The sequence below is a fragment of the Cupriavidus sp. UGS-1 genome, assembly GCF_021213615.1.
Lineage (GTDB): Bacteria > Pseudomonadota > Gammaproteobacteria > Burkholderiales > Burkholderiaceae > Cupriavidus.
The window spans coordinates 1-41,492 of sequence record NZ_JAJQJF010000027.1 but is presented as its reverse complement, the minus strand read 5'-3'; the positions used below and the strand labels follow the sequence as shown (position 1 = coordinate 41,492).

General features: G+C 67.7%; 41 protein-coding genes and 1 pseudogene. 28 read left to right on the top strand and 14 right to left on the bottom strand.

What is annotated here, in order from left to right; translation table 11 throughout:
* The 10 genes from LRR16_RS23425 to mnmH all read left to right on the top strand — a co-directional run.
* Positions 1 to 1,364: ammonium transporter (locus LRR16_RS23425; protein ID WP_304524552.1), on the top strand; the 1,364-nt coding region annotated here is incomplete at its 5' end.
* Positions 1,365 to 1,882: 518 nt separating this feature from the next.
* A complete protein-coding gene (gene gshA / locus LRR16_RS23420; protein WP_006578775.1) occupies positions 1,883 to 3,178 on the top strand; it encodes a glutamate--cysteine ligase in 1,296 nt (431 codons plus the stop codon).
* A 45-nt stretch (positions 3,179 to 3,223) separates the two neighbouring features.
* Positions 3,224 to 4,216: a glutathione synthase gene (gshB, locus tag LRR16_RS23415; RefSeq protein ID WP_232207235.1), complete on the top strand. Its 993-nt coding sequence runs from the start codon at positions 3,224 to 3,226 to the stop codon at positions 4,214 to 4,216.
* 93 nt (positions 4,217 to 4,309) lie between these two features.
* Complete coding sequence (locus tag LRR16_RS23410; RefSeq protein WP_006579199.1) at positions 4,310 to 4,765, top strand: PTS sugar transporter subunit IIA; 456 nt, start codon at positions 4,310 to 4,312, stop codon at positions 4,763 to 4,765.
* Positions 4,734 to 5,003, top strand: coding sequence for an HPr family phosphocarrier protein (locus LRR16_RS23405; RefSeq protein WP_006579200.1), 270 nt, complete (start codon positions 4,734 to 4,736; stop codon positions 5,001 to 5,003). Before LRR16_RS23410 ends, LRR16_RS23405 begins: the two co-directional genes overlap by 32 nt.
* Positions 5,004 to 5,053: 50 nt before the next feature.
* On the top strand, positions 5,054 to 6,835 hold the full coding sequence (ptsP, locus tag LRR16_RS23400) for a phosphoenolpyruvate--protein phosphotransferase (protein ID WP_006579201.1): 1,782 nt from the start codon (positions 5,054 to 5,056) through the stop codon (positions 6,833 to 6,835).
* A 224-nt stretch (positions 6,836 to 7,059) separates the two neighbouring features.
* Positions 7,060 to 7,371 (top strand): bacterioferritin-associated ferredoxin, encoded by a 312-nt coding sequence (locus LRR16_RS23395; protein ID WP_064573664.1) that lies wholly within the window; start codon positions 7,060 to 7,062, stop codon positions 7,369 to 7,371.
* Between the two features lie 120 nt (positions 7,372 to 7,491).
* Positions 7,492 to 7,971 carry a bacterioferritin gene (gene bfr, locus LRR16_RS23390; RefSeq protein ID WP_006579203.1) on the top strand — a complete coding sequence of 160 codons (480 nt, stop codon included), beginning with the start codon at positions 7,492 to 7,494 and terminating at the stop codon, positions 7,969 to 7,971.
* A gap of 221 nt (positions 7,972 to 8,192) precedes the next feature.
* Positions 8,193 to 9,266, top strand: coding sequence for a selenide, water dikinase SelD (gene selD, locus LRR16_RS23385; protein WP_232207234.1), 1,074 nt, complete (start codon positions 8,193 to 8,195; stop codon positions 9,264 to 9,266).
* Positions 9,266 to 10,453: a tRNA 2-selenouridine(34) synthase MnmH gene (mnmH, locus tag LRR16_RS23380; RefSeq protein ID WP_232207233.1), complete on the top strand. Its 1,188-nt coding sequence runs from the start codon at positions 9,266 to 9,268 to the stop codon at positions 10,451 to 10,453. Before selD ends, mnmH begins: the two co-directional genes overlap by 1 nt.
* A gap of 86 nt (positions 10,454 to 10,539) precedes the next feature.
* On the opposite strand, the gene LRR16_RS23375 is transcribed toward mnmH, so the two are convergent.
* The 3 genes from LRR16_RS23375 to gpmA form a co-directional block, all read right to left on the bottom strand.
* Positions 10,540 to 11,289, bottom strand: a complete 750-nt coding sequence (locus LRR16_RS23375) for a molybdopterin-synthase adenylyltransferase MoeB (RefSeq protein WP_064572474.1) — start codon at positions 11,287 to 11,289, stop codon at positions 10,540 to 10,542.
* A gap of 73 nt (positions 11,290 to 11,362) precedes the next feature.
* Positions 11,363 to 12,976 carry a S41 family peptidase gene (locus LRR16_RS23370; protein ID WP_064572476.1) on the bottom strand — a complete coding sequence of 538 codons (1,614 nt, stop codon included), beginning with the start codon at positions 12,974 to 12,976 and terminating at the stop codon, positions 11,363 to 11,365.
* Between the two features lie 176 nt (positions 12,977 to 13,152).
* On the bottom strand, positions 13,153 to 13,899 hold the full coding sequence (gene gpmA, locus LRR16_RS23365) for a 2,3-diphosphoglycerate-dependent phosphoglycerate mutase (RefSeq protein WP_006579208.1): 747 nt from the start codon (positions 13,897 to 13,899) through the stop codon (positions 13,153 to 13,155).
* Positions 13,900 to 14,040: 141 nt separating this feature from the next.
* On the opposite strand from gpmA, the gene LRR16_RS23360 reads away from it, so the two are divergent.
* From LRR16_RS23360 to LRR16_RS23340, 5 genes are all read left to right on the top strand, one after another.
* Positions 14,041 to 14,454 (top strand): rhodanese-like domain-containing protein, encoded by a 414-nt coding sequence (locus tag LRR16_RS23360; protein ID WP_006579209.1) that lies wholly within the window; start codon positions 14,041 to 14,043, stop codon positions 14,452 to 14,454.
* Positions 14,455 to 14,596: 142 nt separating this feature from the next.
* A complete protein-coding gene (gene grxC, locus LRR16_RS23355) occupies positions 14,597 to 14,854 on the top strand; it encodes a glutaredoxin 3 (RefSeq protein ID WP_006579210.1) in 258 nt (85 codons plus the stop codon).
* 154 nt (positions 14,855 to 15,008) lie between these two features.
* A complete protein-coding gene (secB, locus tag LRR16_RS23350; protein WP_006579211.1) occupies positions 15,009 to 15,527 on the top strand; it encodes a protein-export chaperone SecB in 519 nt (172 codons plus the stop codon).
* A gap of 233 nt (positions 15,528 to 15,760) precedes the next feature.
* Entirely contained in the window at positions 15,761 to 16,786 is a 1,026-nt protein-coding gene (locus tag LRR16_RS23345; RefSeq protein WP_006579212.1) for an NAD(P)H-dependent glycerol-3-phosphate dehydrogenase, read from the top strand.
* Complete coding sequence (locus LRR16_RS23340; protein ID WP_255674214.1) at positions 16,783 to 17,787, top strand: tripartite tricarboxylate transporter substrate binding protein; 1,005 nt, start codon at positions 16,783 to 16,785, stop codon at positions 17,785 to 17,787. Before LRR16_RS23345 ends, LRR16_RS23340 begins: the two co-directional genes overlap by 4 nt.
* A gap of 26 nt (positions 17,788 to 17,813) precedes the next feature.
* On the opposite strand, the gene trmL is transcribed toward LRR16_RS23340, so the two are convergent.
* Both trmL and LRR16_RS23330 read right to left on the bottom strand, forming a co-directional pair.
* Complete coding sequence (gene trmL / locus LRR16_RS23335; protein ID WP_064572487.1) at positions 17,814 to 18,284, bottom strand: tRNA (uridine(34)/cytosine(34)/5-carboxymethylaminomethyluridine(34)-2'-O)-methyltransferase TrmL; 471 nt, start codon at positions 18,282 to 18,284, stop codon at positions 17,814 to 17,816.
* A gap of 57 nt (positions 18,285 to 18,341) precedes the next feature.
* Positions 18,342 to 19,037 (bottom strand): ComF family protein, encoded by a 696-nt coding sequence (locus tag LRR16_RS23330; RefSeq protein WP_232207237.1) that lies wholly within the window; start codon positions 19,035 to 19,037, stop codon positions 18,342 to 18,344.
* 153 nt (positions 19,038 to 19,190) lie between these two features.
* Here LRR16_RS23330 and LRR16_RS23325 point away from each other — a divergent pair, with 153 nt between their 5' ends.
* The 8 genes from LRR16_RS23325 to LRR16_RS23290 all read left to right on the top strand — a co-directional run bounded on the left by LRR16_RS23325 (position 19,191) and on the right by LRR16_RS23290 (position 25,964).
* Positions 19,191 to 20,147 carry a methyltransferase domain-containing protein gene (locus LRR16_RS23325; RefSeq protein WP_232207232.1) on the top strand — a complete coding sequence of 319 codons (957 nt, stop codon included), beginning with the start codon at positions 19,191 to 19,193 and terminating at the stop codon, positions 20,145 to 20,147.
* A 238-nt stretch (positions 20,148 to 20,385) separates the two neighbouring features.
* Positions 20,386 to 20,898, top strand: a complete 513-nt coding sequence (locus LRR16_RS23320) for a DUF2244 domain-containing protein (RefSeq protein ID WP_232207236.1) — start codon at positions 20,386 to 20,388, stop codon at positions 20,896 to 20,898.
* A 64-nt stretch (positions 20,899 to 20,962) separates the two neighbouring features.
* Positions 20,963 to 22,216: a cytochrome c oxidase subunit II gene (coxB, locus tag LRR16_RS23315; RefSeq protein WP_023263845.1), complete on the top strand. Its 1,254-nt coding sequence runs from the start codon at positions 20,963 to 20,965 to the stop codon at positions 22,214 to 22,216.
* Positions 22,217 to 22,255: 39 nt separating this feature from the next.
* Positions 22,256 to 23,860: a cytochrome c oxidase subunit I gene (gene ctaD / locus LRR16_RS23310; protein ID WP_023263844.1), complete on the top strand. Its 1,605-nt coding sequence runs from the start codon at positions 22,256 to 22,258 to the stop codon at positions 23,858 to 23,860.
* 97 nt (positions 23,861 to 23,957) lie between these two features.
* Positions 23,958 to 24,089, top strand: a complete 132-nt coding sequence (locus LRR16_RS23305) for a cytochrome oxidase small assembly protein (RefSeq protein WP_006579792.1) — start codon at positions 23,958 to 23,960, stop codon at positions 24,087 to 24,089.
* Positions 24,090 to 24,119: 30 nt separating this feature from the next.
* On the top strand, positions 24,120 to 24,746 hold the full coding sequence (locus LRR16_RS23300; protein ID WP_006579793.1) for a cytochrome c oxidase assembly protein: 627 nt from the start codon (positions 24,120 to 24,122) through the stop codon (positions 24,744 to 24,746).
* 23 nt (positions 24,747 to 24,769) lie between these two features.
* The gene (locus LRR16_RS23295) at positions 24,770 to 24,985 is read left to right on the top strand and encodes a DUF2970 domain-containing protein (protein WP_006579794.1); all 216 of its coding nucleotides are present in this window, start codon (positions 24,770 to 24,772) and stop codon (positions 24,983 to 24,985) included.
* Positions 24,986 to 25,103: 118 nt separating this feature from the next.
* On the top strand, positions 25,104 to 25,964 hold the full coding sequence (locus LRR16_RS23290; RefSeq protein ID WP_232207231.1) for a cytochrome c oxidase subunit 3: 861 nt from the start codon (positions 25,104 to 25,106) through the stop codon (positions 25,962 to 25,964).
* A gap of 126 nt (positions 25,965 to 26,090) precedes the next feature.
* On the opposite strand, the gene LRR16_RS23285 is transcribed toward LRR16_RS23290, so the two are convergent.
* The 7 genes from LRR16_RS23285 to LRR16_RS23255 form a co-directional block, all read right to left on the bottom strand.
* A complete protein-coding gene (locus tag LRR16_RS23285; RefSeq protein ID WP_232207230.1) occupies positions 26,091 to 27,386 on the bottom strand; it encodes a nitrate/nitrite transporter in 1,296 nt (431 codons plus the stop codon).
* Positions 27,387 to 27,426: 40 nt separating this feature from the next.
* Positions 27,427 to 28,209, bottom strand: a complete 783-nt coding sequence (locus LRR16_RS23280; protein ID WP_232207229.1) for a peptidylprolyl isomerase — start codon at positions 28,207 to 28,209, stop codon at positions 27,427 to 27,429.
* Between the two features lie 24 nt (positions 28,210 to 28,233).
* The gene (narI, locus tag LRR16_RS23275) at positions 28,234 to 28,917 is read right to left on the bottom strand and encodes a respiratory nitrate reductase subunit gamma (protein ID WP_232207228.1); all 684 of its coding nucleotides are present in this window, start codon (positions 28,915 to 28,917) and stop codon (positions 28,234 to 28,236) included.
* Positions 28,918 to 28,955: 38 nt separating this feature from the next.
* Positions 28,956 to 29,681, bottom strand: a complete 726-nt coding sequence (gene narJ, locus LRR16_RS23270) for a nitrate reductase molybdenum cofactor assembly chaperone (protein ID WP_232207227.1) — start codon at positions 29,679 to 29,681, stop codon at positions 28,956 to 28,958.
* Between the two features lie 3 nt (positions 29,682 to 29,684).
* Complete coding sequence (gene narH, locus LRR16_RS23265) at positions 29,685 to 31,211, bottom strand: nitrate reductase subunit beta (protein ID WP_232207226.1); 1,527 nt, start codon at positions 31,209 to 31,211, stop codon at positions 29,685 to 29,687.
* Positions 31,208 to 35,029 carry a nitrate reductase subunit alpha gene (locus LRR16_RS23260; RefSeq protein ID WP_232207225.1) on the bottom strand — a complete coding sequence of 1,274 codons (3,822 nt, stop codon included), beginning with the start codon at positions 35,027 to 35,029 and terminating at the stop codon, positions 31,208 to 31,210. The genes narH and LRR16_RS23260 overlap by 4 nt, the downstream gene beginning before the upstream one ends.
* Before the next feature lie 525 nt (positions 35,030 to 35,554).
* Complete coding sequence (locus LRR16_RS23255; protein WP_232207224.1) at positions 35,555 to 35,767, bottom strand: twin transmembrane helix small protein; 213 nt, start codon at positions 35,765 to 35,767, stop codon at positions 35,555 to 35,557.
* 69 nt (positions 35,768 to 35,836) lie between these two features.
* Here LRR16_RS23255 and LRR16_RS23250 point away from each other — a divergent pair, with 69 nt between their 5' ends.
* From LRR16_RS23250 to LRR16_RS23230, 5 genes are all read left to right on the top strand, one after another.
* Positions 35,837 to 36,670 (top strand): SURF1 family protein, encoded by an 834-nt coding sequence (locus tag LRR16_RS23250; RefSeq protein WP_232207223.1) that lies wholly within the window; start codon positions 35,837 to 35,839, stop codon positions 36,668 to 36,670.
* A gap of 18 nt (positions 36,671 to 36,688) precedes the next feature.
* Positions 36,689 to 37,348 carry an SCO family protein gene (locus LRR16_RS23245; protein WP_232207222.1) on the top strand — a complete coding sequence of 220 codons (660 nt, stop codon included), beginning with the start codon at positions 36,689 to 36,691 and terminating at the stop codon, positions 37,346 to 37,348.
* Positions 37,349 to 37,358: 10 nt separating this feature from the next.
* Positions 37,359 to 38,531 carry a heme A synthase gene (locus LRR16_RS23240; RefSeq protein WP_064572499.1) on the top strand — a complete coding sequence of 391 codons (1,173 nt, stop codon included), beginning with the start codon at positions 37,359 to 37,361 and terminating at the stop codon, positions 38,529 to 38,531.
* A complete protein-coding gene (locus LRR16_RS23235; RefSeq protein WP_006579467.1) occupies positions 38,528 to 39,469 on the top strand; it encodes a heme o synthase in 942 nt (313 codons plus the stop codon). Before LRR16_RS23240 ends, LRR16_RS23235 begins: the two co-directional genes overlap by 4 nt.
* A 138-nt stretch (positions 39,470 to 39,607) precedes the next feature.
* Complete coding sequence (locus tag LRR16_RS23230) at positions 39,608 to 40,237, top strand: SCO family protein (protein WP_064572501.1); 630 nt, start codon at positions 39,608 to 39,610, stop codon at positions 40,235 to 40,237.
* A gap of 27 nt (positions 40,238 to 40,264) precedes the next feature.
* Here the strand turns inward: LRR16_RS23230 and LRR16_RS23225 are convergent, their stop codons facing one another.
* Entirely contained in the window at positions 40,265 to 41,170 is a 906-nt protein-coding gene (locus LRR16_RS23225; protein ID WP_156526344.1) for a GntR family transcriptional regulator, read from the bottom strand.
* Between the two features lie 131 nt (positions 41,171 to 41,301).
* A pseudogene (locus LRR16_RS23220) lies at positions 41,302 to 41,492 on the bottom strand (hypothetical protein); the annotation flags it as partial.

The following is a 41,492-nucleotide window of genomic DNA, read 5'->3' as shown; positions in this document are numbered from 1 at the left end:
CGCCTGCCGCGGAAGCCGCCGCGGAAGCCGCCGCGCCGGCCGCCGCCGCGCCGACGCCGAACAAGGGCGACGTGGCCTGGCTGCTGATGTGCACGGCCTTCGTGATCCTGATGACGCTGCCGGGCCTCGCGCTGTTCTACGGCGGCCTGGTCCGCTCGAAGAACATGCTGTCGGTGCTGATGCAGTGCCTGGTGATCTTCTCGCTGGTCGCGCTGCTGTGGGCCATCTACGGCTACAGCTTCGCCTTCACCGAGGGCAACGCCTTCTTCGGCGGCACCGATCGGCTGTTCATGAAGGGCCTGACGCCGGAAGCGGTCACGGCGACCTTCAGCAAGGGCGTGGTGATTCCGGAGCTGGGCTTCTTCGCCTTCCAGTGCGCGTTCGCCGCGATCACCTGCAGCCTGATCATCGGCGCCTTCGCCGAGCGGGCCCGCTTCTCGGCGGTGCTGGTGTTCATCGTGCTGTGGTTCACCTTCGCCTATATCCCGATGGCGCATATGGTCTGGTTCTGGCCGGGCCCGGACGCGTACACCGATGCGGCGGCGGCCGAAGCGGCCACGGCCAAGGCCGGCTGGCTGTTCCAGAAGGGCGCGCTCGACTACGCCGGCGGTACCGTCGTCCACATCAACGCCGCGGTGGCGGGCCTGGTCGGTGCCTACATGTTCGGCAAGCGGATCGGCTTCGGCCGCGAGGCGCTGCGCCCGCACAGCCTGACCTTCACCATGGTCGGCGCCTCGCTGCTGTGGTTCGGCTGGTTCGGCTTCAACGCCGGCTCGGGCCTGGAAGCGAGCGGCGGCGCCGCGCTGGCCTTCGTCAACACGCTGCTGGCGACCTGCGCCGCGGTGCTGGCGTGGACCTTCGGCGAGTGGATCACCAAGGGCAAGCCGTCGATGCTGGGCGGCGCGTCCGGCGCGGTCGCCGGCCTGGTGGCTATCACCCCGGCCGCGGGCTTCGTCGGCCCGATGGGCTCGATCGTGATGGGCCTGGTGGCCGGCCTGCTGTGCCTGTGGGGCGTGACGGGCCTGAAGCGGATGCTTGGCGCGGACGACTCGCTGGACGTGTTCGGCGTGCATGGCGTCGGCGGCATCGCCGGGGCGATCCTGACCGGCGTGTTCGCGGCGCCGAGCCTGGGCGGCGTGGGCATCTACGACTACGTGGCCAACAAGGTATCGGACAACTATTCGATCGCGAGCCAGGTCTGGGTGCAGACCGAGGGCGTGCTGACCACCGTGGTGTGGTCGGCGGTGGTGGCCTTCGTCGCCTTCAAGCTGGTGGACCTGCTGATCGGCCTGCGCGTGCCCGAGGACGAGGAGCGCGAAGGCCTGGACATCACCTCGCACGGCGAGACCGCCTACGAGGGCTGACCCGAAGAAACGCGCGATGCGGGGTCCCACGGCCTGCCGCCCCCGCATCGCCCACGGTGTTGTGCTGGAGAGCTGATTGGGAATCTTCTCTCAGGAGTTTTGCCCGGCCGCGTGCCGGGCTTTTTTATGGGCGAGCAGCCGGCAAAGCCAGTGCTGGCGCGGCCTGCCGGGCAGGTAGGCAAGCACTGTTCGCCATCCGCTTAAATCGGAATTCAAAATCCTTCATTTGTGTAAAGGACAGCACCCGCATAGAGTGCAGGTGAGGCAGTTTCCTCCACCTGCAGAACGCTCCCCGTATCTGTCAGGCCACTTGAAACGCGGCGAAGCCGCGTTTTTTTTTGTCCTCGCGACGGCGCTCCCCGCGCTCTTTGAATTCGGCGGCCTATCCCCATATTGTTAGCCCAAGGCGGAAACGATCGGACATTTCCCCGTTCCGCCGGCATTGGCATGCCATCTGCATGCAATTGGCCGTTCCTCTACAATCGGGGCGGACGATAAAGACGATCAATAGGATGGATATGGTCCCGCACCTCATCACCGCGCTGAACGGCCCGCTGCTCGAACTGGAAAAGAAGATACTGGACGCGACCCCGTCCATCGAGCGGTGGTTCCGTCTGGAATGGCAGGAGCATACCCCTCCGTTCTACTGTTCGGTCGATCTGCGCAACGCCGGCTTCAAGCTGGCCCCGGTCGATACCAATCTGTTCCCCGGCGGTTTCAACAATCTGGCCCCCGAGATGCTGCCGCTGGCGGTGCAGGCGGCGATGGCGGCGATCGAGAAGATCTGTCCGGATGCCAAGAACCTGCTGCTGATCCCCGAGCGCCATACCCGCAACATGTTCTACCTGCAGAACGTGGCGCGGCTGTCGCTGATCATGCGCCAGGCGGGACTCAATGTCCGGCTCGGCTCGCTGTCCGAGGACATCACCGAACCGACCCCGATCGAGCTGCCCGACGGCCAGACGCTGGTGGTCGAGCCGCTGACCCGGCTGGGCACCAAGGACCGCCGGCTGGGGCTCAAGGACTTCGATCCCTGTTCGATCCTGCTGAACAACGACCTGTCGGCCGGCGTGCCGCCGATTCTCGAGAACATCAACGAGCAGTACGTGCTGCCGCCGCTGCACGCGGGCTGGTCGACGCGGCGCAAGTCCTCCCACTTCTCTGCCTACGACGAGGTCGCCAAGAAGTTCGCCAAGCTGATCGACATCGACCAGTGGATGATCAACCCGTACTTCGCCAAGGTCGGCGGCATCGACTTCCATGAGCGGGTCGGCGAGGAAGCGCTGGCCGACGCGGTCGAGGGCGTGCTCAAGAAGATCGCCAAGAAGTACCGCGAGTACGGCATCAAGGAAACGCCGTACGTCGTGGTCAAGGCCGATGCCGGCACCTACGGCATGGGCGTGATGACGGTGCGCGATCCGGCCGAGGTCAAGGGCCTGAACCGCAAGGAACGCAACAAGATGAGCGTCGTCAAGGAAGGCCTCGAGGTCAACGACGTGATCATCCAGGAAGGCGTGCATACCTTCGAGAAGGTCAACGAGGCGGTGGCCGAGCCGGTGGTCTACATGATCGACCGCTACGTCGTTGGCGGCTTCTACCGGGTCCATACCGGCCGCGGCGTCGACGAGAACCTGAACGCGCCGGGCATGCATTTCGTGCCGCTGGCGTTCGCGCCCAACAGCATCCCGGACACGCATGCCAAGCCGGGCGCGGCGGTGCCGAACCGGTTCTACATGTATGGCGTGGTGGCGCGGCTGGCGCTGCTGGCGGCCTCGCTGGAACTGGAAAAGACCGACCCCAATCCGATCCTCTGATCCTCCGACCGGCACGACCACGGGCTACCAACCGGACACGCCAGCATGCGCATTCTGTTCATTACCGATCCGCTCGAGACCTTCAAGACCTACAAGGACTCCACCTACGCGATGATGGTCGAGGCCGCCTCGCGCGGCCACGAGCTGTTCTTCTGCCTGCAGTCGCAGCTGTCGCTGGTCGGCGGCGCGGTCGAGGCGGTCGCGCAGCGGCTGCATCTGCTCGATGCCGGCGAGGATCAGGACCACGGCCATGGCCACGCCGCCTGGTTCCGCCTCGATGCGCCGGCCGCGATGCCGGTGCCGGCCTTCGACGCGGTGCTGATGCGCAAGGACCCGCCGTTCGACATGGAATACGTGACCAGCACCTGGCTGCTGGAGCTGGCCGAGTCGCAGGGCGCCAACGTCTTCAACAAGCCGCAGGCGATCCGCGACCATTCCGAGAAGGTGGCGATCGCGCAGTTTCCGCAGTTCATCACGCCGACGCTGGTCACGCGCGACGCGGCCCGCATCCGCGCCTTCCACGCCGAGCACCGCGACATCATCGTCAAGCCGCTGGACGGCATGGGCGGCATGGGCGTGTTCCGCGTCGGCGCCGATGGCATGAACCTGGGCGCGATCATCGAAACGCTCGGTGCCAACGGCGTGCGCACGCTGATGGCGCAGCGCTATATCCCCGAGATCAAGGACGGCGACAAGCGCATCCTGCTGATCGGCGGCGAGCCGGTGCCGTACTCGCTGGCGCGTGTGCCGATGGCCGGCGAGGTACGCGGCAATCTGGCGGCGGGCGGCACCGGCCGCGCGCAGCCGCTGTCGGAGCGCGACCGCGAGATCGCGCAGACGCTGGCGCCGGTGCTGTGGCAGCGCGGCCTGCTGCTGGTCGGACTCGACGCGATCGGCGACTACCTGACCGAGGTCAACGTGACCAGCCCGACCTGCTTCCAGGAGATCATGCAGCAGACCGGTTTCCCGGTGGCCGGCATGTTCATCGACGCGCTGGAACGGGCGGTCGCGCACCGCGCGGCCGCGAAGGGTGGCTGACGGCGGCTGAGCGCGGGCGCCGGAGCGCCGCTGCGCGCGACGGCGCCGTTACCCCGCCTGCTACAATCGCGGCAATCCACAGGATTCACCATCATGGCAGGCATTCTGATCATCGCGCACGCGCCGCTCGCTTCGGCGCTGCGGGACTGCGCCGCGCATGTCTATTGCGGCGAGCCCAAGCGGGTCGAGGCGATCGACGTCGCTCCGGATGCGGAGCCGGCGGCCGTGCTGGCCGAGGCGCGCCGCTGCCTGGCCGCGGTGATCGAAGACAATGGGGCGCTGGTGCTGACCGACATCTTCGGCGCCACCCCCGCCAATATCGCCGCCCGTCTCGCCGAGCCGGGCCGGATCAAGGTGCTCGCCGGCGTCAATCTGCCGATGCTCGTGCGGGCGATCTGCTACCGCTCCGAAAAGCTGGACCAGCTCGCCACCAAGGCGCTCGCCGGCGGCTCGCAGGGCGTGCTGCAGATCGGCTCGACCACCGTACAGAACCAGATCGCCAACCACCCCGACAAGTATGCTGCAGAGGGACGTCACCATCATCAATAAGCTCGGGCTGCATGCCCGCGCCTCCGCCAAGCTCACGCAACTGGCGGGCAGTTTTGTCAGTCAGGTCAGGATGTCGCGCAACGGGCGCCAGGTCGACGCCAAGAGCATCATGGGTGTGATGATGCTGGCCGCGGGCATCGGCTCGACGGTCACCATCGAAACCGAGGGACCCGACGAGCAGGAGGCGATGGACGCGCTGACCGCGCTGATCGCCAACCGCTTCGGCGAGGGAGAGTGAGGGCGCAGGCCCTGTCCGGATTTCATCAACGTTCCTGAACGGAGCGGTTCATGCCATTCGCCCTGCACGGCATCCCAGTCTCGCGCGGCGTTGCGATCGGGCGCGCCCACCTGCTGGCGCCGGCCGCGCTCGACGTGTCCCATTACCTGGTCGACGAGGACCGGCTCGAGGACGAGGTGCTGCGGCTGCGCAACGCGCGGACCGCGGTGCGGGCCGAACTGGCGGCGCTCAAGCGCGACCTGCCGCGCGATGCGCCGGAGGAGATGGGCGCCTTCCTCGACGTGCACGCGATGATCCTCGACGACGAGATGCTGTCGCGCGAGGCCGAGAGGCTGATCCGCGAGCGCCGCTACAACGCCGAATGGGCGCTGACGACGCGGCTCGAGGATCTGATGCGCCAGTTCGACGAGATCGAGGACGAATACCTGCGCGAGCGCAAGGCCGATATCGAGCAGGTGGTCGAGCGGATCCTGAAGGTGCTGGCCGGCGCGCCGGTGCTGACGCCGGCGCCGGTGCCCGCGGTCGCGGCCGATGGCCAGCCGGCGCCCGGCGTGGTCGTGGTCGCCCACGACATCTCGCCGGCCGACATGCTGCAGTTCCGCCATACCGTGTTCCACGGCTTCGTCACCGACCTGGGCGGGCGCACCTCGCATACCGCGATCGTCGCGCGCAGCCTCGACATCCCGGCCGCGGTCGGCGTGCAGAACGCCAGCGAGCTGATCCGCCAGGACGACTGGATCATCATCGACGGCGATGCGGGGCTGGTGATCGTCGATCCCACGCCGATCATCCTCGAGGAATACCGCCACCGGCAGAGCGAACGGGCGCTGGAGAACAAGCGGCTGCAGCGGCTGCGGCATACGCCCGCGGTGACGCTGGACGGCATCGAGATCGATCTGGAGGCCAATATCGAGATGGCCGAGGACGCCTCCGCCGCGCTGGCGGCCGGCGCGGTCGGCGTCGGCCTGTTCCGCTCCGAGTTCCTGTTCATGAACCGGCGCGGCGAACTGCCCGGCGAGGACGAACAGTTCGAGGCCTACCGCGCCGCGGTCGAGGCGATGCGCGGGCTGCCGGTCACCATCCGCACGATCGACATCGGCGCCGACAAGCCGCTGCTGGATTTTCGCGACGGGCGCGACGGCCGCGCCGAGGAATACGAGACGGCGCTGAACCCCGCGCTGGGTTTGCGCGCGATCCGCTGGTCGCTGTCGGAGCCGGCGATGTTCCTGACGCAGCTGCGCGCGCTGCTGCGCGCGTCGGCCTTCGGGCCGGTGCGGCTGCTGTTCCCGATGCTGGCGCATGCCCGCGAGATCGACCAGACGCTGGAGCTGGTGGCGCGCGCCAAGCATGAGCTGGATCAGCGCGGGGTCGCCTACGACCCGTACCTGAAGGTCGGCGCGATGATCGAGATCCCGGCCGCGGTGCTGCTGCTACCCCTGTTCCTGCGGCGCATGGACTTCCTGTCGATCGGCACCAACGACCTGATCCAGTACACGCTGGCGATCGATCGTGCCGACAACGCCGTCGCGCATCTGTACGATCCGCTGCACCCGGCCGTGCTGCAGCTGATCGCGCGCACGATCCGCGATGCCAACCACGCTGGCGTGCCGGTCGCCGTCTGCGGCGAGATGGCCGGCGACCCCGCGATGACGCGGCTGCTGCTCGGCATGGGCCTGCGCGAGTTCTCGATGCATCCGGCCCAGCTGCTGCGCGTCAAGCAGGAGATCCTGCATGCCGACTGCGGGCGGCTGGAAGGGCTGGTCGAGCAGGTGCTGTGCGCCTACGAGCCGGAAGAGGCCGCAGCCGCGCTGGCGCGACTGTCACAACCCTGAAACCCTCGGGGTTATAGCGGCCAGCTCAACGCCCGTGAAGTGCTGCATGTACCGCTTGTCGGGCGCCTACGTGACGTTCCAAGCCCTTGATTTGTAAGTAAAGTGATGCAGATTCCCTGGCGTGTTTCTGTTTCTTAATGGGAATTGTTATCATTCTTTATCTCTGTTATGCTGCCTTCAACAGTCAGGACATGCCGGTGTCCGCGCTGCCCCAAGGAGGCTTTGTGTACGTCTGCATCTGCAACCAGGTAACCGATCGCGAGATTCATGGCGCCGTCCAGCTGGGCGTGTCCACGCTCGACGAGCTGGCCGAAACGCTCGGCGTCGGCACTTGCTGCGGCCGCTGCCGCGATTGCGCGCAGCAGGTTCTGGCCGAAGGCGTTGCAGCGTCCTGCCACAGCGCCTCCGCCACCGTGACGGCCCAGACCGTTCACGTCGTCCAGTTTTCCTCCTGTTCCTCGTCGGTACCGCGTGCCATAATGGACACACGGGACCCGGCAGTCGCGAACGACCAGCAAACCGAGCTGGTTGCCTGAACACGCTTGCCGATCGCAGAGCGGCGATCGGCGCGTGTCTTCGTCGTTTTCCTCTGACTGCACGCGGCGCAACCAGCGCCGCGTCGTGTTTTTGCGGGCCCGTAGCAACAGGAGCCCCCGATGAAAGGTGACAAGAAGGTCATCCAGTATCTGAATGCGCAGCTCACCAACGAGCTGACCGCGGTCAACCAGTATTTCCTGCACGCCCGTATGTATCGCCACTGGGGCCTGAAGAAGCTCGGCGACGTGGAGTACAAGGAATCGATCGGCGAGATGAAGCATGCCGACCGGCTGATCGACCGCATTCTGATGCTCGATGGACTGCCCAACCTGCAGGACCTGCACAAGCTGCTGATCGGCGAAGACACGCCCGAGATGCTCAAGTGCGACCTGAAGCTGGAGCAGACCGCTCACGTGACGGTCAAGGAAGGCATCGCCTACTGCGAATCGGTCGGCGACTATGTCAGCCGCGAGATTCTGGTCGACATCCTGACCGATACCGAAGAGCACATCGAGTATCTGGAAACGCAGCTGGATCTGATCGACAAGGTCGGCCTGCAGAACTATCTGCAATCGCAGATGGAGCCGGGCGAGCAGTAAAGCCCGGCCGCGGCAGGACCCGCAAGGCCCCGTAACACCAGTTCCAGGGCCAGGCGGTCGTCAGCGGCGCTTCATCGAGCCGCCCGCCGCCGCGCGCTTCGCAGCTTGAATCCCTCTCATTCCCATTCGGTTTCTCATCTCGGTTCCATTCGCCGGTGCCGATTCCCCTCTCCCGCGCTGCCGCCCCCTCCGCGGTCCGATTTCCCAGCGAGGACACTCCCATGCCGGAACCCATTCGATTGACGCAATACAGCCACGGCGCTGGCTGTGGCTGCAAGATTTCGCCGCAGGTCCTCGACGTGATTCTGGCCGGCAGCGGGCCGCAGCATCTGGACCCGCGCCTGTGGGTCGGCAACGCCTCGCGCGACGACGCCGCGGTCTATGCGATCGACGGCAGCGACGACGGCCGCGCCGTGGTGTCGACCACGGACTTCTTCATGCCGGTGGTCGACGATCCCTTCGATTTCGGCCGCATCGCGGCCACCAATGCCATCAGTGACGTCTACGCGATGGGCGGCGACCCGCTGCTGGCCATCGCGATCCTCGGCTGGCCCGTCAACGTGCTGCCGCCCGAGGTCGCGCGCGAAGTGGTCGCCGGCGGTCGCCGTGCCTGCGACGAGGCGGGCATCGCGCTGGCCGGCGGACATTCGATCGATGCGCCCGAGCCGATCTTCGGCCTGGCGGTGACCGGCATCGTCGAGCGCGCGCATCTGAAGCGCAACGACACCGCACGCGCCGGTTGCCGGCTGTACCTGACCAAGCCGCTCGGCATCGGCGTGCTGACCACCGCCGGCAAGCAGGGCAAGTTGCGCGACGAACATAGCCGCCTGGCGACCGAGTGGATGTGCCGCCTGAATCGTCCCGGCAGCCGCTTCGGCCGGCTGGAGGCGGTGCGGGCGATGACCGATGTGACCGGCTTCGGCCTGCTCGGCCATCTGGTCGAAATGGCCGAGGGCAGCGGCCTGAGCGCCCGGCTGGACCGCGCCGCGGTGCCGCTGCTGCCCGGCGTGCGCGAGTACGTCGCCGCCGGCTGCGTGCCGGGCGGCACCCAGCGCAACTTCGCCAGCTACGGACATCGGATCGGCTGTGCCCACGGTGAACTGGATGCCGAATGGCGCGCGGTGCTGTGCGACCCGCAGACCAGCGGGGGGCTGCTGGTCGCGGTCGAGCCCGCTGGCGAGCAGGAGTTCCTGGCGGTGGCAGCCGAATGCGGCCTCGCGCTCGAATGCATCGGCGAGATGACCGAGCGCGCCGCCCACGCCGCCCACACCGATCACGCGGTGGTGGTGCGCTGATGGACCGCATGCCCGCGCCATCGGCGGCGGCCTCGGCAAGGCCGGACAGCGCCGACTATCGGGCGCTGCTGCTGTCCGGCGTGCCGATGCTGGACGTGCGCGCGCCGGCCGAGTTTGCGCGCGGCGCTTTTCCGGGCGCGGTCAATCTGCCGCTGATGGACGACGACGAGCGCCACCGGGTCGGCTGCCGCTACAAGGAGGAAGGACAACAGGCGGCGATCGCGCTCGGCCATGCGCTGGTCAGCGGCGAGCGCAAGGCAATGAGGGTGGCCGCCTGGGCCGAGTTCGCGCGCCGCCATCCGCAAGGCTATCTGTACTGCTTCCGCGGCGGCCTGCGCTCGCAGATCTCGCAGCAGTGGCTGCGCGAGGCCGGCATCGACTATCCGCGCGTCATCGGCGGCTACAAGGCGATGCGGACCTTCCTGATCGAAACGCTGGACGCGGCCGTCGGCGAATGCGACTGGCTGGTGCTCGGCGGCCTGACCGGGAGCGGCAAGACCGCGCTGCTGGCCGAGCTCGACAGCGGCATCGATCTCGAGGCCCACGCCGCGCATCGGGGCTCCAGCTTCGGCCGGCGCGCGCGTCCGCAACCGACACAGATCGGCTTCGAGAACGGGCTGGCCATCGACCTGTTGCGGCGGCGCGCGGCCGGCGCCGGCACGCTGGTGGTCGAGGACGAGGGCCGTTTCATCGGCAGCCGGGACGTGCCGCCGCGTCTGTATGCCCGCATGCAGGCCAGTCCGCTGGTCTGGATCGACGAACCGTTCGAGGCGCGCGTGGAACGCGTGCTGCAGGACTATGTGGTCGATCTAGCCGCGGAATACGTCGCCGCGCATGGGCCGGACAAGGGCTTCGCCGCCTTCTCGGAACGGATGCGCGACGCGCTGGCCGGCATCGCGCGCCGGCTCGGCGGCCAGCGCTACGAGCGCCTGGCCGCGCTGCTCGCGCACGCGCTGCAACGCCAGGCGCACAGCGGCGAGGTCGACGAGCATCGCGTCTGGATCGCGGTGCTGCTGCGCCATTATTACGATCCGATGTACGACTACCAGCGCGAGGCGAGGGAGAGCCGCATCGTGTTTCGCGGCGATCGCACGGCGGTACGTGAATATCTGCGGGAGCGAACGGCGCCTGCTTCCCCTCTCCCGTTTGCGGGAGAGGGGGAGGGGAGAGGGAAAGGCTCTCGCTGAGCCGACGCGGTCAGTCGTGACGACCGCTCTTGCCATCTCCCCCCGCCCCTTTCCCGCAAGCGGGAGAGGGGAGCAACACCATGGCTTCAATGCCCGCCGCAAACCTCGCAGTCGGGCGTGCGCGCCAGCGCCATCGTCGTCCATTCCATGCGGAATGCATCGACCATCAGCAGCCGTCCGGCCAGCGTGTTGCCCACGCCGGCGATCAGCTTCAGGGCCTCGGCCGCCTGCACGGTACCGACCATGCCGACCAGGGGCGCGAACACGCCCATGGTCGCGCAGGCGGCCTCCGGCGCGTTCTCCGACGGCGGGAACAGGCAGGCGTAGCACGGCGCATCGTCGCGCCGGCGATCGAATACGCTGATCTGTCCATCGAAGCGCAGCGCGGCCCCCGAGACCAGCGGCACGCGATGCGCGACGCAGGCGCGGTTGACCGCATGGCGCGTGGCGAAGTTGTCGCAGCAGTCCAGCACCACGTCGGCGTCGCGCACCAGCACATCCAGTTCGCTGTCGCCGACGCGCGCCGGCACCAGCCGCACGTCGATCTCGGGATTGATCCGCAGCATGCCCTCGCGCGCTGACTCGACCTTGGGCCGGCCGACGTTGGCGGTGGTGTGCAGGATCTGGCGTTGCAGATTGGTCAGGTCGACATCGTCGTTGTCGACCACGACGATGGTGCCGACCCCGGCCGAGGCCAGGTAGGGCAGCGCGGCGGCGCCCAGGCCGCCGGCGCCGATCACCAGCGCGCGGCCGCCCAGCAGCCGGCTCTGGCCTTCGATGCCCAGCTCATCGAGCAGGATATGCCGCGAGTAGCGCAGCAGTTGGTCGTCGTTCATCGGGCGGGCGGCGGGACCGGGGTCCCGCCGCGATGCTTCCGTCTAGGCGTTCAAGCTTCGTTCAGAGCCCCGTTCAGGGCGCCTTGCCGGTCGGCGTGCCGAGCGGCTTGCCCATCGGCGCGCTCGCGGGCGGCTTGCTGTCGGGCTTGCCTTCCGGCGCGGCGGGCTTGGCGTCCGGCGCAGGCGCCCGCTTGGACGGATCGGCCTTGACCGGGCCCTTCGGCACCTTGCTGTCGGACACCGGCGTCGCCTCGAGCTTGGAGCGCGAGCGCTTGATCGGCTCGCCCTTGAGCTGGTGGATCGCCTGCTGCAGCATGAAGTCGTCGTTGGTGCCGAACTCGATCGGCTTCTTGCGCCGTTCCTTCTCGCGCTCCTCCGGCGACTTCTTCGCGTTCTCTTCCTCGAGCCGGCGCAGTTCCTCGACACGGCGCTGTTCGCGCTCGGTCATCTCGGCTTCCTCGGATTCCTGCTTGTTGTGCAGATGGCGCTCGGTATCGATTTCGCGCGTGATCAGCGCGTCGTCCGGATCGCCTTCCGGGTTCTGGTCGACCGGGATATCAGGACGGATGCCCTTGGCCTGGATCGACTTGCCCGACGGCGTGTAGTAGTACGCGATCGTCAGCTTGATGCCGGTGTCGTTCGTCAACGGCCGCACGGTCTGCACCGAGCCCTTGCCGAATGTGGTCTTGCCCATGATCACCGCGCGCTTGTGGTCCTGCAGCGCGCCGGCGACGATCTCCGAGGCCGACGCCGAATAGGCGTTGGTCAGCACCACCATCGGGATCTTCTTGAACAGCGGCGGCAGATCCTTCAGCGGATCGTCCTCGACCGACGACAGCCGGTAATTGTTGAAGTTGGTCTTGTAGACCCGCTTGGCGTCGGGCACCTGGCCATTGGTCGAGACCACGGTCACGTCCTCGGGCAGGAAGGCCGCCGACACGCCGACCGCGCCCTGCAGCACGCCGCCGCCGTTGTTGCGCAGGTCCAGCACCAGGCCCTTCATGTTCGGATTCTTCTGCGCCAGCTCGGCCAGGCGCCGGCCCAGATCGGCCACGGTGCGCTCCTGGAAGCTGGTCAGGCGGACCCAGCCGATGGCCGGATCGACCATCTTGGCCTTGACCGACTGCACGCGGATCTCGGCGCGCGTGATCGACACCGGGAAGGTGCGTTCTTCGCTCTTGCGGTAGATCGTCAGCGTGACCTTGGTGCCGGGCTCGCCGCGCATGCGCTTGACCGCCTGTTCGAGCGGCAGCCCGCGCACCGGCTTGTCGTCGATGCGGGTGATCAGGTCGCCGGGCTGGATGCCGGCGCGGAAGGCGGGCGTGTCCTCGATCGGGTTGATGACCTTGACCAGGCCCTCTTCCTGCGAGATCTCGATGCCCAGGCCGGCAAAACGGCCGCGCGTGCCTTCCTGCAGTTCCTTGAAATCCTTGGCGTCCAGATACGACGAATGTGGGTCGAGGCTGGCCACCATGCCCTTGATGGCTTCGGTCAGCAGCTTCTTGTCGTCGACCGGCTCGACGTACTCGCGCTTGATCTGCCCGAATATGTCCGCCATCAGCCGCAACTGCTCCAGGGGCAGCGGCCCCGAGGAGTTCTGCGCGGTCGCGGACAGTTGCAGCGTGGCGAGCACGCCGGCAACGAGTCCCGCGGAGACAAGGCTGATGTTCTTGAGCGTCTTACGCATGTGGGCTGCCTGAACGTTGAATGGCGCCGGGCAGGGCGCCGTGGATTGCGCCGGTTGCGGCGTGGCGCAAGGGGCGCTGCCGGTCCGGTCTGACCGACAGTATAAGAGCGGGCGGAAAAAAAGGCCGCGCCGCGATGCGGCGCGGGCCTCGGTGCGCCAAGGCCGGCGCGTCCGGCTCAGCGCGCCTTGCCCTGGCTGGCGACAGCGGCCAGCGAGGCGGCGATCGCTTCCTGGTCGCCCAGGTAGTAATGCCGGATCGGCCGCAGCTCGGCGTCGAGTTCGTACACGAGCGGCGTGCCGTTCGGGATATTGAGGCCCACGATATCGTCATCGGAAATCTGGTCGAGGTACTTCACCAGCGCGCGGATGCTGTTGCCATGGGCCGCGATGACCACGCGCTTTCCGGCTTTGATGTCCGGGGCGATCGATTCGTTCCAGAGCGGCAGCACGCGGGCCACCGTGTCCTTCAGGCATTCGGTCAGCGGAATCAGTTCGCGCGGCACGCCGGCATAGCGCGGGTCGTCGTACGAGGCGCGCGGGTCGGTCGGCTCCAGCGCGGGCGGCGGCGTGTCGTAGCTGCGGCGCCAGACCAGCACCTGTTCGTCGCCGAACCTGGCGGCGGTCTCGGCCTTGTTCAGGCCCGCCAGCGCGCCGTAGTGGCGCTCGTTCAGGCGCCATTCGTTGCGCACCGGGATCCACATCAGGTCCATCTCGTCCTGCACATGCCACAGCGTGCGGATTGCGCGCTTGAGCACCGAGGTATAGGCGACGTCGAAGGCGAAGCCCGCGTCCTTCAGCAGTTGGCCGGCCTGGCGGGCCTGCTGCGCGCCGGTCTCGGTCAGGTCCACGTCGACCCAGCCGGTGAAGCGGTTTTCCAGATTCCAGGTCGATTCGCCGTGGCGGATGAGAACGAGTTTGTACATGCTGCTTCCAAAGAGTGAGAATGCTGCGCGCGCCGCTCGCGAGCCACTTGCCGGCCGCGGGAAGCGGCCCCGTCGACATGGGCCTGGGCGCGAAACCGGCTATTTTATAATGCCGCCGACACAACCCACCGGAAACCCAACGTGAATTTCTTCGCCGACTACAACAACCTTGCCCTGATCGCCCTCGCGGTGGTGTCGGGCGGCCTGCTGGCCTGGCCGACCATTTCGCGCGGCGCGGGCGGCAAGACGGTCAATGCGACCACGGCGACGCAGCTGATCAACAAGCGCGGCGCCGTCGTCGTCGATATCCGCGAACCGGCCGAATACGCCAAGGGCCACCTGCCGCAGGCCAGGAGCGCGCCGCTGGCCGAACTGGCCAATCGCGCGGCCAGCCTTGCGAAGGACAAGTCCGCCCCCATCATCGTCGTATGCCAGACCGGCCAGCGTTCGTCCAAGGCGCACGCGGCGCTCAAGCAGGCCGGCTTCGGCGAGGTCTATTCGCTTGAAGGTGGTGTGGCCGCCTGGCAGCAGGCCGGTCTGCCGCTGGTCAAGTAAGGCCGCCGCAGCCCGATGCCTCGCCCGGGCGGGCCGTCAGCAGGCCCGCGCCGACGCTGGTAAAGTCCAGAAGTCGACCGGCCGCCGCAGCGATTGCCGCAGCGGGTCCGGTCTGAACCGCAAGATGCAAGGAGATAAGCGCATGGCCCGCGTCGTCATGTACAGCACGATGGTGTGTCCGTATTGCCAGATGGCCGAGCGCCTGCTGCGCTCGAAGGGGGTCGAGACGATCGAGAAGATCATGATCGACCGCGAGCCCGGCAAGCGCGAGGAAATGATGAGCCGCACCGGTCGCCGCACCGTGCCGCAGATCTATATCGACGACCGTCACGTCGGGGGCTTCGACGATCTGTCCGCGCTCGATCGCCAAGGGGGCCTGGCACCGCTGCTGGCTGCCTGATTCCCGCCCCGTGCGCGGATGAATTCGTCATCCGCGTCATGTACCATATGCGTTTTCCAACCGGACCATGCGGTTGGCCGCCGCCCGGCGCGCGGCCGCCCGCAGCCCGTCCCCTTCCCGCCACGTTTCATTCCCGCCATTCGGGCACCCATCCATGAGCGACCAGCAAACCAATCAGCAGCAGGACGATCAACCGTACTTCAATATCCAGCGCGTCTACCTGAAGGACATGTCGCTGGAGCAGCCGAATTCGCCGCAGATCTTCCTCGAGACCGAAGCGCCTTCCGTGGAAGTGCAGGTCAATGTGGGCGCCTCGCAGCTGACGGACGGCATCTTCGAGGTCGTCGTGACCGGCACGGTCACCACCAAGGTCCAGGACAAGGTCGCCTTCCTGGTCGAGGCTCATCAAGCCGGCATCTTCGATATCCGCAACGTGCCGGACGAACAGCTCGATCCGCTGCTGGGCATCGCCTGCCCGACGATCCTGTATCCGTACCTGCGCAGCAATATCGCCGACGTGATCACGCGCGCGGGCTTCCAGGCCATCCATCTGTCCGAGATCAACTTCCAGGCACTGTACGAGCAGCGTCTGCAGGCGGCGATGGAACAGGCACAGGCCGAGGGCGGCGGCTCCGGCATCGTGATGCCTGATGGCACGCAGGCACGTCACTGATCGTCGCCATATCCGCAGGCGGAACGGGGCTGCGGCCCCGTTCCGCCTTTTTGCGTCTATAGCTTCAAAAGCATCAATAGCTTCAAAGTCAATGGCGCCAACGGCTGCGCCGGCCCGGATCGCTGGGATCGCCGTCATCGTCGGGCGTGCAGCGGCCTGATCCATCGTCCAACGCCATTGAGCTACGCCATTGACCCTACGCCATTGACCAACGCCTCGACCACGCATCGATCATGAACCTCGCCTTTCTCGGAGCCGGCGCCTGGGGCACCGCGCTGGCCAGCCATGCCGCCGCCGCGCACCAGGTCGTGCTGTGGGGCCGGGACGCCGGGCAGCTCGCCGCGATGGCGGCCTCCGGCGTCAATGCGGACTATCTGCCTGGCGTGCCGCTGTCCGAGCGGCTCGGCTTCGAAGCCGATTTCGCCCGCGCCGCCGCGCACGCGCTATGCGCGCCTGACGGGCTGGTGATCGTCGCCACGCCGGTGTCGGGCCTGCGGGAGATGACGCGGCGCCTGGCCACCGAGGCGGCCACGCATGGCGTGCCGCTGCGGATGCTGTGGCTGTGCAAGGGCTTCGAGGCCGGCACCCATGCAATGCCGCACCAGATGGTGGCCGAGGAACTGGCGGCCGCCGGCGCGTCGGTGCCGGTCGAGTACGGCGTGCTGACCGGGCCGAGCTTCGCGCGCGAGGTCGCGCTGGGACTGCCGTGCGCGCTGACCGTCGCGGGCAATGCGCCGGCCATCGCCGAACTGTCGCAGCGCGCCTTCCATCATCGTGCGATGCGAATCTACGGCAGCGACGATCTGGTCGGCGTCGAGGTCGGCGGCGCGGTCAAGAACGTGCTGGCGATCGCCACCGGTGCCAGCGATGGGCTGGGTCTCGGCCTCAATGCCCGCGCCGCGCTGGTCACCCGGGGCCTGGCCGAGATGACGCGGCTGGGTCTGGCGCTGGGCGGGCGCGCCGAGACCTTCATGGGCCTGGCCGGGATGGGCGACCTGATCCTGACCGCGACCGGCGATCTGTCGCGCAACCGCAAGGTCGGCCAGCAGCTGGCCGGCGGCAGGACGCTGGAACAGGTGCTCGCCGACCTGGGCCATGTCGCCGAAGGCGTGCGCTGCGCGCAGGCGGTGGCTGCGCTGGCGGACCAGCACGGCGTCGAGATGCCGATCACGCGGGCCGTCTGCGCGGTGTTGTTCGAAGGCTTGGCGGTGGCCGACGCGGTCGCGCAGCTGCTGCAACGCGACGCGCGCGACGAATGACGGCGGCGGATCGCATCAAGCAGCGGCGCCGCTGGCTCGGCGCACTGGCGGCCTGCGGCGGTGCGCTGGCGCTGCCGCGCTCGCTGCTGGCAGCCGACAAGGACTGGCCCGCGCGGCCGATCCGCATGGTGGTGCCGTTCCCGCCAGGGTCGTCTCCGGACCTGATCGCGCGACTGGTATCCGAACCGCTGGCGCAGGCGCTGGGCCAGCCGGTGATCATCGAAAATCGCCCGGGCGCCGGCGGCAATATCGGCACCGGACAGGTCGCCCGCGCCGCGCCGGACGGCTATACGCTGCTGTTCACGATCAACGGTCCGCTGGTCACGGCGCCGACACTGTCGCGCCATCTGCCCTACGATCCGGTGCGCCAGCTGGCGCCGGTGACGCTGGTGGCGACCTCGCCCAATGTGCTGGTGGTCGACCCGCGCACCGGCGTGCGCGACCTGCGCGAATTCGTCGCGCTGGCACGTGCCAGACCCGGTGCGCTGAACTACGGCTCGGTCGGCAACGGCAGCGCCGCGCATCTGGCGATGGAGCAGTTGAAGGCGCGCGCCGGCATCTCGCTCGAACATATCCCGTATCCCGGCTTCCCGCAGATCGCGGCGGCGATGATCGCCGGACAGATCCAGGCCGCGTTCATGGTGCCGGCGATTGCGATGCCGCAGGTCAATGCGGGCCGGCTGCGCGTGCTCGCGGTGACGACCAGCGGCCGCACCAGCCTGTTGCCGTCGGTGCCGACCGTGGCCGAGTCCGGCTATCCGGGCTTCGAGGCGATCTCGTGGCAGGCGGTGCTGGCGCCGGCCGGCACGCCGGCGCCGATCGTCGACCGGCTCTATCGCGAGCTGGTCAAGATCATCGGCAGCGACGCCGTGCGCGCGCAGATGCGGGCGCAGTACTTCATGCCTGCCGGCACCGCGCCGGCCTCGCTGCGCCAGACCATGGCCAGCGAGAAGGCGCGCTGGGACCAGGTGATTCGCGCGGCCGGCGTGCAGCCGGAATAGCCCTCCAGGAAAGCGCCGGCTTCGCCTCAGGCGCCGCCGGCGAAGCCCTGCTGGCGCCAGGCCTCGAACACCACCACGGCGACGGTGTTCGACAGATTCAGGCTGCGGTTATTGGGCCGCATCGGCAGGCGGATGCGCTGCGACGGCGCGAACCATTCCCGGCGCTCCGGCGCCAGCCCACGCGTTTCCGAACCGAACACGAACCAGTCGCCGGGGGCGAAGGCCACCTGCCCGAACGGCGTCGAGCCGTGCGTGGTCAGCGCGAACATCCGTGCCGGGTCCGGGCGTTCGCCGGCGAGGAAGGCGTCCCAGTCCTCGTGCACCTTCATGCTGGCGTACTCGTGGTAATCGAGGCCGGCGCGGCGCATGCGCGCGTCGTCCAGCGGAAAGCCGAGCGGCTTGACGAGGTGGAGTTGGGCGCCGGTGTTGGCGCACAGGCGGATCACGTTACCGGTGTTCGGCGGGATCTCGGGTTCGACTAGGACGACGTGGAACATGGCGGGCGCAGCTTACCGTGCCGAGGCGGCGCTGTCATCTGGGCAACATGGCGGCCATCACGGCGGGGCCGGCGTGCGCAGCGCCACCAGCGCGGTGACGCGCGCCGCGCCGCAGCGCTTGAGCACGGCGGCCGCCTCGGCCAGCGTGGCGCCAGTGGTCATCACGTCGTCGACCAGGGCGACATGTCGTCCATGCAGGGCGCCGGGGGTGGCATCGCGCGCCAGCGCGAAGGCGCCGGCGACGTTCGGATGCCGCAGGTCGGCCGCCAATGCGGCCTGCGGCGCGGTGCTGCGCGAGCGCACCAGCAGATCGGCGCTGGCCGCGGCGCCGACGCGAGGCGCGAGCCTGCGGGCGATTTCCCACGATTGGTTGAAGCCGCGCTCGGCCAGCCGGTCCGGCGCCAATGGAATCGGCACGACCAGGCAGGGCGCGCGAGCGGCATTGTCGAGCGGCGATGACGGCCGTGCGATCCACGCCGACGCCAGTTCGCGCGCGAGCCAGCCCGCCAGCGGCAGCACGCCGCCGAACTTCAGCGCCAGCACCAGCGCTTCGCGCGGCGGCGCATAGTCGCCGAGCACGATGGTGGCATCGAAGGCGGGCGGCGCACAGCGGCACATCGCGCAGAGGCTGGCGGTCCGCTGCGGCAAGGCGCAGCGCGGACAGCGCGGTATCGGCGCCAGCAGGTCCCCCGCACAGCCGGCGCAGACCACGTCGGACTGCACCTGGCCGCACAGCACGCAGGCACAGGGCAGCCACCACTGCGCCAGCCGCTCGCGCACGCCGCCGGCAAGCGCGGTGAGGCGCGCGTATACTGTCGGCCCGGCGCCACCGCGCGGCCCCGCAGTGCTTTCGCGCCGCCCGCGTCCGGTCCTGCCGTGCCGATCCTCGTCCTTGCCGCCGCTTCCGTGTCCACGTCTCACGCCGACTCCCCCGATACCTATCTGCCGCCCGCGCGGCTGACCCGGCTCGCCTTCGACCGGCGCAGCCCCGGCTTCGCCCAGCTGGATTTTCTGCTCGGCGAGATCGGCCGGCGCATGCAGGAGCGCATGCAACTGATCCGCATCCAGCCCGAGCGCGCGCTCGATATCGGCTGCGGCCAGGGGCAGGGGCTGGCCGCGCTGCGCGCACAGTATCCCGACGCGCAGATCGCCGGCCTCGATATCTCGGGCGCGATGCTGGCGCATGCCGCACAACGCGATCCGCAGCGGCAGCCCGGCTGGCTTGGCCGCCTGCTCGGCAAGCGGCCGACCTTCGATCTGGTGCAGGGCGATCTTGCCACGCTTCCCTTTGCGGAAGGCGCCTTCGACCTGCTGTGGTCAAACCTGGCGCTGCACTGGCATCCCGAACCGCATCGCGTGTTTCCCGAATGGCATCGCGTGACGCGGACCGACGGCCTGGCGCTGTTCTCGCTGTTCGGTCCCGATACCTTGCGCGAGCTGCGCGATGCGTTCGCCGAGGTCGATGGCGAGCCGCACACGCTGCGCTTCGTCGACATGCACGATATCGGCGACATGCTGGTCCACAGCGGCTGGTCGACGCCAGTGATGGACATGGAAACGCTGACGGTCACCTACGAGACGCCCGAGCGGCTGCTGCGCGACGTGCATGCGTTCGGCGGTTTGCGCCGGCCCGCGGGCGACGATGCGCATGGCATGCGCGGACTGAAGGGCCGGCACTGGCACCAGAATCTGCTGGCCGCGCTCGAGCGCCGCCGCAATCGCGACGGCGTGATCGCGCTGACGTTCGAAATCGTCTACGGCCACGCGTGGAAGCTGCCGCCCAAGGGCGGCCAGGCCCGCGACGAACTGGGCCGTGCCGTGGTGCCGATCGACCGCATCGGCCGCGGCCGCCCGCGCGGCTGAGCCGCCGCGCGTCGCCTCGCTGCACTGCCGCTGTGCATCGGCGCGCTGTGGCGCGGGCGCCGTGCCGCGCCGGGCTTGGCTTGTTACGGTTGACGAAGCGCCCTATAATGCGCCAGTTTGTCGCAGTGGTCCCCTGGCACAGAAGATCGGCGTTTTAGCACCGAAGCAGTGCAGCAGTGCGGTGAAGCCGGCAGAATTCCAGGCGTGCAACCGATGCAGCGATGCAGAGTGGTTGGCGATGCAGGAACTCGGTATCGCACTCCAGACGGCGCGTGACGGGCCCGGTGATTGTCCTAACGGAGCCCATGCCGTGCCGAACAACGACTGGCTGATGAAGCGGAATTGTTCGCTGTCTCCACGCCAGGTCGGCTGGTTTTACCTCTCCATCGTCAGTATTTCCCTTGCCATCGCCCTGTTCTTCGCGTGGCGAGGAGCCTGGCTCGTGCTGCCCTTTGCGGGGCTCGAGCTGGCCGGGCTCGGCGTGGCGCTGCTCGCCTACGCACAGCACGCGACAGACTACGAGCGCGTCACGCTCAGCGAGGGCAGGTTGGTGGTCGAAAAGGCCAGCGCCGGTGAGGTGACCCGCGAGGAATTCAACCCGCGCTGGGTGCGGGTCGAACTGGGCGAATCGTTCCCGGCGCTGGTGGTGGTGCGCTGTGGCACGCACGCTGTGCAGGTGGGGTGTTTTCTGGACCCGTACAAGCGACGAAAGTTCGCGCAGGAACTCGTTTCAGCCTTGCACGCCCTGTAAAAAGAGGCGGCACCGCTGGGAGCGAGGGGCAGATTCGAATCTGTAATTTGGGTAGAGACAACAAATGAAAATGTGGAAGAAGGCATCCGCAGCGTGTCTGGCAGGCGCGTCCCTGCTCGCCAGCCAGGCAGCCCTCGCTGTCGAAGACATGCCGGGCGGTCCCGCCGTGCGCCAGCTGAACCTGACCGAGCCGGTCACCAAGATCGCCGAGCAGATTCACTGGCTGAACTGGATGATGCTGATCATCTGCACGGTGATCTTCATCGCGGTGTTCAGCGTGATGTTCTATTCCATCTTCACGCACCGCAAGGCCAAGGGCTCCAAGCCCGCCTCCTTCCACGAAAGCATCACGGTCGAAGTCGTCTGGACCATCATCCCGTTCCTGATCGTGATCGGCATGGCGCTGCCGGCGACCAAGACCGTGGTCGCGATGAAGGACACCACCAACTCCGACATCACCATCAAGGCCACCGGCTACCAGTGGAAGTGGGGCTACGACTACCTGAAGGGCGAGGGCGAAGGCATTTCCTTCGTGTCGACGCTGACCACCCCGCGCGAGCAGATCAATAACGAGGCGCCCAAGTCGAACACCTACCTGATGGAGGTGGACAACGAGATGGTGGTGCCGGTCAACAAGAAGATCCGCATCGTCACGACCGCCAACGACGTGATCCACGCCTGGATGATCCCGGCCTTCGGCGTCAAGCAGGACGCGATACCCGGCTTCGTGCGCGACACCTGGTTCCGCGCCGAGAAGACCGGCGTCTACCGCGGCCAGTGCGCCGAGCTGTGCGGCAAGGAACACGCCTTCATGCCGATCGTGGTGCGCGTGGTGACCGACGCCGAATACACCAAGTGGGTCGACGAGAAGAAGAAGGCGATGGCCGCCGCGGCCGACGATCCCAACAAGACCTGGACCCTGGACGAGCTGAAGGTCCGCGGCGAGAAGGTCTACGCCGCGAACTGCGCGGTCTGCCACCAGCCCAACGGCAAGGGCGCCGGCGCCTTCCCGGCGCTGGACGGCTCCAAGGTGGTCAACGGCCCGCAGGCCGACCAGATGCACATCCTGCTCGAGGGCAAGGGCGGCATGCCGTCGTGGAAGCAGCTGTCCGACACCGAGCTTGCCGCGGTGATGACCTACACCCGCAACGTCTGGAGCAACAAGACCGGCGAGGTCATCCAGCCGGCCGACTTCGTCAATGCACGCGCGGGCAAGTTCCCCGAGGGCGGCGGCGCCAAGTCGGCGCAGGGCGCACCGGCGGACGCCAAGCCCGCCGCCGAGCAAGCCAGCGCGGGCGCCCAGGGCGCCGCGAGCTGAACGCGTGGACGTTAGAACAGGATTTCAGGAGTTTTCGCGATGAGTACTGCTACCCCGGACGCACTCGCCCATCCGCACGACCACGCGCATGACGAACATCACGATCATCCGCATGGCTGGCGCCGCTGGCTGTTTGCCACCAACCACAAGGACATCGGCACGCTGTACCTGCTGTTCTCCTTCACGATGCTGATCTCGGGCGGCGTGCTGGCGCTGCTGATCCGGCTGGAGCTGTTCGAGCCGGGCCTGCAGTTTTTCCGCCCCGAGCTGTTCAACCAGTTCACCACGATGCACGGCCTGGTGATGGTGTTCGGCGCGATCATGCCGGCCTTCGTGGGCTTCGCGAACTGGATGATCCCGCTGCAGATCGGCGCCTCCGACATGGCGTTCGCGCGGATGAACAACTTCAGCTTCTGGCTGATGCCGCCCGCCGCGCTGCTGCTGGCGCTGTCGTTCTTCGTGCCGGGCGGCGCCACCGCCGCGGGCTGGACGCTGTACGCGCCGCTGTCGGTGCAGATGGGCCCGGGCATGGACATGGCGATCTTCGCGATGCACATCATGGGCGCGTCGTCGATCATGGGCTCGATCAACATCATCGTCACGATCCTGAACATGCGCGCGCCGGGCATGACGCTGATGAAGATGCCGATGTTCTGCTGGACCTGGCTGATCACCGCCTACCTGCTGATCGCCGTGATGCCGGTGCTGGCGGGCGCGATCACGATGGTCCTGACCGACCGCCACTTCGGCACCAGCTTCTTCTCGGCGGCCGGCGGCGGCGACCCGGTGATGTACCAGCATATCTTCTGGTTCTTCGGCCACCCCGAGGTCTACATCATGATCCTGCCGGCATTCGGGATCATCTCGCAGGTGGTGCCGGCCTTCTCGCGCAAGCGCCTGTTCGGCTACAGCTCGATGGTCTACGCGACCGCCTCGATCGCGATCCTGTCGTTCATCGTCTGGGCGCACCACATGTTCACCACCGGCATGCCGGTGACCGGCCAGCTGTTCTTCATGTACGCGACGATGCTGATCGCGGTGCCGACGGCCGTGAAGATCTTCAACTGGATCGCCACCATGTGGAAGGGCTCGATGACTTTCGAGACCCCGATGCTGTTCGCGATCGGCTTCATCTTCGTGTTCACCATCGGCGGCTTCACCGGCCTGATCCCGGCGGTGGCACCGATCGACATCCAGATCCAGGACACCTACTTCATCGTGGCGCACTTCCACTATGTGCTGGTGGCGGGCTCGCTGTTCGCGCTGTTCGCGGGCTTCTACTACTGGGGTCCGAAGTGGAGCGGGTTCATGTACAACGAGACCCGCGGCAAGGTGCACTTCTGGGGTTCGATCATCTTCTTCAACATCGCCTTCTTCCCGATGCACTTCCTCGGGCTGGCGGGCATGCCGCGCCGCTATGCGGACTACGCGATCCAGTTCGCGGACTTCAACGCGATCTCGTCGCTGGGCGCGCTGGGCTTCGGCCTGATGCAGGTGTATTTCTTCTTCTTCGTGGTGCTGCCGTCGTACCGCGGAGGCGAAGTGGCCGCCGACAAGCCCTGGGAAGGCGCCGAAGGCCTGGAGTGGACCGTGCCGTCGCCGGCGCCGTTCCACACCTTCGAGGTGCCGCCGCAGGTCCGGTAACGGCATCCGGCAAGGCGGGGCGGCGGGCCGCAGGGTCCGCGCTCCGCCCACCCTGCCGCCCCGGCCCGCGACGGCCACCCCCTAATCCGAGAATTCGATGCAGCATCCAAACGAAAGCCCATCGCAGACCGACCGCAAGGCCGCCAATCGCCGTCTCGGCCTGATCCTGCTGTCGATCGTGCTGGTCTTCTTTTTGGGTTTCTTCGCCAAGATGACCTGGCTTGGCTGAATTGGCTGAGTCCCGCTGCAAGGTACAGAGATGAGCACGAAGCAGCCGGTTTCGACCGGCGACGTCGAGGACAAGCGCTACAACCGCGGCATGATGCTGCGGCTTCTGGTGATCGTCGCCGTGATGTTCGCCTTCGGCTATGCGCTGGTGCCGCTGTACAAGAAGATCTGCGAGATCACCGGCATCAACGTCGTCACCACGCGAGAGCTCTACGGCGCCAGCGCCGGCAAGGTCAGCCAGAACACGCAGGTCGACACCAGCCGCACGATCACGGTCGAGTTCGATTCCAACGCTCGCGGCCCGTTCGCGTTCCGCCCGGTCAAGACCAGCATGCAGGTCCACCCGGGCGAGATGGCGACGATCGTCTACGAGGTCGCCAACGGCCAGACCCGGGATATCTCGGCGCAGGCGATTCCGAGCTACGCGCCGAAGCAGGCCACCCAGTATTTCAAGAAGCTCGAGTGCTTCTGCTTCCAGCAGCAGACGCTGAAGGCCAAGGAATCGCGCGAGATGCCGGTGGTGTTCGTGATCGACCCGGATCTGCCCAAGGACGTCGAGAACATCACCTTGTCGTACACATTCTTCGAGATCGGCACGCCGCTGGCGCCGGCGCCGCAGGGCCATCTCGACCAGCCGCCGGCCAGCGCCGGCAGCTGACGCAGTAAAGGAGGAGGGCTGCCATGGACGAACTGAAGGACGCGGTCAAACGCAAGATGTCGTTCTGGCAGACGTTGCGCGCGGTGTTCTGGTCGTTCATCGGCTTGCGCAAGGGCGCGGAACACGATCGCGACATGGCCAACCTGAACCCCATCCATGTGATCGTCGCCGGCCTGCTCGGCGCCGTGATCCTGGTGGTGGTGCTGATCGGCATCGTCCGCCTGGTGGTCGGCGGATAGCCGGGCAAGCGGGCAGCCGGATAGCCGGCGGAACAGGCAACAAGAAGACAGAGCGTCGTCCGCCCTCGGGCAGCCGGCGTATAACGATGAATCAGAGATCTGAGCTGGAGAAAACAGAATGAGTGCGAATCGCGCAAACGCTCCGTACTACTTCGTACCGGGCCCGTCGCGCCATCCGATCACGGCAAGCCTGGGCCTGCTGCTGACCGCCGCCGGCGCGGCAGGGTGGGTCAACGGCCAGCCGTGGGCGCCCTATGTCTGCGTGCTGGGCATCCTGTGGTTCCTGTTCGTGCTCAAGAGCTGGTTCGGCGACGCGATCGGCGAGTCGGAGGGGGGCATGTATGGCCGCCGCATCGACATCTCCTACCGCTGGTCGATGGGCTGGTTCATCTTCTCCGAGGTGATGTTCTTCGGCGCCTTCTTCGGCGCGCTGTTCTACGCCCGCGTCTACACGATGCCGTGGCTGGGCGACCTGAACAACAAGATCCTGTGGCCCGATTTCGCCGCGGTCTGGCCGAACGCCGGTCCGGCCGGCACGGTCGAGCCGTACGAGGCGATGGGGCCGTGGCCGATCCCGACCATCAACACGGCGCTGCTGCTGATGTCCGGCGTCACGCTGACCTGGGCGCACCATGCGCTGCTGGCCGGCAAGCGCAGCCAGGTGGTGCAGGGCCTGGTCCTGACGATCCTGCTGGGCGCGGTCTTCATGGGCTTCCAGGTCTATGAATACATGCACGCCTACGCGGACCTGAACCTGAAGCTGACCTCGGGCATCTACGGCTCGACCTTCTTCCTGCTGACGGGCTTCCACGGCTTCCACGTGACGATGGGCGCCATCATGCTGACGGTGGTGCTGATCCGCGTGCTGAACGGCCATTTCACGCCCGATCATCACTTCGCCTTCGAAGGCGCCGCCTGGTACTGGCACTTCGTCGACGTGGTCTGGCTGTTCCTCTACGTCGTGGTGTACTGGCTGTAATGCTGTCGTCCCCGCGAAGGCGGGGACCCAGGGGCTTTCAAAGACGCTGGATTCCCGCTTTCGCGGGAACGACGCGATGATCGAGGGGACGCAATGCGTCCCCTTTTCATTGGCATCATGGCGTCGTCAGGCGGCGCCGGCCCGCACTGCAGCCCCACCACCGATCACCGGCGTGCGCCGCACGTCGGCGAAGTAGATCAGGATCAGCGACACCCAGACGATGCCGTAGAGCAGCATGAAGCAGCTCGAGCGCACCCGCGTCAGGTCCAGCAGCGCACCGAACAGGATCGGCAGCAGGAAGCCGCCGACCCCGCCGGCCAGCCCGACGATGCCGGTGACCACGCCCATGTTCGACGCGAAATCGTCGGCGACATACTTGAACGTCGACGCCATGCCGAAGGCGAACACCGCGCCCAGCATGAAGGTCAGCACGACGAAGGCCGCCATCGGCGTATGCAGCGCGATCGTCCACGGACCATCGATGGTGTGGATCGTGAAATCGGTCGGCGGATACGACAGCAGGAACAGGCAGATCCACGCGACCCACAGTCCCCACCACGTGACGCTGTGCGCGCCGAGCCGATCGGCCAGCAGCCCGCCGACCGCCCGCAGCACCGAGCCCGGCAGCGAGAAGCCGGCGGCGAAGGCGGCCGCCGCCACCAGCGTCATGCCGTACTGGCCCTGCAGATACTGCGGGATCCACAGCGACAGCGCGGTGAAGCCGCCGAAGGTGATCGAGTAGTACTGGCACAGCCGCCAGACCCTGGGGTCGCGCAGCACCTTGAACGACTCGGTCCAGGAGCCGCCCTGCTTGCCCGCGCCGGGGTCGCGCGCCGAGGCGAGCCAGAACAGCACCGCGGTGACCAGCAGCGCGACCGCATAGACGCGCGGCACCGCGCGCCAGCCGTAGGCCTGCTGCAGCGCCGGCGTGACGAACAGATTCACCGCCGCGCCGACCGTGCCGGCGCCGAAGAAGCCCATCGCGAAGCCGCGCTTCTCGGCCGGGAAGAAGCGCGCGACATAGGGCGTGCCCACCGCGAACGATGCGCCGACGCATCCCAGGAACAGCCCGATCAGCAGGAACTGCCACAGCGCGGTGGCGTAGCTGACCGCGAACACCGGCAGCGCGCAAACCGCCAGCAGCACCGTCATCACGATGCGGCCGCCGAAGCGGTCGGTCCATGCGCCCAGCGGCAGGCGCATCAGCGCGCCGGTCAGCACCGGCGTCGAGGTCAGCAGGCCGAACTGCGTGCTGTTCAGGCCCAGCTCGTCGCGCAGCGGCACGCCGATGACCCCGAACATCATCCACACCACGAAGCAGACCATGAAGGCCGCCGTGCTGGCGATCAGCACCGACCACGCCTGCGCCGTGACCCTGGTGGCGCCGCCGCCGACCGCCGCCACATTCGCCGTCGAACTCATGTCATTTTCCTCGCAGGTTCAGGATCGATGGGCCGCGACACTACTGCACCAGCGGGCCATTGGCCTCGCCGAGCGCCACGCCGACGATGCGGGCCTGCGCGGCCAGGATTGCGATGTACTGCTGGATCGCCTTGTGCCGCACGCGCTCGCCGAGGAAGCGCGCGATCTCGGCCCGGGCTTCGTCGAAGTCCACCGCCTCGCCGGGCACGCGACGTTCGACCCGCACGATATGGAAGCCGAAGCGGGTCCTGACCAATCCCGGCAGCAAGCCGATCGCCTCACCGTCGAACACGGCCTGCTCGAACTCCGGCACGCTGTCGCCGCGCAGCAGCTGGCCGAGGCTGCCGCCGACGCCGGCCGACGGACAGTTCGACATTTCGCGCGCGGTCGCCTCGAAAGCCTCGGGCTCGGCCAACAGACGCCGCAAGGTCTGCTCGGCCTGATGCCGGAGCGCCGCGAGCGCGCCGCCGCCGGTGACCGCGAACAGGATATGGCTGGCGTAGACGATCTCGTTGCGCCGGAAGCGCGCCGGATGGCCGTCGTAATAGCGCCGGCAATCGGACTCGGTCGGCTCCGGCACGCTGACCTCGCGCCCGATCAGCGCATCGACCACGGCATCGTCGAGTTCGGTCCCGGCATCGGCGATGCCCAGCGCCACGGCGCGCTGGCGCAGCAGTTCGCGGATCGCCAGCGCGCGCCTGGCGCTGGCGATCGCATCGGGATCGTCGCGGTACAGCAGGCTCTCCTCGCGGATCGCCTCGGCGCCGATCGCGACGCCGTTGACGCTGGCCGGGGCGATGGCGGCCATGGTGGTGTCGTTCATCACGATGTCTCCATCAGCGCCGCGTCAGCGCCGGCGCACCAGCTGGAACGGCCGTACCAGATAGGCGACCGTGCCCATGCCGCTCCAGATATGGATCATCCGCGTGAACGGCGACACCAGGAACAGCGTGAAGCCGAGCAGGATATGCAGCTGGTAGGTCAGAGGCACGCCGCGCAGCATGTCGGCGGCGGCCGGCTCGAAGGTCACGATGCCCTTGACGTAGCTGGTCAGCGATTCGAACAGCACGCCGTCCATATGCCGCATCGACAGCACCACGGTCCACAGTCCGAGAGCGAGCTGCACCCACAGCATCAGCACGATCACGATGTCCGAGACGCGGCTGTTGCGGCGGATCCGCGCATCGAACAGGCGCCGCCAGATCAGGATCGACAGGCCGATGATGGCGACCACACCGGCCGCGCCGCCGCCGACCATGGCCAGCAGCTGATGGCCCGACGCCGACAGGAACGGCGACACCAGCCAGTGCGGCGCCAGAAAGCCGACGAAGTGGCCGATCACGACCACCAGGATGCCCCAGTGGAACAGATTGCTGCCGATCTGCAGCGAGCGATGCCGCAGCAGCTGCGAGGTGTCGCTCTTCCACGAGTACTGCTCGCGGTCGAAGCGGATCAGGCTGCCGAGCAGCAGCACCACCAGGCAGATATAGGGATAGATGCCAAACAGGAACGTATGCAGGTAATGCGTCATGACGGCCCTCCGTTCGCAAGCGGTGTGGTAGTCGGGGATCAGCGCTGAGGGCGCTTGTCGTAGAAGCGGACCGGCTCGGCCGCGGGCTGGCCCGCGCCGACGAAACGGACCGGCTCGTCGGCGTAGGCCGCGTCCAGCTCGCGATAGTCGGCCGCGCTGGGCACGCGCGCCGCGTCGTCCGCGTCGGTCGCCGAGGGCTCGGGCAGCGTCAGCGCGAGCGGGCGCTGCCCGATGATCCGCAGCAGCGCGCCCAGCGGCAGCGCGTAGTGGCTGCGCCGCTGGGCGAGCTGGGCCGCGATCGATTGCAGGATTTCGCCGGTCTCGGCCAGCAGCGCCACCGCGTCGGATGCCGGCAGCCGCGACAGGTACTCGAGAAAGACCGGCAGGTAGTCGGGCAGATGGCCGGCCTGCAGCCGCAGTCCGTGGCGCTCGTACATCTGCAGCAGGTCGACCATCGCCTGGCCCCGGTCGCGCGATTCGCCATGCACGTGTTCGAACAGATGCAGCGAGGTCGCGCGCCCGCGATCGAACAGCGCGACATAGTTCTCCTGCAGCGTCAGCGGCTCGCGCGCGGCCAGGTAGTCGAGGAAACGTTCGAGGTCGGCGCGGCTGTCGCGCGGCAGCGAGCGGTCCTCGGCGACGCGCCGGCGCGCCTGCGGCACGGCGTCGAGCAGCGCGGCCTCGGGATAGTCGAGCAGGGCCGACAGCAGCGAGAAGGTGGCCGGCGAAGGCGCGGCGGCACGCGAAAAGACGTCGGTCAGCATGTCCTAGAACTCCTGGCGGATCGGGATCTTGCGATTGCCCTTCTTCGTGCTGAAGAGGCTGGTTTCCGAGCGTCCGTCCGAGCAGCCGTTGCCGAACGAGAAGCCGCACGAAGACCGCAGGTCGAAGGCATCCTCGGCGTATTCGCGGTGCGAGGTCGGGATGACGAAGCGGTCCTCGTAGTTGGCGATCGCCAGGTAGCGGTACATCTCTTGGACCTGTGCGGCGTTCAGCCCGGCCTGCGCCAGCACGCCGGGCGCGTCGACGCCGTCGACATGGCGCGCGCGCATATAGGCGCGCATCGCCAGCAGCCGCTCCAGCGCCAGCTTGACCGGCGCCTCGTCGCCGGCGGTCAGCAGGTTGGCCAGGTAACGCAGCGGAATGCGCAGCGAGCCGACGTCCGGCAGATAGCCATTGATGCCGAGCTCGCCGCTGTTGGCGGCGGCATTGATCGGCGACAGCGGCGGCACGTACCAGACCATCGGCAGCGTGCGGTATTCCGGATGCAGCGGAAAGGCGATCTTCCAGTCGATCGCCATCTTGTAGACCGGCGACTTGCGCGCGCCGTCGATCCAGCCGGCCGGCACGCCGTCGCGCTCGGCCTGCGCGATCACCTCGGGATCGTTCGGGTCGAGGAACAGCGACAGCTGCGCCTCGTACAGGTCCTGCTCGGACTCGACGCTGGCCGCCTGCTCGATGCGGTCGGCGTCGTACAGCAGCACGCCCAGATAGCGGATGCGGCCGACGCAGGTCTCCGAGCAGACGGTCGGCTCGCCGGCCTCGATGCGCGGATAGCAGAAGATGCATTTCTCCGCCTTGCCGCTGTGCCAGTTGAAGTAGATCTTCTTGTAGGGGCAGCCCGACACGCACATCCGCCAGCCGCGGCACTTGTCCTGGTCGACCAGCACGATGCCGTCTTCCTCGCGCTTGTAGATCGAGCCAGACGGACACGCCGCCACGCACGCCGGATTCAGGCAGTGCTCGCACAGGCGCGGCAGGTACATCATGAAGGTGTTCTCGAACTGCCCGTAGATGTCCTTCTGCACCTGTTCGAAGTTGTAGTCCTGCGAGCGCTTCTCGAATTCGCCGCCGAGGATCTCCTCCCAGTTCGGCCCCCATTCGATCTTCTCCAGCCGCTCGCCGCTGATCAGCGAGCGTGGCCGCGCCACCGGCATCGCGCGGCTGTCGCCCGCGTCCTGCAGATGCGCGTAGTCGAAGGTGAACGGCTCGTAGTAGTCGTCGATCTCCGGCAGGCGCGGATTGGCGAAGATCTGCGCCAGGATCCGCCACTTGCTGCCCAGGCGCGGCTCGAGCCGGCCGTTGGCCTTGCGGCTCCAGCCGCCGCGCCAGCGCTGCTGGTTCTCCCAGTCCTTGGGGTAGCCGATGCCGGGCTTGGTCTCGACGTTGTTGAACCAGGCGTACTCCATGCCCTCGCGGCTGGTCCAGACATTCTTGCAGGTCACCGAGCAGGTATGGCAGCCGATGCATTTGTCCAGGTTCAGCACCATCGCGATCTGCGCGCGCACTTTCATCGGGCCTCTCCTTCGCGGATCCTGTGTTCGGTGGCCGGGTTGACCGGATCGGGCGGCGCATCGTCGAGCCAGTCCACGCGCCGCATCTTGCGCACGATCAGGAATTCGTCGCGGTTGGCGCCGACCGTGCCGTAGTAGTTGAAGCCGTACGACAGCTGTGCGTAGCCGCCGATCATGTGGGTGGGCTTGAGCGAGACCCGCGTCACCGAGTTGTGGATGCCGCCGCGCCCGCCGGTGATCTCCGACCCCGGCGTGTTCACGATCTTCTCCTGCGCGTGATACATCATCACCATGCCGCGCGGCACCCGCTGGCTGACCACGGCGCGCGCGCACAGCGCGCCGTTGGCGTTGTAGCACTCGATCCAGTCGTTATCGACGATGCCGGCCTGCCTGGCGTCGTCCTCGGCGATCCACACGATCGGGCCGCCGCGCGACAGCGTCAGCATCAGCAGGTTGTCGGTGTAGGTACTGTGGATGCCCCACTTCTGGTGCGGCGTGATGAAGTTCAGCACGATCTCGGGATTGCCGTTCGAGCGCGTGCCGACCATGCCCGCGTAGCTGCCGGTATCGATCGGCGGCTTGTAGACGCACAGCGATTCGCCGAACGCTCGCATCCACGCATGGTCCTGATACAGCTGCTGGCGGCCGGTCAGCGTGCGCCATGGAATCAGCTCGTGCACATTCGTGTAGCAGGCGTTGTACGACACGTGCTCGGACTCGATGCCGCTCCAGGTCGGCGACGAGATGATCTTGCGCGGCTGCGCCTGGATGTCGCGAAAGCGGATGCGCTCGTCGGCGCGCGACCGCGCCAGATGGGTGTGGTCGATGCCGGTCAGCGCCGACAGCGCCTGCCATGCCTTGACCGCGACCGCGCCATTGGTCTCGGGCGCCAGCGACAGGATCACCTCGGCGGCGTCGATCGCCGAATCGATGCGCGGCCTCTGTCCGGCGTGACCGGCGTGGCCGGCATCGTCCGAGTCGGACGTGCGCTGGTTCAGCTCGCCCAGCCACCGGACCTCGTCCTCGGTATTCCAGCCGATGCCCTTGCCGCCATTGCCCAGCCTGTCCATCAGCGGCCCCAGCGAGGTGAAGCGGCGATAGGTGGCCGGATAGTTGCGCTCGACCACGGTCACCGACGGCATCGTCCGCCCCGGCTGCGGCTCGCATTCGCCGCGCTTCCAGTCGCGCACGTCGAAGGGCTGGGCCAGCTCGGCCGGCGTGTCCTTGCCGATCGGCGACAGCACCACGTCGCGCTCGATGCCGAGATGACCTTCAGCCAGTTCGGAGAAACGCTTCGCAATGCCCTTGAAGATTTCCCAGTCGCTCTTCGATTGCCAGGCCGGATCGACCGCCGCCGACAGCGGATGGATGAACGGATGCATGTCGGACGTGTTCATGTCGTCCTTCTCGTACCAGGTCGCGGTCGGCAGCACGACGTCGGAGTACATGCAGGTGGTCGACATGCGGAAGTCCAGCGTCACCAGCAGGTCCAGCTTGCCCTCGGGCGCGTTCTCATGCCACGCCACCTCCTCGGGCCGCGGTACCTCGCCATGGCGTCCTTCGCCGATCTGCTCGCCCTGCACGCCATGCGTGGTGCCCAGCAGATGCTTGAGGAAGTATTCGTGCCCCTTGCCGGACGAGCCGAGCAGGTTGGAGCGCCAGACGAACAGGTTGCGCGGGAAGGCCCGCGGATCGTCGGGGTCCTCGCAGGCCATGCGCAGCGCGCCGGACTTCAGGCCGTCGGCGACGACGCTGCCGGCCTGCGACGCATCGGTCAGCTTGCGGCCGAGCGCCAGCGGGTTCTGCAGCAGCTGCGGCGCCGACGGCAGCCATCCCATCCGTTCGGCGCGCACGTTGTAGTCGATCGGCGCGCCGTGGAATTGCGACTTGTCGGCCAGCGGCGACAGCAGCGCGCCCGGGTCCATCGGGTCGTAGCGCCACTGGTCGGTATGCGCGTAGAAGAACGAGGTCGCGTTCATCTGGCGGGGCGGTCGATACCAGTCCAGGCCGAACGACAGCGGCGTCCAGCCGGTCTGCGGCCGCAGTTTTTCCTGGCCGACATAGTGGGACCAGCCGCCGCCAGACTTGCCGACGCAGCCGCACATGATCAGCAGGTTGATGATCGCGCGGTAGGACATGTCCATATGGAACCAGTGGTTCAGCCCCGCGCCGAGGATCACCATCGACTTGCCCTCGGTCTTGTGCGCGTTTTCGGCGAACTGCCGCGCGACCGCGATCACGTCGGCGCGCCTGACGCCGGTGATCGCTTCCTGCCAGGCCGGCGTGTACGGAATGTCGTCGTCGTAGGAGGCGGCGACATCGCGGCCGCCCAGCCCCTGGTCCAGCCCATAATTGGCGATGAACAGGTCGTAGACCGTGGTGACCAGCATGTCGCCGTTGCGCGTGGCAATGCGGCGCGCACCGATCCGGCGCGACAGCACCGAGCCGTGGCCGGTATTGGGAAAGTGCGGATGCGGGACGTTGCCGAAGTAGGGGAACTGCACGTCGACCGCTTCGTCATGCGCCTGGGCCAGCGACAGCCGCGGCACGAGCGGCGTGCCGTCGGCGCTCTCCATCCGCAGGTTCCACTTGCCCGCGTCGTCGCCGGGCTTGCCGTCCTGCTGCTGGCCCCAGCGAAAGCCCGCCGAACCGGGCGGCACGACGACGCGGTCGGTGGTCTCGTCGATCATCACGGTCTTCCACTCGGGCCGATTGGCCTGCCCGAGCGCGTCATCGAAATCGGCGGCCCGCACCAGCCGCTCCGGCACATAGCCGTCGCCATGCGGCACCAGCCGGACGAGACACGGCATGTCGGTATAGCGGCGGCAGTAATCGAGGAAGTAGGCGCTGCGGCCCGGCGCCAGGTGGAATTCCTTCAGCACCACGTGGCCCATCGCCAGCGCCAGGGCCGCGTCGGTGCCCTGCTTCGGATGCAGCCAGATGTCGCCGAACTTCGCGCCTTCCGAATAATCGGGAAAGATCGACACCACCTTGGTGCCCCGATAGCGGACCTCGGTCATGAAATGCGCGTCGGGCGTGCGCGTCTGCGGCACGTTCGAGCCCCACATCACGATGAAGGTCGAGTTGTACCAGTCGGCCGATTCGGGCACGTCGGTCTGCTCGCCCCAGGTCTGCGGCGACGCGGGCGGCAGGTCGCAATACCAGTCGTAGAAGCTCAGGCAGACGCCGCCCAGCAGCGACAGGTAGCGCGCGCCGGCGGCGTAGGACACCATCGACATCGCCGGGATCGGCGAGAAACCGACCACGCGATCGGGCCCGTGCCGCGCGATGGTATGGACGTTGGCGGCGGCGACGATCTCGTTGACCTCGTCCCAGCTCGAACGGACGAAGCCGCCGAGGCCGCGGCGCGCCTGATAGCGGCGCCGCGCCTGCGGGTCGTCAACGATCGAGGCCCAGGCCTCGACCGGCCCCATCGACTGGCGCCGCTCGCGCCACAGCCTGACCAATGCGCTGCGCACCAGCGGGTATTTGAGCCGGTTGGCGCTGTAGAGGTACCAGGAATAGGAGGCGCCGCGGGAACAGCCGCGCGGCTCGTGATTGGGAAGATCGGGACGGGTACGCGGATAGTCGGTCTGCTGGGTTTCCCATGTCACGATGCCGCCCTTGACATAGATTTTCCAGGAACAGGATCCGGTGCAATTGACGCCATGCGTGGAGCGCACGATTTTGTCATGCTGCCAGCGCTGGCGATAACCGTCCTCCCATTTCCGGTCTTCGTCGGTGACGGCGCCGTGGCCATTGGAAAATGCGATGCGCTCGGTCGAGAAGTAACGCAAGCGGTCGAGAAAATGGCTCATGACGGCTCCGGTCGATTCCGCCTGTCGGCCATGCAGAAAACGGCGGCAACAGCCATCCCCCGCGTGCAGGCGCACGCGTTCCGACAAGGCATTTCATGGGGCGGCTTTGATATTAGTGGTCGAACGCGAAATTGCAAATTCGCGTGCCAACCACATTAACATGCCATATCGATCGGTAAAAACGGAACGAAAAGATTCTTTGACCTGAATCAAAATCGGCGAATGACGGCACCGCCGGCGTGCTATTCGCATGAATTACAAATCGCGTTTCAGTTATGTACCGAAATGCCGGTGATCGCCGCGACACGGCGGCGACACGGCGGCGACACGGCGGCGACACGGCGGCGACACAGCCGATTACGGCTGCAATACGCAGGGCACACGGATCCAAGGGCGCGGCGCGGCGTGTCGATCCTTTAGAATGCGGGATTGCCGTGCATTCCCTGCCAGCACAAACAGCCAGCGCCGCAGGAGTCCACCCCTGCGGCGCTGGCTGTTTGTCGGCTGTCCGGAAGGTGCCCGGTGCTACGGCCCCGTGCGGATGCCCGTGCTTTCGATCCATCCCATCCAGTACGAGAACAGGATGAACAGGAACAGCGCGATCGACAGGCCGACACGTACCGTCAGCGAACGGACCATATGCGCGCTCGACTTGCCGCGGTCGCGCATCATGAAGAACAGGGCCGAGGCCAGGCTGGAGACGATCAGGATGAAGGCAATGATGATGACGATGCGCATGGCGGCGGTCGGGGCGATGGTGTGCCATTATCGCACCGCGTCTCCGGGGCGGTTTTGGCTATCCCGTCGATGAAGCTGCTGCGCGCCCTGAGCCCGGTGCCGACGGTCGCGGCGCTGGTCGTCATCGCGGTGACCTGCGCGCTGGGCAACTGGCAGCTCGGCCGTGCCCACGACAAGATCGCCCGCGCCGAGCGGCTGCGCGCGCTGGCCGAGGCGCCGCCGCTGCGGATCGGCACGGCGCCGCCGCCGCTGCCCGCGGCCGGGCTGGTGTCGCGCCAGGTGGTCGTGCGCGGCAAGTTCGACCCGGCCCACACCGTGCTGCTGGAAAACCGTCCGCACGGCAACGGGCAGGACAGCCGCTCGGGCTTCCTGGTGCTGACGCCGCTGCGGCCCGACGAGTCAGCCAGTGCGAGCGCCAGCGCCGACGCCGGTGCGCCCCGCGCCGTGCTGGTGCTGCGCGGCTGGTTGCCGCGTGATCCACAGGATCGCACCCGCATCGCGCCGTTTCCGACGCCCGCAGGCACGGTGACGCTGCAGGGCGTGGCACTGGCCGACGTGCCCAAGGTCTATCAGCTCGGTGGCGCCGATGCCCAGCGCGGCGCGCCGATCCGGCAGAACCTGGACCTCGACGACTTTGCCGCCGAACTGGGTATGCCGCTGCAGCCGTTCGTGCTGCAGCAGCGCAGCGACAGCGGCGATGGCCTGGCGCGCGACTGGGCGAGCGCCGACCTCGGCGTCGAGCGCCACTACGGCTATGCCTTTCAGTGGTATGGTCTGGCCGCGCTGACGCTGGTATTGCTGGTGGTGCTGACCTGGCGGCGTGCCCGGCGGCTCGCCAACCCGGCCGATGCCGGCCGCGCCGCCGGCACGGCCCCCGCGGGCGCCGCCCGCAACGACGATTAATCACTCCAACGACGATCCATGCCTTCCGATCCCGCCACGGCCAAGCCGGCCGCGCCGCAAGACTCCCGCAGCGATCCGCGCATCGATGCCCGCACGCGCCGCGGCCGGATCCAGATGCTGTTGCTGCTGCTGGTCTGCGCGTCGCCGGTCATCGCCTCGTATCTGACCTACTACGTGTTCCGGCCGGCCGGCGGGCAGACCAACTACGGCACGCTGATCGAGCCGCAGCGCCCGGCGCCGGCCGTGCAGGTGACGGACGAGCGCGGCCAGCCGGTGCCGCTGCAGGACTTCAAGGGCAAATGGCTGCTGGTGTCGACCGACAGCGCCGCCTGCGACGAGGCGTGCGCGAAGCGGCTGTTCACGATCCGGCAGATCCGCGCCGGCCAGGGCAAGGAGCGCGAGCGCATCGTGCCGGTCTGGCTGGTCAGCGACGACGGGCCGATCGACCCGCGCCTGACCGCCGCCTACAACGAGCCCTATGCCGGCGTGCGCTTCCTGCGCATGCCCCGCGAGCAGATCCGCGGCTGGCTGCCGCCCGCCGACGGCGAGGCGATCGAGGCCACGCTGTATCTGGTCGATCCGCTCGGCAACCTGATGATGCGGTTCCCGAAGGACCCGGACCCGAAGAAGGTGCATTCGGACCTCAGCCGCCTGCTCAAGTACAACCGCATCGGCTGATGGAGGGCCCATGCTGACTCAACTCGCCCTGATCGGCCTGCTGCTGGCGCTGCTGCCGCTCAGCTATGTGCTGGCCCGCGGCAGCCGCGACAAATACCGCAAGCTGGTCTGGATCACCGCGTTCCTGACGCTGGACCTGATCATGTTCGGCAGCTTTACCCGGCTGACGGACTCGGGCCTGGGCTGCCCCGACTGGCCAGGCTGCTACGGCCATTCGAACCCCTATGCGGCCGTCGAGCACATTCGCGCGGCCGAAACGGCACTGCCGAGCGGCCCGGTGACCTGGGCCAAGGCCTGGATCGAGATGCTGCACCGGTACTTCGCGATGGCGGTCGGGGTCTTGATCATCGCGCTGGTGGTGCTGGCCTGGAGCAAGCGCCGCGAGCTGAAGCAATCGCCGTGGTTCGCCACCGGCGTGCTGCTGCTGGTCTGCGTGCAGGGCGCGTTCGGCGCCTTCACGGTCACGCTGAAGCTGCAGCCGATCATCGTGGTGACCCATCTGCTGCTGGGCATGGCGCTGCTGGCGGCGCTGATCTGGCTGGGCTCGCGCAGCGACCCGCCGCGCACGATCGCGCCGGCGGCGGCCGGCCTGCGCTGGCCGGGACGGATCGCGCTGGCGCTGCTGACGATCCAGATCTTCCTGGGCGGCTGGGTCAGCACCAACTACGCGGTGCTGGCCTGCACCGATTTCCCGCTGTGCAACGGGCAATGGATTCCCGAGATGGACTTCCGCCATGGCTTCACGCTGTGGCGGCAGCTGGGCATGACGGCGGACGGCGACTACATCCCGCATTCCGCGCTGGTGGCCATCCACTGGGTGCACCGCGGCTTCGCCGTGGTGGTGCTCGGCTATCTGGCCTGGTTCGCGCTGCGTACGCGCCGTTTTGCGCCGCTGGCGCGGGCGTCGCACTGGCTGTTGGCGACGCTGGTGCTACAGTTGGCAACCGGTTTGTCGAATATCGTGCTCGATTGGCCGCTTTTGCCAGCAGTCGCCCACAATGGCGGCGCGGCGGTGCTGCTGATGCTGTTGGTCAGGCTCAATTACAATATAGGGCTCGCGACCCGCGCCGCCACCGCCGCGGCCCCCGGTTCCTTCGATCGCGCCCCCGCTGCCGCTCATGACGCCCCGGCTCCCGAAGCCGCCGGCGCAAATCGCCCGGCCGACACGGCGCGCGCCTCATGAAAGACAAGACTGCTCCCGTGGCCACCACCGCTACCCAGACCCAGCAACCGCCCAGCCGGCTGCGCCACCTCGCCCGCCAGTACGCCGCGCTGACCAAGCCGCGCGTGACGCAGCTGGCGGTCTTCTGCGCCATCATCGGCATGTTCCTGGCCACGCCCGGCATGGTGCCGTGGCGCGTGCTGATCGGCGGTGCCGCCGGCATCTGGCTGCTGGCCGCCGGCGCCTTCGCGATCAACTGCCTGGTCGAGCAGAAGGTCGACGCGCTGATGCGCCGCACCGCGTGGCGTCCGTCGGCCACCGGCGAGATCGGCACGAGCCAGATCCTGGTGTTCTCGCTGGTGCTGGGCGGCGCCGGCATGTGGCTGCTGCACGTGTTTACCAATGACCTGACGATGTGGCTGACCTTCGCCACCTTTGTCGGCTACGCGGTGGTCTACACGATCCTGCTCAAGCCCGCCACGCCGCAGAACATCGTGATCGGCGGCCTGTCGGGCGCGATGCCGCCGGCGCTGGGCTGGGCCGCGGTGGCCGGCGACGTGCCGGCCGAGGCCTGGTTCCTGGTGCTGATCATCTTCACCTGGACCCCGCCGCACTTCTGGGCGCTGGCGCTGTACCGCCGCGCCGACTATGCCAAGTCGGGCCTGCCGATGCTGCCGATCACGCACGGCGAACGCTTCACGCTGCTGCACATCCTGCTGTACACGCTGGTGATGATCGCGGCGACGCTGCTGCCCTTTGTCTACGGCATGAGCGGCTACATCTACCTGGCGGCGGCGCTGGTGCTGGGCGGCATCTTCCTGGCCTATGCCTGGAAGCTGTACCGGCAATACTCGGACGCGCTGGCGCAGCGCACCTTCCGCTTCTCGATCCTCTATCTGTCGCTGCTGTTCGCCGCGCTGCTGATCGACCACTACTTCAAGTTCGTGCCGCAGGCATGACGGCGCCCGGCCGCGACACGATGTCGCGGCCAGCGCCCGGTGTGCCGCGATCGGCGATACTAGCCGCTGCCGCCGGCGCGCCTGCCGCGCCACTCCTCCCGCCGGCACACGCAGACAAGCCCAAACCGAACCGACACCATGCGCACCGCCTCGTTTCCCTCGTCCGTATTCCCGTCCCTGGCCAATCTGCGCCGCTTCCTGCTGGTCGCGCTGCTGGCGCTCGGCCTGGCCGCCTGCGGCCAGCAGAAGCCGACCTTCCAGAACATCGACGTGACCGGCGGCAGCGAATTCGGCAAGGACTTCAAGCTGACCGACCACACCGGCAAGGAACGCACGCTGGCCGACTTCAAGGGCAAGGCCGTGGTGATGTTCTTCGGCTACACCCATTGCCCCGACGTGTGCCCGACCACGATGGTCGAGTGGAAGACCGTGATGGAGCAGCTCGGCCCGGACGCCGACCGCGTCCAGGTGCTGTTCATCACCGTCGATCCGGAGCGCGACACGCAGGCGCTGCTGGCCCAGTACGTGCCGGCCTTCGATCCGCGCTTCCTCGGCATGCGGCCCGCCGACGAAGCGGCACTGCGCCAGCTGACCAAGGACTTCAAGGTGTTCTACGCCAAGGTGCCCGGCAGCGCGCCGGGCAACTACACGGTCGACCATTCGGCCGGCAGCTATGTGTTCGATCCGGAAGGGCGCCTGCGGCTGTTCATCCGCCACGGCCAGGGCACCGAGCCGATCGTCAAGGACATGAAGCAGCTGCTGTCCTGACCTGTCCGGACGGCAGGCCGCCGGGGCTCAGCCCTTGTTGAAGATGCTGTAGAAGTCCGGCGCGCCGACCTCGGTCACGGTCAGGTCCAGCGACCCTTCGATGTGCTCGAGGTGCTCGCGCATCCGCGCGCGGGCCGCGGCTTCGTCGCGCTTCTCGATTGCCGCGATCAGGTCGCGGTGCTCGTGCTCCGGGCAGGCCGGTGCACCCGGCCGGTCATAGAGCGTGATGATCAGGCAGGTCAGCGAGACCATCTCGCGGATGACCTTCTCCAGGATGGCGTTGCCCGCCATTTCCGCCAGCAGGATATGAAACTCCCCCGATAGCCGGATCACCGCGGCGCGGTCGCCGCGTGCGCGCGCCGCGTCCTCTTCCTGCACGTGCCGCTGCAGGCTGCGGACCTTGGCCGGCGTCGCGTGGCGCGCCAGCGTGGCGGCCAGCTCGGGCTCGATGACCTGGCGCGTCTGGAACACCTGGTGCGCCTCCTCGACCGACGGGCTGGCGATGAAGGCGCCGCGGTTCGGCACCAGCGTGACCAGCTTTTCGTGCGCCAGCCGGGCGAACACCTGGCGGATGCGCGCGCGGCTGGCGCCGGTGACCTCGCACAGCCGCTCCTCGACCAGCTTGGTGCCGGCCAGCAGCCGGTGTTCCATGATCGCGGACAGCAGGCTCAGATAGATCGCCTCGGTGGCCGAGGCTTCGGCGCTGCCGCTGTCCGCGCTCTCGGCGGCGTTGGCGGCGGTGTTGGCGGCGGCATTGGCGACTGCGTTTGCAGCGGCGGCGCTCATGGTCTGTGCGTCCTCAGCCGGCGCAACGGTGCTGCGGGACGTGGCCTTGCGGGCGGCGGGTTTGCCGGTGGCGGTCTTGCGCGTGGCCGCCGTGGGCGCCGATGCGGCGGCGGTCTTGCCGCCGGCCGGCTTGCGAAGTGATGACATTGTGACGATGCGCGGTGGACTTTGTCACCGCGATTGGCGACGAACGATCCGCATATCGTACACAAAGCGGGCGGCGCCGGCCCGAAACGCCGGTGCGCGCAGGCCGCCGTCCAGCCATCCGAGGCGTTCCTTCAGAGCGCCAGCGACAGATCGCCCTGCACCGCCGCCCTTGGCTCGCGCGCCGATTCGGCATGGGGATGCGTCTCGATCCAGTGCCGCGCGATATCGATGCGGCGTGCGATCCAGACCTTGTCGTGCGACTGCACGTAGTCCAGGAAACGCTGCAGCGCGCGGAAGCGGCCCGGGCGTCCGAGCAGCCGGC

Bases quoted from the DNA above. Each gene is read 5' to 3' on its own strand.
- gshA (WP_006578775.1), top strand. From the start codon at position 1,883: ATGGTCCCGCACCTCATCACCGCGCTGAACGGCCCGCTGCTCGAACTG.
- gshB (WP_232207235.1), top strand. From the start codon at position 3,224: ATGCGCATTCTGTTCATTACCGATCCGCTCGAGACCTTCAAGACCTAC.
- LRR16_RS23410 (WP_006579199.1), top strand. From the start codon at position 4,310: ATGGCAGGCATTCTGATCATCGCGCACGCGCCGCTCGCTTCGGCGCTG.
- LRR16_RS23405 (WP_006579200.1), top strand. From the start codon at position 4,734: ATGCTGCAGAGGGACGTCACCATCATCAATAAGCTCGGGCTGCATGCC.
- ptsP (WP_006579201.1), top strand. From the start codon at position 5,054: ATGCCATTCGCCCTGCACGGCATCCCAGTCTCGCGCGGCGTTGCGATC.
- bfr (WP_006579203.1), top strand. From the start codon at position 7,492: ATGAAAGGTGACAAGAAGGTCATCCAGTATCTGAATGCGCAGCTCACC.
- selD (WP_232207234.1), top strand. From the start codon at position 8,193: ATGCCGGAACCCATTCGATTGACGCAATACAGCCACGGCGCTGGCTGT.
- mnmH (WP_232207233.1), top strand. From the start codon at position 9,266: ATGGACCGCATGCCCGCGCCATCGGCGGCGGCCTCGGCAAGGCCGGAC.
- LRR16_RS23375 (WP_064572474.1), bottom strand. From the start codon at position 11,289: ATGAACGACGACCAACTGCTGCGCTACTCGCGGCATATCCTGCTCGAT.
- LRR16_RS23370 (WP_064572476.1), bottom strand. From the start codon at position 12,976: ATGCGTAAGACGCTCAAGAACATCAGCCTTGTCTCCGCGGGACTCGTT.
- gpmA (WP_006579208.1), bottom strand. From the start codon at position 13,899: ATGTACAAACTCGTTCTCATCCGCCACGGCGAATCGACCTGGAATCTG.
- grxC (WP_006579210.1), top strand. From the start codon at position 14,597: ATGGCCCGCGTCGTCATGTACAGCACGATGGTGTGTCCGTATTGCCAG.
- secB (WP_006579211.1), top strand. From the start codon at position 15,009: ATGAGCGACCAGCAAACCAATCAGCAGCAGGACGATCAACCGTACTTC.
- LRR16_RS23345 (WP_006579212.1), top strand. From the start codon at position 15,761: ATGAACCTCGCCTTTCTCGGAGCCGGCGCCTGGGGCACCGCGCTGGCC.
- LRR16_RS23340 (WP_255674214.1), top strand. From the start codon at position 16,783: ATGACGGCGGCGGATCGCATCAAGCAGCGGCGCCGCTGGCTCGGCGCA.
- trmL (WP_064572487.1), bottom strand. From the start codon at position 18,284: ATGTTCCACGTCGTCCTAGTCGAACCCGAGATCCCGCCGAACACCGGT.
- LRR16_RS23320 (WP_232207236.1), top strand. From the start codon at position 20,386: ATGCAGGAACTCGGTATCGCACTCCAGACGGCGCGTGACGGGCCCGGT.
- coxB (WP_023263845.1), top strand. From the start codon at position 20,963: ATGAAAATGTGGAAGAAGGCATCCGCAGCGTGTCTGGCAGGCGCGTCC.
- ctaD (WP_023263844.1), top strand. From the start codon at position 22,256: ATGAGTACTGCTACCCCGGACGCACTCGCCCATCCGCACGACCACGCG.
- LRR16_RS23305 (WP_006579792.1), top strand. From the start codon at position 23,958: ATGCAGCATCCAAACGAAAGCCCATCGCAGACCGACCGCAAGGCCGCC.
- LRR16_RS23300 (WP_006579793.1), top strand. From the start codon at position 24,120: ATGAGCACGAAGCAGCCGGTTTCGACCGGCGACGTCGAGGACAAGCGC.
- LRR16_RS23295 (WP_006579794.1), top strand. From the start codon at position 24,770: ATGGACGAACTGAAGGACGCGGTCAAACGCAAGATGTCGTTCTGGCAG.
- LRR16_RS23290 (WP_232207231.1), top strand. From the start codon at position 25,104: ATGAGTGCGAATCGCGCAAACGCTCCGTACTACTTCGTACCGGGCCCG.
- LRR16_RS23285 (WP_232207230.1), bottom strand. From the start codon at position 27,386: ATGAGTTCGACGGCGAATGTGGCGGCGGTCGGCGGCGGCGCCACCAGG.
- LRR16_RS23280 (WP_232207229.1), bottom strand. From the start codon at position 28,209: ATGAACGACACCACCATGGCCGCCATCGCCCCGGCCAGCGTCAACGGC.
- narI (WP_232207228.1), bottom strand. From the start codon at position 28,917: ATGACGCATTACCTGCATACGTTCCTGTTTGGCATCTATCCCTATATC.
- narJ (WP_232207227.1), bottom strand. From the start codon at position 29,681: ATGCTGACCGACGTCTTTTCGCGTGCCGCCGCGCCTTCGCCGGCCACC.
- narH (WP_232207226.1), bottom strand. From the start codon at position 31,211: ATGAAAGTGCGCGCGCAGATCGCGATGGTGCTGAACCTGGACAAATGC.
- LRR16_RS23260 (WP_232207225.1), bottom strand. From the start codon at position 35,029: ATGAGCCATTTTCTCGACCGCTTGCGTTACTTCTCGACCGAGCGCATC.
- LRR16_RS23255 (WP_232207224.1), bottom strand. From the start codon at position 35,767: ATGCGCATCGTCATCATCATTGCCTTCATCCTGATCGTCTCCAGCCTG.
- LRR16_RS23250 (WP_232207223.1), top strand. From the start codon at position 35,837: ATGAAGCTGCTGCGCGCCCTGAGCCCGGTGCCGACGGTCGCGGCGCTG.
- LRR16_RS23245 (WP_232207222.1), top strand. From the start codon at position 36,689: ATGCCTTCCGATCCCGCCACGGCCAAGCCGGCCGCGCCGCAAGACTCC.
- LRR16_RS23240 (WP_064572499.1), top strand. From the start codon at position 37,359: ATGCTGACTCAACTCGCCCTGATCGGCCTGCTGCTGGCGCTGCTGCCG.
- LRR16_RS23235 (WP_006579467.1), top strand. From the start codon at position 38,528: ATGAAAGACAAGACTGCTCCCGTGGCCACCACCGCTACCCAGACCCAG.
- LRR16_RS23230 (WP_064572501.1), top strand. From the start codon at position 39,608: ATGCGCACCGCCTCGTTTCCCTCGTCCGTATTCCCGTCCCTGGCCAAT.
- LRR16_RS23225 (WP_156526344.1), bottom strand. From the start codon at position 41,170: ATGTCATCACTTCGCAAGCCGGCCGGCGGCAAGACCGCCGCCGCATCG.